This window comes from Agromyces subbeticus DSM 16689 (genome assembly GCF_000421565.1).
GTDB classification, from domain to species: domain Bacteria; phylum Actinomycetota; class Actinomycetes; order Actinomycetales; family Microbacteriaceae; genus Agromyces; species Agromyces subbeticus.
Genome location: NZ_ATXG01000011.1, coordinates 1 through 55999 on the forward strand (window position 1 = coordinate 1; position 55999 = coordinate 55999).

Annotated in this window: 57 protein-coding genes and 3 tRNA genes (1 of these 60 cut by a window edge); 25 read left to right on the plus strand and 35 right to left on the minus strand. The window is 69.7% G+C overall.

The features are described 5' to 3' along the window. The coding region (locus tag H521_RS26255) for a Clp protease N-terminal domain-containing protein (RefSeq protein ID WP_022893687.1) at positions 1-113 on the minus strand (113 nt) is incomplete at its 3' end. A 221-nt stretch (positions 114-334) separates the two neighbouring features. On the opposite strand from H521_RS26255, the gene H521_RS23495 reads away from it, so the two are divergent. Then, positions 335-958: a hypothetical protein gene (locus tag H521_RS23495; RefSeq protein WP_022893688.1), complete on the plus strand. Its 624-nt coding sequence runs from the start codon at positions 335-337 to the stop codon at positions 956-958. After that, on the plus strand, positions 958-1194 hold the full coding sequence (locus H521_RS0114165; RefSeq protein ID WP_022893689.1) for a helix-turn-helix domain-containing protein: 237 nt from the start codon (positions 958-960) through the stop codon (positions 1192-1194). Before H521_RS23495 ends, H521_RS0114165 begins: the two co-directional genes overlap by 1 nt. 3 nt (positions 1195-1197) lie before the next feature. Here H521_RS0114165 and H521_RS0114170 read toward each other — a convergent pair whose 3' ends face one another. Next, positions 1198-1656 (minus strand): hypothetical protein, encoded by a 459-nt coding sequence (locus H521_RS0114170; RefSeq protein ID WP_156891466.1) that lies wholly within the window; start codon positions 1654-1656, stop codon positions 1198-1200. Positions 1657-1791: 135 nt separating this feature from the next. Here H521_RS0114170 and H521_RS0114175 point away from each other — a divergent pair, with 135 nt between their 5' ends. Next, on the plus strand, positions 1792-2820 hold the full coding sequence (locus H521_RS0114175; RefSeq protein WP_022893691.1) for a pirin family protein: 1029 nt from the start codon (positions 1792-1794) through the stop codon (positions 2818-2820). A gap of 21 nt (positions 2821-2841) precedes the next feature. Here H521_RS0114175 and cls read toward each other — a convergent pair whose 3' ends face one another. From cls to tilS, 19 genes are all read right to left on the minus strand, one after another. Further along, entirely contained in the window at positions 2842-4308 is a 1467-nt protein-coding gene (cls, locus tag H521_RS0114180) for a cardiolipin synthase (protein ID WP_022893692.1), read from the minus strand. A 5-nt stretch (positions 4309-4313) separates the two neighbouring features. Then, positions 4314-4490 (minus strand): hypothetical protein, encoded by a 177-nt coding sequence (locus tag H521_RS26090; RefSeq protein ID WP_022893693.1) that lies wholly within the window; start codon positions 4488-4490, stop codon positions 4314-4316. Positions 4491-4619: 129 nt separating this feature from the next. Next, entirely contained in the window at positions 4620-7049 is a 2430-nt protein-coding gene (locus H521_RS0114190; RefSeq protein WP_022893694.1) for a prealbumin-like fold domain-containing protein, read from the minus strand. A gap of 422 nt (positions 7050-7471) precedes the next feature. Then, positions 7472-7630 (minus strand): hypothetical protein, encoded by a 159-nt coding sequence (locus tag H521_RS25890; protein ID WP_022893695.1) that lies wholly within the window; start codon positions 7628-7630, stop codon positions 7472-7474. A 4-nt stretch (positions 7631-7634) separates the two neighbouring features. After that, complete coding sequence (gene lysS / locus H521_RS0114200; RefSeq protein WP_022893696.1) at positions 7635-9167, minus strand: lysine--tRNA ligase; 1533 nt, start codon at positions 9165-9167, stop codon at positions 7635-7637. An 86-nt stretch (positions 9168-9253) separates the two neighbouring features. After that, positions 9254-10120 (minus strand): pantoate--beta-alanine ligase, encoded by an 867-nt coding sequence (gene panC / locus H521_RS0114205; protein ID WP_040424741.1) that lies wholly within the window; start codon positions 10118-10120, stop codon positions 9254-9256. Then, a complete protein-coding gene (locus tag H521_RS0114210; protein ID WP_040424742.1) occupies positions 10117-10875 on the minus strand; it encodes a Rossmann-like and DUF2520 domain-containing protein in 759 nt (252 codons plus the stop codon). The genes panC and H521_RS0114210 overlap by 4 nt, the downstream gene beginning before the upstream one ends. Further along, positions 10865-12700 carry a PH domain-containing protein gene (locus H521_RS23500; RefSeq protein ID WP_084512390.1) on the minus strand — a complete coding sequence of 612 codons (1836 nt, stop codon included), beginning with the start codon at positions 12698-12700 and terminating at the stop codon, positions 10865-10867. Before H521_RS23500 ends, H521_RS0114210 begins: the two co-directional genes overlap by 11 nt. Next, positions 12697-13251, minus strand: coding sequence for a PH domain-containing protein (locus tag H521_RS0114220; protein WP_022893698.1), 555 nt, complete (start codon positions 13249-13251; stop codon positions 12697-12699). The genes H521_RS23500 and H521_RS0114220 overlap by 4 nt, the downstream gene beginning before the upstream one ends. Continuing rightward, positions 13244-13717, minus strand: a complete 474-nt coding sequence (locus H521_RS0114225) for a DUF3180 domain-containing protein (RefSeq protein ID WP_022893699.1) — start codon at positions 13715-13717, stop codon at positions 13244-13246. The genes H521_RS0114220 and H521_RS0114225 overlap by 8 nt, the downstream gene beginning before the upstream one ends. Further along, positions 13714-14199, minus strand: coding sequence for a 2-amino-4-hydroxy-6-hydroxymethyldihydropteridine diphosphokinase (gene folK / locus H521_RS23505; RefSeq protein ID WP_022893700.1), 486 nt, complete (start codon positions 14197-14199; stop codon positions 13714-13716). The genes H521_RS0114225 and folK overlap by 4 nt, the downstream gene beginning before the upstream one ends. Further along, entirely contained in the window at positions 14196-14582 is a 387-nt protein-coding gene (gene folB / locus H521_RS26260) for a dihydroneopterin aldolase (protein WP_026482304.1), read from the minus strand. The genes folK and folB overlap by 4 nt, the downstream gene beginning before the upstream one ends. Beyond that, the gene (folP, locus tag H521_RS26265) at positions 14575-15411 is read right to left on the minus strand and encodes a dihydropteroate synthase (protein WP_022893702.1); all 837 of its coding nucleotides are present in this window, start codon (positions 15409-15411) and stop codon (positions 14575-14577) included. Before folP ends, folB begins: the two co-directional genes overlap by 8 nt. Then, positions 15404-16000: a GTP cyclohydrolase I gene (gene folE / locus H521_RS0114245; protein ID WP_022893703.1), complete on the minus strand. Its 597-nt coding sequence runs from the start codon at positions 15998-16000 to the stop codon at positions 15404-15406. The genes folP and folE overlap by 8 nt, the downstream gene beginning before the upstream one ends. A 42-nt stretch (positions 16001-16042) precedes the next feature. After that, positions 16043-18058 (minus strand): ATP-dependent zinc metalloprotease FtsH, encoded by a 2016-nt coding sequence (gene ftsH, locus H521_RS0114250; RefSeq protein WP_022893704.1) that lies wholly within the window; start codon positions 18056-18058, stop codon positions 16043-16045. 81 nt (positions 18059-18139) lie between these two features. After that, on the minus strand, positions 18140-18856 hold the full coding sequence (locus H521_RS0114255; protein WP_022893705.1) for a DUF2652 domain-containing protein: 717 nt from the start codon (positions 18854-18856) through the stop codon (positions 18140-18142). A 41-nt stretch (positions 18857-18897) separates the two neighbouring features. Continuing rightward, entirely contained in the window at positions 18898-20589 is a 1692-nt protein-coding gene (locus H521_RS0114260; RefSeq protein WP_084512393.1) for an MFS transporter, read from the minus strand. Between the two features lie 72 nt (positions 20590-20661). After that, positions 20662-21213 carry a hypoxanthine phosphoribosyltransferase gene (hpt, locus tag H521_RS0114265; protein WP_022893707.1) on the minus strand — a complete coding sequence of 184 codons (552 nt, stop codon included), beginning with the start codon at positions 21211-21213 and terminating at the stop codon, positions 20662-20664. Positions 21214-21277: 64 nt separating this feature from the next. Next, the gene (tilS, locus tag H521_RS0114270; RefSeq protein ID WP_022893708.1) at positions 21278-22363 is read right to left on the minus strand and encodes a tRNA lysidine(34) synthetase TilS; all 1086 of its coding nucleotides are present in this window, start codon (positions 22361-22363) and stop codon (positions 21278-21280) included. A gap of 79 nt (positions 22364-22442) precedes the next feature. Between tilS and ppa the strand changes: the two genes are divergently transcribed. Then, positions 22443-22928 carry an inorganic diphosphatase gene (ppa, locus tag H521_RS0114275; protein ID WP_022893709.1) on the plus strand — a complete coding sequence of 162 codons (486 nt, stop codon included), beginning with the start codon at positions 22443-22445 and terminating at the stop codon, positions 22926-22928. A 103-nt stretch (positions 22929-23031) separates the two neighbouring features. Here the strand turns inward: ppa and H521_RS0114280 are convergent, their stop codons facing one another. Both H521_RS0114280 and H521_RS23510 read right to left on the minus strand, forming a co-directional pair. Further along, positions 23032-24273 (minus strand): C40 family peptidase, encoded by a 1242-nt coding sequence (locus tag H521_RS0114280; protein ID WP_026482307.1) that lies wholly within the window; start codon positions 24271-24273, stop codon positions 23032-23034. A 25-nt stretch (positions 24274-24298) separates the two neighbouring features. Next, on the minus strand, positions 24299-25654 hold the full coding sequence (locus H521_RS23510; protein ID WP_022893711.1) for a M23 family metallopeptidase: 1356 nt from the start codon (positions 25652-25654) through the stop codon (positions 24299-24301). A gap of 222 nt (positions 25655-25876) precedes the next feature. On the opposite strand from H521_RS23510, the gene H521_RS0114290 reads away from it, so the two are divergent. The 5 genes from H521_RS0114290 to H521_RS0114310 all read left to right on the plus strand — a co-directional run bounded on the left by H521_RS0114290 (position 25877) and on the right by H521_RS0114310 (position 27544). Continuing rightward, a tRNA-Glu gene (locus H521_RS0114290) sits at positions 25877-25949 on the plus strand. 61 nt (positions 25950-26010) lie between these two features. Beyond that, positions 26011-26084: transfer RNA gene (locus tag H521_RS0114295), tRNA-Asp, on the plus strand. A gap of 89 nt (positions 26085-26173) precedes the next feature. Beyond that, a tRNA-Phe gene (locus H521_RS0114300) sits at positions 26174-26249 on the plus strand. Between the two features lie 86 nt (positions 26250-26335). After that, on the plus strand, positions 26336-27226 hold the full coding sequence (locus tag H521_RS0114305; protein ID WP_026482308.1) for an alpha/beta fold hydrolase: 891 nt from the start codon (positions 26336-26338) through the stop codon (positions 27224-27226). A 93-nt stretch (positions 27227-27319) separates the two neighbouring features. Further along, positions 27320-27544, plus strand: coding sequence for a hypothetical protein (locus H521_RS0114310; protein ID WP_022893713.1), 225 nt, complete (start codon positions 27320-27322; stop codon positions 27542-27544). 13 nt (positions 27545-27557) lie between these two features. Here H521_RS0114310 and H521_RS0114315 read toward each other — a convergent pair whose 3' ends face one another. From H521_RS0114315 to H521_RS0114325, 3 genes are all read right to left on the minus strand, one after another. Continuing rightward, positions 27558-28574, minus strand: a complete 1017-nt coding sequence (locus tag H521_RS0114315; protein WP_022893714.1) for a PHP domain-containing protein — start codon at positions 28572-28574, stop codon at positions 27558-27560. Positions 28575-28645: 71 nt separating this feature from the next. Further along, on the minus strand, positions 28646-29425 hold the full coding sequence (locus H521_RS25115) for a DUF2510 domain-containing protein (protein ID WP_022893715.1): 780 nt from the start codon (positions 29423-29425) through the stop codon (positions 28646-28648). Between the two features lie 71 nt (positions 29426-29496). Next, complete coding sequence (locus H521_RS0114325; RefSeq protein WP_022893716.1) at positions 29497-30540, minus strand: zinc-dependent alcohol dehydrogenase family protein; 1044 nt, start codon at positions 30538-30540, stop codon at positions 29497-29499. A 172-nt stretch (positions 30541-30712) separates the two neighbouring features. Between H521_RS0114325 and H521_RS0114330 the strand changes: the two genes are divergently transcribed. Continuing rightward, the gene (locus H521_RS0114330) at positions 30713-31672 is read left to right on the plus strand and encodes an EamA family transporter (protein WP_022893717.1); all 960 of its coding nucleotides are present in this window, start codon (positions 30713-30715) and stop codon (positions 31670-31672) included. A gap of 117 nt (positions 31673-31789) precedes the next feature. On the opposite strand, the gene H521_RS0114335 is transcribed toward H521_RS0114330, so the two are convergent. The 3 genes from H521_RS0114335 to pip all read right to left on the minus strand — a co-directional run bounded on the left by H521_RS0114335 (position 31790) and on the right by pip (position 34181). Beyond that, entirely contained in the window at positions 31790-32062 is a 273-nt protein-coding gene (locus H521_RS0114335; RefSeq protein ID WP_022893718.1) for a hypothetical protein, read from the minus strand. Positions 32063-32207: 145 nt separating this feature from the next. Next, positions 32208-33092, minus strand: a complete 885-nt coding sequence (ypfJ, locus tag H521_RS0114340) for a KPN_02809 family neutral zinc metallopeptidase (protein WP_022893719.1) — start codon at positions 33090-33092, stop codon at positions 32208-32210. A gap of 9 nt (positions 33093-33101) precedes the next feature. Next, a complete protein-coding gene (gene pip / locus H521_RS23520) occupies positions 33102-34181 on the minus strand; it encodes a prolyl aminopeptidase (RefSeq protein WP_022893720.1) in 1080 nt (359 codons plus the stop codon). A gap of 403 nt (positions 34182-34584) precedes the next feature. On the opposite strand from pip, the gene H521_RS0114350 reads away from it, so the two are divergent. From H521_RS0114350 to H521_RS0114390, 9 genes are all read left to right on the plus strand, one after another. Continuing rightward, entirely contained in the window at positions 34585-36102 is a 1518-nt protein-coding gene (locus H521_RS0114350) for a sugar transferase (RefSeq protein ID WP_026482309.1), read from the plus strand. Beyond that, the gene (locus H521_RS23525; RefSeq protein ID WP_022893722.1) at positions 36102-36593 is read left to right on the plus strand and encodes an FAD synthase family protein; all 492 of its coding nucleotides are present in this window, start codon (positions 36102-36104) and stop codon (positions 36591-36593) included. Before H521_RS0114350 ends, H521_RS23525 begins: the two co-directional genes overlap by 1 nt. Next, positions 36590-37711 carry a GDP-mannose 4,6-dehydratase gene (gene gmd, locus H521_RS0114360; RefSeq protein WP_022893723.1) on the plus strand — a complete coding sequence of 374 codons (1122 nt, stop codon included), beginning with the start codon at positions 36590-36592 and terminating at the stop codon, positions 37709-37711. The genes H521_RS23525 and gmd overlap by 4 nt, the downstream gene beginning before the upstream one ends. Positions 37712-37713: 2 nt before the next feature. Then, entirely contained in the window at positions 37714-38709 is a 996-nt protein-coding gene (locus H521_RS23530; RefSeq protein ID WP_022893724.1) for a GDP-L-fucose synthase family protein, read from the plus strand. After that, positions 38706-39395, plus strand: a complete 690-nt coding sequence (locus H521_RS0114370) for a RodZ family helix-turn-helix domain-containing protein (RefSeq protein ID WP_022893725.1) — start codon at positions 38706-38708, stop codon at positions 39393-39395. The genes H521_RS23530 and H521_RS0114370 overlap by 4 nt, the downstream gene beginning before the upstream one ends. Before the next feature lie 68 nt (positions 39396-39463). Next, positions 39464-42493: a fibrinogen-like YCDxxxxGGGW domain-containing protein gene (locus tag H521_RS0114375; RefSeq protein WP_022893726.1), complete on the plus strand. Its 3030-nt coding sequence runs from the start codon at positions 39464-39466 to the stop codon at positions 42491-42493. Further along, positions 42490-43248, plus strand: a complete 759-nt coding sequence (locus H521_RS23535) for a CDP-alcohol phosphatidyltransferase family protein (RefSeq protein ID WP_022893727.1) — start codon at positions 42490-42492, stop codon at positions 43246-43248. The genes H521_RS0114375 and H521_RS23535 overlap by 4 nt, the downstream gene beginning before the upstream one ends. Positions 43249-43251: 3 nt before the next feature. Then, the gene (locus H521_RS23540; RefSeq protein WP_022893728.1) at positions 43252-44580 is read left to right on the plus strand and encodes a ligase; all 1329 of its coding nucleotides are present in this window, start codon (positions 43252-43254) and stop codon (positions 44578-44580) included. A 3-nt stretch (positions 44581-44583) separates the two neighbouring features. After that, entirely contained in the window at positions 44584-46116 is a 1533-nt protein-coding gene (locus H521_RS0114390; RefSeq protein ID WP_022893729.1) for a lipopolysaccharide biosynthesis protein, read from the plus strand. 25 nt (positions 46117-46141) lie between these two features. On the opposite strand, the gene H521_RS25120 is transcribed toward H521_RS0114390, so the two are convergent. The 3 genes from H521_RS25120 to H521_RS0114405 are packed head-to-tail and all read right to left on the minus strand — an operon-like array spanning position 46142 to position 48071. Next, positions 46142-46708, minus strand: coding sequence for a glycosyltransferase (locus H521_RS25120; protein WP_022893730.1), 567 nt, complete (start codon positions 46706-46708; stop codon positions 46142-46144). Beyond that, a complete protein-coding gene (locus H521_RS0114400; RefSeq protein ID WP_022893731.1) occupies positions 46705-47154 on the minus strand; it encodes a glycosyltransferase family protein in 450 nt (149 codons plus the stop codon). Before H521_RS0114400 ends, H521_RS25120 begins: the two co-directional genes overlap by 4 nt. A gap of 2 nt (positions 47155-47156) precedes the next feature. Continuing rightward, entirely contained in the window at positions 47157-48071 is a 915-nt protein-coding gene (locus H521_RS0114405) for a glycosyltransferase family 2 protein (protein ID WP_022893732.1), read from the minus strand. A gap of 85 nt (positions 48072-48156) precedes the next feature. Between H521_RS0114405 and H521_RS0114410 the strand changes: the two genes are divergently transcribed. Together H521_RS0114410 and H521_RS0114415 are read left to right on the plus strand one after the other, a co-directional pair. Beyond that, positions 48157-49299, plus strand: coding sequence for a Gfo/Idh/MocA family protein (locus H521_RS0114410; RefSeq protein ID WP_022893733.1), 1143 nt, complete (start codon positions 48157-48159; stop codon positions 49297-49299). Beyond that, positions 49296-50177, plus strand: a complete 882-nt coding sequence (locus H521_RS0114415; RefSeq protein WP_022893734.1) for a hypothetical protein — start codon at positions 49296-49298, stop codon at positions 50175-50177. The genes H521_RS0114410 and H521_RS0114415 overlap by 4 nt, the downstream gene beginning before the upstream one ends. Here the strand turns inward: H521_RS0114415 and H521_RS0114420 are convergent. Further along, complete coding sequence (locus tag H521_RS0114420; protein WP_022893735.1) at positions 50164-50931, minus strand: Wzz/FepE/Etk N-terminal domain-containing protein; 768 nt, start codon at positions 50929-50931, stop codon at positions 50164-50166. The two genes, H521_RS0114415 and H521_RS0114420, sit on opposite strands and share 14 nt — an antisense overlap. 178 nt (positions 50932-51109) lie before the next feature. Between H521_RS0114420 and H521_RS25895 the strand changes: the two genes are divergently transcribed. Continuing rightward, positions 51110-52747, plus strand: coding sequence for a glycoside hydrolase family 16 protein (locus tag H521_RS25895; protein ID WP_022893736.1), 1638 nt, complete (start codon positions 51110-51112; stop codon positions 52745-52747). On the opposite strand, the gene H521_RS25125 is transcribed toward H521_RS25895, so the two are convergent. Next, positions 52744-53619, minus strand: coding sequence for an alpha-1,2-fucosyltransferase (locus tag H521_RS25125; protein ID WP_169513996.1), 876 nt, complete (start codon positions 53617-53619; stop codon positions 52744-52746). The two genes, H521_RS25895 and H521_RS25125, sit on opposite strands and share 4 nt — an antisense overlap. A 140-nt stretch (positions 53620-53759) precedes the next feature. On the opposite strand from H521_RS25125, the gene H521_RS0114435 reads away from it, so the two are divergent. Both H521_RS0114435 and H521_RS23560 read left to right on the plus strand, forming a co-directional pair. Beyond that, positions 53760-54773, plus strand: a complete 1014-nt coding sequence (locus H521_RS0114435; protein ID WP_022893738.1) for a malate dehydrogenase — start codon at positions 53760-53762, stop codon at positions 54771-54773. Between the two features lie 78 nt (positions 54774-54851). Then, positions 54852-55037: a hypothetical protein gene (locus H521_RS23560; RefSeq protein ID WP_022893739.1), complete on the plus strand. Its 186-nt coding sequence runs from the start codon at positions 54852-54854 to the stop codon at positions 55035-55037. Positions 55038-55061: 24 nt separating this feature from the next. On the opposite strand, the gene H521_RS23565 is transcribed toward H521_RS23560, so the two are convergent. Beyond that, entirely contained in the window at positions 55062-55868 is an 807-nt protein-coding gene (locus H521_RS23565; protein ID WP_022893740.1) for a TetR/AcrR family transcriptional regulator, read from the minus strand. Between the two features lie 84 nt (positions 55869-55952). Between H521_RS23565 and H521_RS23570 the strand changes: the two genes are divergently transcribed. After that, positions 55953-55999: the 5' portion of an ATP-binding cassette domain-containing protein gene (locus tag H521_RS23570; RefSeq protein ID WP_051159324.1), read on the plus strand. Its footprint extends 976 nt past the window's final position; 47 of the gene's 1023 nt are visible here — the first part of the coding sequence; it begins with the start codon at positions 55953-55955; its stop codon lies off the right edge, out of view.

The window sequence follows — 55999 nt, forward strand, 5'->3', positions numbered from 1 at the left end:
ATGAGGCCGAGCAGGATGTGCTCGGTGCCGATGTAGTTGTGGTTCAGCATCTTGGCCTCTTCTTGGGCCAGGACGACGACACGACGGGCTCGGTCGGTGAATCTCTCGAACATTTCTACTCCTCACGACCCCGCTGGGAAGGGGCGCCGATATGAAGAGCGTAACCAGCAGAGGGGGCTGTGAAGTCGTTGTTCGCCCTCGGCGCATCGGCATGACGCAGGGTTGACGAACGACGACGGCGAGGGATGCCACGTGGTGACACCGCCGTTGACAGCACGCCGCGGCATCCGTAACCTATCGTTTATCGTTATTATCGATATTCGTTAGGGAGATAATGAGCATCACACCAACCACCGTCTCCACGGTCAAGCGCAGCGACGCCGTCGCCCTCTGGATCTTCATGATCGCCGGCGTCGGCATCGCGATCTGGGCGGCCTGGTCAGCCGCCGTGCGCATCATCGAAGTGCTGCCGAATCAGGATGTCGCGGTGCTCGCCGAGTTCGCAGGCACGACGGCCGACGCCCCGATCGGCGTCGACGGAGCCCTCGTCGCGATCGAGCTCGACAGCGCCATCATCACCGCACCATCGCTTCCGGCCGCGTCGCTCGCCGCCCTCGTCATGCAGCAGGTCGTCATGGCCGTCGTCGTGGTGGGCGTCGTGGTCTGCCTCGTCTGGCTCGCTCGGAACGTCAGCCGCAGCATCGTGTTCAGCCGCACCAACACGGTGCTCGTCACGACCGCGGGATTCACCGGCATCGCGGGCTGCTTCGCGGTGCCCTTCCTCGGCAACATGGCAGCGAACGGTGCATTCGCCGTGCTCAGCGGCCGCACCTTCGACAACGTGGTGATGTCCGTCGAGCTGTTCCCGCTCATCCTCCTGACGTTCATCGCAGCGACGGCAGCGACCGTCTTCGCGGTCGGCGAGCGCCTGCAGCGCGACACCGACGGTCTCGTCTGATGGCGCCCGCCGAACCCGACGAGGCGACCGATATCCACTGCCGACTCGACGAATTGCTCGAGGCGCGCGGCATGACCCTCACCCGGCTCGCCGAGCTCGTCGGCGTGAGCGTGGTGAACCTCAGCGTGCTGAAGAACGACCGGGCTCGAGCCATCCGTTTCTCGACCCTGCAGGCCGTGTGCGAAGTGCTCGACTGCGAGGTCGGCGAACTGCTCGTGATGCGCCGCGAGCGGTGACCGCTACTTGATCGGAACCTCGACTTCGGCGCCGGCGACCTCGACGATGAGCGGCTCGGTCGTGGTCACCGTCATGGGGGTCCAGAAGACGGTCGTGTGCGGCACGAGGTCCATGGTGCAGACCTGGTCTTCAGGGTGCTCGATGAGGTCGATGGCGACGCGGTTGCCCTCGCCCGCGGCGTCGATGACCCGGATGTTCGTGCCGACCTCGGGGCACGTGGAGCTGCCCGAGACGGTCACCGCGAGTTGACCGCCCTGGCCAAGCCAGACGGCCTGCGGCTCGCCCTCGGCGTGCTCTTCGCCGCCGTGCTCGCCCTCGGCATCGCCGGCGTGGTCGGAGACGGGAGCGCCCGAGTACTCTTCTGCCGGTGTCGTCGGCGGCGCGCACGCCGCGAGCAGGAAGACGGATGCCAGGGCCGCGGTCGCCAGACCGGCACGACGGAAGCGCACAGAGGAAGCCATGCGGCAATGCTATCGGCTCGGCGTGGTTCGGCCCGTTCACTCGAGCGATCGACTGGCGGCCCGCGCCTGCGCCGGCCGCGGGGCACCGGCGCTGGCACCTGCCGCGGCGTCGCCGTGCGCGGGTAGGCTGCCGACATGAGCAACCTGGAACGCGATCCGGTCGAGCTGCTCTGCGCCGCCGACGGGACGGGCGGGCCGGTGGTGCAGGTGCTGGCACCGCGCGAGGTGCCGCTCGGCGGCCCTCGCGCCATGAACGTTCGGCGCACGCTCCCCCAGCGCGGTCGCACCACCATCGGGGCGTGGTGCTTCGCCGACCACTACGGCCCCGACGACGTGCAACTCGGCGTCGGCATGGTGGTGCCGCCGCATCCGCACACCGGCCTGCAGACCGTCAGCTGGCTCTTCGAGGGCGAAATCGAGCACCGCGACTCGGCCGGCAGCCACGCGATGGTGCGGCCGGGCGCCGTCAACCTCATGACGGCAGGCCGCGGCATCTCGCACTCCGAGGCCTCGACACCCGCGACCACGCGCCTGCACGGGGTGCAGCTCTGGGTGGCGCTGCCCGACGCGTCGCGGCACGTCGGGCCCTTCTTCGAGCACGCCGACATCACTCCCGTGCTCGTCGACGACGCCACCGTGCGGGTGTTCGTCGGGTCGCTGGCCGGCAGCGTCGCGCCCGAGTCATCCGTCACCGTCTTCTCGCCGCTCCTGGGCGCGCAGATCGACCTGCCGCCGTTCGGCACCGTCGAGCTCGAGCTCGAGCCCGCCTTCGAGCACGGCGTACTCGTCGACTCCGGGCCGGTCGAGATCAGTGCCACGGATGCCGCTGACGGCGACGCCCTCGGCAACGAGGCGTCGACGACGGCCGCGTGGAGCGAGCTCGCCTTCCTCGAGGCCGGTCGCCGCCGCATCCGCCTCTCCGCCGAGGCGCAACCGGTGCGCGTGATCCTGCTCGGGGGCGTGCCGTTCGGCGAAGAGCTCGTGATGTGGTGGAACTTCATCGGCCGAACGCATGACGAGATCGTCGAGTTCCGTCGTCAGTGGCAGGCCGACGTCATCGCGCGGGACAACCCCGATGGGCGCTTCGGCACGGTCGCGGGCTACGACGGGTCGCCGCTGCCCGCGCCCGAGCTGCCCACCGTGCGGCTGAAGCCGCGCCGCTGATCGCTGGCTGCGAGCGACCCGCTACTGCAGCGCCGAGGTGAGACGGGCGAGGTTGTCGAGCACGGTCGATCGCAGGGGCTGCCGCATCCAGTCGTCGAGGGTCAGCTCGCGACTGTCGCGCCGGTAGCCGTCTTCGACGGCGCGCATCTCTCGCACGAACGACGCCCCGCGCACGAGCAGCGAGACCTCCATGTTGAGCTCGAACGAGCGGATGTCCATGTTGCTCGAGCCGATCACCGCGACGTCGTCGTCGATCGTGAAGTGCTTGGAGTGCAGGATGTACGGCGCCTGGTACATGTAGATCTTCACGCCGCCCCGCAGCAGCGCCTCGTAGTACGAGCGCTGCGCGTGGTACACGAGCGCTTGGTCGCCGATCTCCGAGACGAAGAGCTCGACGTGGATGCCGCGCTGCGTGGCGCCGCTGATCGCGCGGAGCATCGCCTCGTCGGGCACGAAGTACGGGCTCGTGATGATGATGCGCTCTTCGGCGGCGTAGAGCAGCGCGAGGAAGAGCTTCAGGTTGTTCTCGTTCGGGAATCCGGGCCCGCTCGGCACGACCTGGCAATCGAGGTCTTGCGCCTCGCCCGGCCCGTCGAGCAGCACCGCGAGGTCGCGCTCGGGCTCCTCACCGGTCTCGAGGTACCAGTCGGTGGCGAAGATGGCGTCGAGCCCCGCGACGATCGGGCCTTCGACCCGGGTCACGAGTTCCTTCCACTTCAAGCCGCGACGGACGTTGCTGCGCTTGTTGTAGCTGCGATCGATGACGTTCTGCGAACCCATGAAGCCGACCTCGCCATCGACGACGAGGATCTTGCGGTGGTTGCGCAGGTCGGGCCGCTGGTACCGGCCCTTGAGCGGCTGCACGGGGAGCATGAGCTGCCAGCGCACGCCCATCGCGGTCATGCGCTTGAGGGTCTTGCGGTACCCCTTAACCCGGAACGAGGCGACGTGGTCGAGCAGCACGCGCACGTCGATGCCACGGGCGACGGCATCACCGAGTGCGTCGAAGAACGGCGCCGTCGTGGTGTCGTAGGCGAGGATGTAGAACTCAACGTGCACGTAGCGCTTCGCCTGCCGCACCGCCGCGGTCATCGCGTCGAGCGAGCCCTGGTAGTCGCCGATCAGGCTCGCGCTGTTGGACCCGATGAGAGGCATCGAGCCGAGGTTGCGGTTCAGCCGCACCACGCCCTCGAACCAGGCCGGCCACTCGCCCGAATCGCTGACCCGCTCGACGCCGTGCGTCGATTCGCGGATGTAGCGATCGACCTCGGCCTGCTTGCGGCGACGGTGCTTCGGCAGCTTCGGATTGCCGATGAGCAGGAAGAACAGCACCCCGATGTACGGCAGGAAGAAGATCGTGAGGAGCCAGGCCATGCCCGCGGTGGGCCTGCGGTTCCGGGGCACCACGATGACCGCGATGACACGCACGACGAGATCGATGAAGATGAGGATGCCGGCGACGAGGAGCGCCGTCTGCTCAGCATCCATGCCGGTCAGGCTGCCGGTCGGTGCTGGGCGAGCTTCGCCCGCTCCTCTGCCTCGATGCGGGCGTACGCCCGGCGCTCATTGCGGTCGGAGTGGATGATCGCGCGCATCACGAACCAGAAGATGAGCCCGATGAGCACGGTCGGCGCGAGCGACCAGATCGCGTTCGCCCAGAATTCGTCCATAGTCCCCCAAGACTACGTGCAAACGCGGCCGGCTGTCAGTTTCGCGCCGTCGCGACCGCGGCGCCGGTGCAACCGGTCAGCGAACTGCGGGGCCCGGTACCCATTGCCGGGCCCCGCGTCGCGTTCAACTCATTCGCCGCCGAGGCTTCGGCGACGTACGAGGAACACCAGGCCGCCGGTGATGAGGAGGGCCAGTGCCGCCCACATCCCCGTTGCGAGATCGACGCCCGTGACGGGCATCGCCGGCCGCAGCGTGTTCGTGATGGCGCACTCGACCTCGTCGCCGGGGGCGACCTCGAAGTCGGATGCATCGATCGCGACGGGCTCGCCGCCGCCGGCAGGCGTCACCTCGCACGTCATCGGTCCCGCGGACCAGCCTCCCCCGACGGGCGCCTCGACGATCGAGTAGCGCAGCCCGGGGTCGACGAGTTCGAAGACCGCCGTGCCCGTGCCGCTGACCGTGGTGATCTCGCGAGTGCGCGGGTCGTCATCGGAGCCGAGTTGCGTGAGCACGAATCCGAAGGTGCCGTTGCCGCCCACGGTGGACTTCTTCACCGTGACCTCTGCCGGGTTCGCCGAGTTCGTGAAGACGCAGCTCACGACCTCGCCTGCACCGAGCTCGATCGTGGCGCCGTCGCCGTCGACCGTGCCGCACGAGATGTCGTCGAGCGTCCAGCCGGCAGGCAGCAGTTCGGCGACCGTGTAGGTGCCGGGCACGATGAACCCCGAGCTCCAGAAGGCGCCTTCGTCGTCGTTCGCGTCATTCAGCGTGAAGTCGACCGTCGCCTCGCCGTCACCGAAGGCGAAGTCGAAGTCCTGGTCGAACTCGTCGGGCAGGGTCTCCTTGTCGACGAAGATCAGGCCGCGCTGGGTGTTCGTGAACGTGCACTCCACGGTCTCACCGGCATCGAGGTCGATCGCGGCCGAGAAGTCCTCGACGTCGACGAGGGTACCGCTGTCGGGATCGACGCAGACGAGGTTCGTCGTGTCGTAGCCGGTGATCGGGTCTTCGCTCACGTCGTACGATCCGGGAGTCAAGCCACTGAACGTCTCCGTTCCATACCCCTCGAGCGTCTCGATCGAGAAGTCGCCGAGCGTCTCGCTCGAGAACTCGAACTCGGCGTCATCGATGCCCTCGACGAGCTTGTTGATGATGATCGTGCCCTGCTGCTCGTTGGTGAACACGCAACTGACGGTCGCGCCCTCGATCGTCGTGACGGTCGCGCCGTCTTCGATCGAGATCTCTTCGGTGTCGCACGTCACGTCGACGAGGTCCCAGCCGACGGGCACGGACTCGGTGATGTCGACCTCGGTGCCGGGAACGAACTGGAAGGTCTCGGACTCGCCGTCGACGAGCTCGAAGCCGGTGCCGTCGATCGTGAAGTCGAACAGCTGGGCCGAGGCATCCGGCAGGGTCTGCTTCTCGACCGTCACGTACGAGGTCGCGTTCGTGATCACGCAATCGGTGGTCTCGAGGGTCACGACCGGGAAGGTCAGCCCGGTGGCCTGGCCGTTCTCGGAGAGCACGTACTCGGTGCCGTCTTGCGTGCAGACGATCGAGTACAGCGACCACGGAGCGCCATCGGGAATGACCTCGTCGAGCGTGAACTCGTCGCCCGGCTCGACGTCGAAGTACGAGTCGGTCTCATCGATGACCAGGTCGCCCTCGATCGGTGCTTCGCCACCCGACACGGTGTAGTCGAACACGGTGCCGCTGTCGTCGGCCACGTCGTTCAGCGACTCCTTCGTCACGGTGAGATAACCGCACGTCGACGGAGGCGTCACTGTGAGCGGAGCCACGTAGGCCTTGAGGTTGCCCGCAGCGCTGCCGCCGGTGATCGAGCGCATGTACACCGTCGCGGCGTCTTCGGCGGGCGGGCAGCCCGGCTCGATGCCGGTGAGCTCGGTGAGGTCGAAGCCGACCTCGAAGAACGTGCCGCTGTCGCTGATGGCGCTCGCGAAGCCCGAGGTGTCGGTCGTGCACCCCTCGTCCGATTCCACATCGTCGGGATAGCCGGCCTGATCGGCGTACTCGCAGAGCTGTCCGAGCGTCGGCGCGCCACCGCCGGCCATGTTGATGTAGGCCACCACGCCACCCTCATCGTGGAGGGGCTGCGGCGTGCCGTCGGGCGCAACGTTCATGCCGGCGTACGACAGGTCGATCGCGTACTTGCCCGTGCCGCTGTCGCCGGTTCGATCCCAGCCGACGAAGAGGAAGTAGTGTCCGTCGACCACGCGCGCCAAGGTGTAGACCTTCGAGAAGTCGGCCTTGTCGGGCGTGGAACCGGCCGACGTCCACGTCGATGGGTCATCGACGTCCTTCGAGCTGGCACTGTACGTGCCGCCCTGCTCGGTGCTGTTGAAACCGATGCCTGGCGTATCCCAGTCGTCGAATCCGGTTTCGCAGTCCAGCTCCGTCAAATTGCCGTCGATCTCGAAGTCACCGAGATCGCAGAGTGGATCAGCATATGCGGGCGCGGCCAGCGCGACCGGTGCGAACAGGCCGGCGACGAGTGCACCGGCAGCGAGCAGCGCAGTGCGCTGGCGTCGTGAAAACACGTTGAACCCCTTTTATGTGTTCGGATTCGCAGGCACCTCGGGATGGGCCCCTGCGGCCACATAGTCGGGACGCTATCTGAATTGAGGAGTTCTCGGAACGACTGAGAACCGCGCCAGACATGGGTGAGAGCGCTCTCACAACAAGCCGGCTCCGACCCGCTCGCCGAAACGGGGGACACGCGTGAAGCGGCATCCCGAAACCCACGCGAGCGCGGCCGATTTCACGCGTCTCGCTGCCGCACCCTCCCGTTCGGGGGTCGCCGAAGCGGCCGCGATTCGGGGTACACGTCGCCCGTTATCGAATCGTGACGTAACGCGCGCCCCCGAACGAGGGTCACACCCCCGAGACGAGGGTCACAGCGCGAACGAGAGTCACAGCGCGCGAACGAGAGCAGCGCCAGACGCAGCGCTCGACCGCGGCATCAACCGGCGGTGACGATGCCCCAGATGCCCGAGCCGACCAGGTAGAGGCCGATCGCGCCGACGACGATCCAGATGCCGAGGCGCATGTTGGACGGCCGCTTGGGATCGCGGTCGGGTTCGAGTTCGGACTTGGGAAGGTAGTCGTTCACGCGCGGCATCCGCTCATTTGACCAGTGGGAAGAGGATGGTCTCGCGAATACCGAGACCGGTGAGTGCCATCAGGAGGCGGTCGATGCCCATGCCCATGCCGCCCGACGGCGGCATGCCGAACTCGAGTGCCCGCAGGAACTCCTCGTCGAGGCGCATCGCCTCGGGGTCGCCGCCGGCCGCGAGCTTCGCCTGCTCGACGAAGCGCTCGCGCTGCACGACGGGGTCGACGAGCTCGGAGTAGCCGGTGGCGAGCTCGAAGCCGCGGATGTAGAGGTCCCACTTCTCGACGACGCCCGGGATCGACCGGTGCTCGCGCACGAGGGGCGAGGTGTCGAGCGGGAAGTCCATCACGAAGGTCGGGCGCACGAGGCCCGTCTTCACGTGATGCTCCCAGAGCTCTTCGACGTACTTGCCGGGCAGCGGGTGGTCGACCTCGAGGCCGGCGTCGTCGGCGAGCTGCTTCAGTCGCTCGACGGGTGTCGACGAGGTGATCGTCTCGCCGATCGCCTCGGACAGCGAGTCGTACATCGAGATGCGCGCCCACTCGCCGCCGAGGTCGAAGTCGGTGCCATCGGCCCAGGTCACGACGTGCGAGCCCGACGTGGCGAGCGCGGCATCCTGGATCAGCTGCTGCGTGAGGTCGGCGATCGTCGTGTAGTCGCCGTAGGCCTCATAGGCCTCGAGCATCGCGAACTCGGGGCTGTGCGTCGAGTCGGCGCCCTCGTTGCGGAAGTTGCGATTGATCTCGTAGACGCGCTCGATGCCGCCGACGACGGCGCGCTTGAGGTACAGCTCGGGTGCGATGCGCAGGTAGAGATCGGTGTCGAACGCGTTCGAGTTCGTGACGAAGGGGCGAGCGGATGCCCCGCCGTGCATGACCTGCAGCATCGGCGTCTCGACCTCGATGAAGCCGAGGCCGTCGAACGTGCGGCGCAGGCTCGCGTTGACCTTCGCCCGGTCGATCACATTCTTGCGCGCCTGCTCGCGCGAGATCAGGTCGAGGTAGCGGCTGCGCACGCGCATCTCTTCGGAGAGCTCGTTGTGCAGGTTCGGCAGCGGCAGGATCGCCTTCGAGGCGATGCGCCACTCCTTCACCATGATCGAGAGCTCGCCACGACGGCTCGTGATGACCTCGCCCGCGATGAAGACGTGGTCGCCGAGGTCGACGAGGTCCTTCCAGTCGGCGAGCGATTCCTCGCCCACCTCGGCGAGCGAGACCATGGCCTGGATGCGGCTGCCGTCACCCGACTGCAGCGTGGCGAAGCAGAGCTTGCCCGTGTTTCGCGAGTGCACGACGCGGCCGGCGATGCCGACCTGCTCGCCGCTCGCCTCGTCGACGCCGAGCCCGACGAAGCGATCGCGCACCTCGGGGATCGTGGCCGTGATCGGCAGGCGCACGGGGTAGGCACCGAAGGCGGGGTCGTCGGATGCCGCGATCAGCCGTTCGCGCTTGGCGAGACGCACGGCCTTCTGCTCGGAGATCTCAGCGGCGCTGATCTCTTCGGCAGTGGGCTCGGTCGTGGCGCCAGTCTGGTTCTCGGCCATCGTTCTCTCTCGTTGCGCGAACAGGTGCAGTGCTCCAGCCTACTTGGGCGCTCCTGAGCGCCGAACCCGGGCCGGGTCGATCGGCGTCAGCCGAGCGTGATGGTCGCGTTGTCGATGAGCCGAGTGGCGCCGACGCGCGCCGCGACGAGCACCACGGCGTCGCCGCGCGCCTCGTCGGCGACGGGCAGGAACGTCTCGGGGTCGACCACCACGAGGTAGTCGAGCGTGACCTCGTCGTGGTCGCCGAATGCAGCAGCGCCCTCGGCGAGCACCTCGGCGAGACCGTCGGGCGCCGCGGCATCCGCTGCCCGCAACGCTTCGGACAGCGTCAGCGCGGCGTCGCGATGCGCCGGGTCGAGGTAGCGATTGCGGCTCGAGAGCGCAAGCCCGTCGGCCTCGCGCACCGTGGGCACCACCGCGATCGTCGTCGCGACGTCGAGGTCGCGCACCATGCGACGCACGAGGAAGACCTGCTGGGCGTCCTTCTGCCCGAACACCGCGATGTCGGGCCGTGCGACGTTCAGCAGCTTGGCGACGACGGTGAGCATGCCGTCGAAGTGCCCGGGTCGCGAAGCTCCCTCGTAGAGCGAGCCGACCCGCCCGGCGGTGACCTTCGTGCCGACCTCGCCGTGCGGGTACATCTCGGCCGCCGTCGGTGCGAACACAAATTCGACGCCGAGCCCCTCGAGCGCCGCGACATCAGCATCGAGGGTGCGCGGGTAGCGATCGAGGTCTTCGCCCGGGCCGAACTGCAGCGGGTTCACGAAGATCGACACCACGACGACATCGGCCAGATCGCGGGCACGAGCCACGAGCGCGAGGTGGCCGTCGTGCAGGGCGCCCATCGTGGGCACGAGGGCGACGGATGCCCCGGCAGCGCGTCGCTCGTCGAGCAACGCCCGCAGCTCGGCGATGGTCGGCACCACGCGGGTGCCGGCAGCGACCTCGGTCACGCGCCACCCCCCAGCGGCCAATCCGATGCGGCCCCGTCGATCGTACCGGTGCCGTCGGCGTAGGCGCCGCCGTCGTGCCGGGCCAGCGCGTTCTCGACGCTCGAGCGCACGAGCGGTGCGAGAACAGCACCTGGCCTGCCCACCCCGATGCCGTCGAGCAGGCCGCTCGCCTGGTCGACGATCGCACTCGAGAACGAGATCGCAGTGTCGATCGCCTCGCCGTAGGCGGCGCGATCGGTCTCGGCCACGACGAAGGGCTCGCCGCCCATCTCGACGACGAGGGCCTGCCCGATCGGCAGCACTGGCGCCGGTGCGGTGACCGCGAACCAGGTGCCGGGCAGGCGAGCGAGATCGATGCTCGTGCCGGTGAAGCTCATCGCCGGGTGCACGGCGAGCGGGATCGCGCCGGCCAGCCGGGCCGGATCGAGGGCGCCGGCGCCGAGGCGCGCCACGGTGTGCAGCACGAGCTGCCCGGGTTGCCAGACTCCGGCGTCGGCGAGTCCGGCGACGAGCGGGCCGAGCTCGGCTTCTGGCACGGCGAGCAGCACGAGTTCGCTGCGTTCGATGATCTCGGGGATCGCGAGCACCGGCACCGACGGCAGCATCGCGGCTGCACGCTCACGACTGGAGTCGGAGACGGCCGAGATGCCGGTGAGCGCGTGGCCGGCGCCGGCGAGCGCCGAGGCGAGCACGGCCCCGACCCGACCGGCGCCGATGGTGCCGACACCGAGTCGGCCCGGGCGTTCAGCGGGCATGACGGGGCCTCGTCTCATCGGCCGGATCGGCGGGTGCCGGATCGGCGGGCGCCGGATCGGCGGGCGCCGGATCGGCGGGCGCAGCTTCGGCGGGCGGCTGCACGGCGGGCGCCGGCTCGACTGCTGCCGGCACGGGCCACTCGACAGCCGGTACTGCACCCCAGTGGTGCGAGGTGTCGCTCGCTGCGCGCTCGACGGCCTCGTGCGACAGGCTCTCGAAGAGCAGGAGCGCCTCAGAACGATCGACGATCGGCAGCACGGCCGTGACCGGACCGGTCACCGTGTGCAGGCGAAGCGTCGCGAGACGAAGACCACGCTCGATCGGGCCGACCGACACCGCGAGCGACTGCATGCGGGCAAGCGGCACCAGGGTGAGGCCGCGCACGAGCGCCCCGCGCCGGATGACGGTGACGCCGGAGGCGGTCGCCAGGCCGATGCGCCGCCACGAGAACGGGCGCAGCCACGCGGCGCGCTTCGGCGTCGTCGAGAAGCCGCCCGCGGCACCGCGCCCGACGAGCCCGGCATCGACCAGCGGCTCGACGTCGGCCGCGACATCCGGCAGCAGCAGGGCGAGCACCCGGTGCACGTCGGCCGTGGTGCCGACCGGCAGCACGATCGTGCGCTGCGCCGCCTCACCCGAGGCGGAGATCGACTGACCGGCGACGTTGATGCGCACCGACCACCAGCCGAACGGCCGCCAGAACACCCACTGCGTGGCCTCGATCGCGTGGATACGCCCTGGCGGGATGGTCTGGTTGCCGGTCGAGAGCAGACCGTGACCGATGCGCACGCCGTCGGGCGTGCCCGCGATCGAGTATCTCAACGACTTCGTGATGCGCGACCACATGTAGCTCACGAGGCCGATCGCCGCGGGCACGAAGCTGAAGAGCACCCACATCTGACCGGTCGTGACGCCGACGACGATGATCGCGACGATGATGATCGCCCACATGGTCGAACCGCCGAGCAGGGTCGAGCCGATCACCCGGCCGAGTGGCAGGTGCACGATCGACTCGGGCGGCGCGAGCGCCGGGTCGAGCTCGGGCGCGAGGAACTCGTCGACGCGCTGGGTGACGAGCGCTCCGGCGCGTGCCGTCACCGGGGTGCGCTCCCCCGGCGCCATCCTGCCCCCGGCGGCGACGCCGTTCTCAGCCGCGGTCGGGGCAACGGCGTCGGGCGCGGCATCCGCTGCTGACTGCACCGGCGCCCCTGCGCCCTGCTGGCGGTCGGCGCGCGCGCCGGACGCCAGGCGCAGGATGTCGGCCCGGAGGGCGTCGGCGAGCGTCGACCCCAGGTAGGCGAGCTGTACGTTCGCCGACTGGCCGGCCACCGAGACCTCGAGCTTCGCCGTGCCGAAGAGCCGAGCGAAGAGCGGCCGGTTGACGTTGATGCCCTGGATGCGATCGAGTCGCGCGCTTCGGTGCGAGCGGAAGAGGATGCCGCTGCGCACCTCGACCGCCTCGTGCGTCACCCGGAAGGTGTGCATGCGCCACGACAGCCAGAACCCGATGATGACGGCCACGATGATGACCGCGACACCGAGCACGGCCCAGCCGACGAGTCCGTTCGAGACGATGCCGCCGACCGGGTCGTTCGCCCAGTCGTTGCGCCACCCGTTGTAGCGATCGTCGGCCTGGTCGCGCGTGCCGGGCGCGAAGATCGTGAGGAAGATGTCGATCACCCGCTCGCGCAAGTTCGCGATCACGAATCCGAGCACCGCGATGAACACGAGGCCGCCCCGCAGCAGTGGACTCGCTGGGTGGAGGCGGTGCCAGTCGCCGTCGGCGAGGTTCACCACTCCCTGCGGGCGCTCGACTCGGCTCACAGCCCCGCCCGGCGCGACTCGGCGAGGGCGACGAGCTCGTCGCGCAACCGGTCGGCCTCCTCCATCGGCAGGCCGGGCACGGTGACCGCGGTCGCCGCTGCGGCCGTCACGAACTTCAGGTCGGCGAGGCCGAGGGCTCGGGCGACCGGACCGCGCGTGATGTCGACGAGCTGCATGCGCCCGTAGGGCACTGCCACCTGCCGCTGGAACATGATGCCGCGCCGGAACAGGAGGTCGTCGGCGCGCAGGCGGTATTGGATCGAGCGCACCCGACGCGGCTCGAACGCGATGCCGAGCAGCGACAGCACGGCGATGGCGCCTGCGACCCAGAGCGCCCACTCCCACTGCCACAGGAAGTGCGCCACGAGCGCGGCGCCGACGAACACCACCATGCCGATGATCGAGCCGATCACCTCGACGAGCACGTACTTCGGCGACACGCGCTGCCAACCGGTGTCGACGGTGACGGATGCCGCGGCTCGCGCCGACTCGTCGGGCACGCCCTCGCCGGGCGCGGTCTCGTCATGGTGGAGGCCGGGCGACTCAGGCATGCGCGTGCTCTTCCTTCTCGGTCTCGGTATCGTCGGGCGGAAGCGTGCAGAAGAACTCGGCGATGAGCCCGCCGGCCAGCAGCAGCGCCGCGCCGATCGCCGTGCCGAAGGCGAGCCACACGGTGCCGGCGGTCGGCACGACGCTTCGGGTCAGCAGGAAGAGCGCGATGCCGAGCCCGAACCCGAGGATCAGCGATCCGCTCAGACTGCACGCCTTGGCGAGCACCGCGGTGCGCATGGCGCGGAACGGGTCGAGGTGCTTCGTCGCCTTGCCCTTCACGGCGCGGCGCACAGGCCATGCGAAGGCGACCACGAGCACCGCGACGCCCGCGAGGGTGATCGGCAGCGAGATCGGCGGCACGATCGCCTTCGATCCGTTGGAGACGATCGCGAGATCGATCAGGTAGCCGGCGACGAGCCCGGCGAGCACGAAGGCGATGACGATCGAGGCATGCGTGCGCTTCATCGCCGCACCACCTCGTCGGTTGCTGCCGAGCGGAGCACGGCGATCGGGCCGCGACCGGTCAGCGCGGCGTCGGGTTCGATGTCGAGCCACGGCTGCAGCACGAACGCCCGCTGCCACGCGCGCGGGTGCGGCAGCACGAGTCGTTCGTCGGCGAGCTCGACGCCCGCGACATCGATGAGGTCGAGGTCGAGCGTGCGGTCGCCCCAGTGCTCCTCGCGCACCCGACCGTGCTCGAGCTCGATGCGCTGCAGCACGTCGAGCAGCACGTGCGGGTCGAGCTGCGTGTCGACGATCACAACGCCGTTCAGGTAGCCGGGCGCATCACGGTCGACCCCGGCGTCTTTGATGGCGGGCGTCTCGTAGACGGGCGAGACGGCGACCAGCTCGAGCTCGTCGGTTGCGGCGAGCTCGCGCACTGCCCCGGCGATCGTGGCCTCGCGGTCGCCGAGGTTGGCCCCGAAGGCGATGACGGCACGGGTCATGTGCGACTCCGCACGATGGTGACGGCGACGTCGCCGAAGGGAACGCTGATGGGCGCCTGCGGCTTGTGCACCGTGACCTCGACCTGGTCGACGGCCGCGAACCCCAGCGCCACGGCCGCGACGCGCTCGGCGACGGTCTCGATCAGGTCGACCGGGTCACGTTCGACGGCGGCGACGACTGCCTCGGCGAGCTCGCCGTAGTGCACGGTGCGGTCGAGGTCGTCAGAGGATGCCGCGGCGGCCAGGTCGACCGCGACCGACACGTCGATCACGAACTCCTGCCCCTCGACCCGTTCGAACTCGAACACCCCGTGGTGCGCGCGCACGCGCAGCCCCGTGAGGGTGATGCGATCGGCTCGCTCGGGATTGCGCAGTTCAGCCACGTCGTCCACTCTGCCATGCACCGAGCACGTCGAGGGCGCGGCGCGTTGCCTGCACGTCGTGCACTCGCACGCCCCAGGCTCCCGCTTGCGCCGAGAGCACGCTGACGACCGCGGTCGGCAGGTCGCGATCGGCGACGGATGCCTCGGCGGGCAGCATCGCGCCGAGGAAGCGCTTGCGCGAGGCGCCGACGAGCATCGGCAGCCCGAGTTCAGCGAGCACGTCGAGACGGCCGAGCAGCTGCCAGTTCTGCTCACCGCGCTTGGCGAAGCCGAGTCCGGGGTCGAGGATGAGCTTCTCAGGGACGACGCCCGCCGCCACGAGCGCGTCGACGCGCTGGGCGAGTTCGTCGCGCACCTCGGCGGCGACGTCGTGGTACTCGGCGAGCGAGTCCATGCGGTCGGAGTGCCCGCGCCAGTGCATCGCGACGTACTGCGCGCCGGTCTCGGCGGCGATCGAACCCATGGCGGCATCAGCGAGACCCGCGGAGACGTCGTTGATGATCTCGGCGCCCGCCTCGACGGCCGCTTGCGCAGTGGCCGCCCGCATCGTGTCGACGCTCACCCGGATGCCCCGGCCGGCGAGCTCGCGGATGACGGGGACCACTCGCCGAAGCTCTTCGTCGGGCTCGACGCGTGCGGCGCCCGGCCGCGTCGACTCGCCGCCCACGTCGAGGATGTCGGCGCCGTCGGCGACGAGCTCGAGGCCGTGCGCGATCGCCGCCTCGGCGTCGAACCACCGCCCGCCGTCGCTGAACGAGTCGGGCGTGACGTTCACCACACCCATGACCAGCGTGGGGTTCGAAACGACCCCCGGCCGCTCGTCAGGCATGGGCCGATGCTCCGATGAGGGCGATGATCTCGGCGCGCGCGGCGGGCTCCGACAGTGCCCCGCGACTCGCGATCGTGACGGTCGAGCTGCGCTCCTGGCGCGAACCCCTCGTCGTCACGCAGCGGTGCTGGGCGTCGAGCACGACGAGCACGCCCTTCGGGTCGAGACCGGCGACGAGGGTATCGGCGATCTCCTCGGCGAGCCGTTCCTGCAGCTGGGGCCGACGGGCGAGCGTGTCGACGACGGCCGGGATACGGCCGAGACCGACGACCCGGTCGCCGGGCAGGTAGGCCACGTGCGCGGTGCCGACGAACGGCAGCAGGTGATGCTCGCAGACCGAACGGAACGCGAGGTCGCGAAGGATCACCGCGTCGCTCGTGGCGGGCACACCGGCATGCGTCGCGCCGATCGGCACCGTGTCGGCGAGGTGACCGAGCGGATCGACGTCGAGCCCGCCGAAGAAGTCGGCGTAGGCCTCGGCGACGCGCTGCGGCGTGCGCTCGAGCCCCGGCCGGGTCGGGTCTTCACCGATCGCGAGCAGGATCTCGAGCACCGCACGCTGGATGCGCTCGGCGTCAACTCCGGCCATGGCTCCCCCTCTTCGGGTCGACGGGTCTTCGACGACCGGCGGCTAGGCCGTGGCGGGCCGCGGATTCGAACGCGGCGCGCGCGCGACGCTCTCGTCGGCCGGCGGCTGACCGGAGTCGACCCCGCCGTCGACGGCACCCTGATCGATCGGCATCTTGTCGGTCGGGAACGCGATCGGCGGCCGGTCGGAGACCGGGCGCTTCTGGCTCGAGAGCCACTGCGGGCGCTCGGGCAGCTTGCGCACGTTCTTGAAGATCTCGGCGATCTGCGTGTGGTCGAGCGTCTCTTGTTCGAGCAGTTCGGCCGCGAGCGTGTCGAGGATGTCGCGGTTGTCGTTGAGCACCTGCCACGCCTCGTCGTGCGCCTGCTCGATGAGCGAGCGAACCTCGGTGTCGACCTTCAGGGCGACCTCTTCGGAGTAATCGCGCTGATGCCCCATGTCGCGACCGAGGAAGACCTCACCGCCCGACTGGCCGAGCCTGATCGCACCGACGCTCGCGCTCATGCCGAACTCGGTGACCATCTTGCGGGCCGTCGCCGTCGCCTTCTCGATGTCGTTCGACGCGCCGGTCGAGGGGTCGTGGAACACGATCTCTTCGGCGACTCGCCCGCCCATCGCGTAGGTGAGCTGGTCGAGCAGTTCGTTGCGGCTGACCGAGTACCGGTCTTCGAGCGGCATCACCATCGTGTAGCCGAGGGCGCGGCCGCGCGGCAGGATCGTGATCTTCGTCACGGGGTCGGTGTAGTTCATCGCCGCCGCCGCGAGTGCGTGTCCGCCCTCGTGGTAGGCCGTGATGAGCTTCTCCTTGTCTTTCATGACGCGGGAGCGGCGCTGCGGGCCGGCGATGACACGGTCGACGGCTTCGTCGAGGGCGCGGTTGTCGATGAGCTGCGCGTTGGAGCGCGCCGTGAGCAGCGCGGCCTCGTTGAGTACGTTCGCGAGGTCGGCACCCGTGAAGCCCGGGGTCTTGCGCGCGAGCACCTCGAGGTCGACGCCGTTCGCGAGCGGCTTGCCCTTCGAGTGCACCTCGAGGATCTTCTGCCTGCCCTTGTGATCGGGGGCGTCGACGCCGATCTGACGGTCGAAACGGCCGGGGCGCAGCAGTGCGGGGTCGAGGATGTCGGGGCGGTTCGTCGCCGCGATGAGGATGACGTTCGTCTTGGGGTCGAAGCCGTCCATCTCGACGAGCAGCTGGTTGAGGGTCTGCTCGCGCTCGTCGTGTCCGCCGCCGAGGCCGGCACCGCGGTGTCGGCCGACCGCGTCGATCTCGTCGACGAAGATGATGGCGGGCGCGTTCTGCTTCGCCTGTTCGAAGAGGTCGCGCACACGGGATGCGCCGACGCCGACGAACATCTCGACGAAGTCGGATCCCGAGATCGAGTAGAACGGCACGCCGGCCTCACCGGCGACCGCGCGGGCGAGCAGCGTCTTGCCGGTGCCGGGAGGGCCGTAGAGCAGCACGCCCTTGGGGATGCGCGCGCCGACGGCCTGGAACTTCGCCGGCTCCTTCAGGAACTCCTTGATCTCGTGCAGCTCTTCGATGGCCTCGTCGGCACCGGCGACGTCGTCGAAGGTGACCTTGGGGCTCTCCTTCGAGACGAGCTTCGCCTTGGACTTGCCGAACTGCATGACCTTGCTGCCGCCGCCCTGCATGCCCGACAGCATGATCCAGAAGAAGAGGCCGATCAGTACGAGCGGCAGGAGGATGCCGAGCATCGAGAGGAACCAGTTCGGCTGCGGAACCTCATCGTTGAAGCCGTCTTTGGGGTTCGCGTCATCGACGGCGGCGACGACGTCGACGCCGCGTGGGGTGATGTAGTAGAACTGCACCTGCTTGCCGAGCTTGTCGTCTTCTTCGGCGAGCGTCAGGTCGACTCGGTTCTCACCGTCGACGATCTTCACCGAGGCGACCTTGCCGTCTTTCAACAGCTCGAGGCCCTCTTGCGTCGACACCTCCTTGAAACCGGAGGCGGTGATGAGACTCGATCCGATCCACACGGCGACGATCGCGAGCAGAATGTAGATGATCGGCCCGCGCAGGATCTTCTTGATGTTCATGGTGTTGACAGGCTACATCGCAGTCGCCGAACGTCGGCCGAGTGTTCGCTGTGGGCTGTGCCCGCGGTGGCGACCGGTGATTCAGAGCGCGGCTGCAGCGCGGCGGGTACGCCGCAGCCCCACCATGTACGGCAGGCCCGGCCCTACTGCGGCGAACGTCTGCCCGATGCGCTTCGGCCACGAGGGCGCCGGCGGTGTCGCCTGCGAGCCGCCGAGGTCGCCGACGTCGACGAAGTAGGCGCGCACCGTTCCGAACCCCTCGAGTTCGGGCAGGACCTCCTGAACAGGTGCCCGCATGGAAGCCTCGCCGGCTCGGTACAGCTCTTCGGAGAGCAGCACGTACTCGGGGATTCCGACCGGGTTCTTCAGCATGCGGTGCACGAGGATCACGTCGATGCCGACGAGCTTGATGCGGTCGCGGATCGTCTGGGTCGCGACCTCGCCGACGTGCGCCACGAACTTCAGTTTGAGGTCGGCGGCGCCCTTGCATCCCACGCACGGGCAGAGGTTGGCCGTGACGTACCGGCGCTCGAGATGGAAGGCGCGGTGCATGGCGACCGCGGCGTCGAGGATCTCGGTGATCGAGGCATCCGTCGTGCCCTCGTCGACCTGCAGCGAGAAGAAGGCCGCGTCGCCCTCGATCTCGATCAGGTCGAACCCGGGGGCGGCGTCGATCATGCGCTCGAGCATGCGCCCCGTGTTGACCTCGGCGTGCGCGAGGCTCATGCGGTGCGTGCTCATGTAGTCGGTGTAGCCACCGATGTCTGCGATGAGCAGCACGGCGCGGCCGGAGTCCATGCCTCACGATCCCACCGATACGGCGTTCTCGACACCCCCCATCAGGAGGGCGGCGGCGCGTCGTCGAACGGCTCCTTCGGCGAGTAGCGGTCGAGCTGGCCGTCGACGACGACCGCCGCTGCGCTGGTGCTCGCGGTGTAGCCGAGCACCACGGGAAGGAACCGCTCTGAGCCGAGCGCCCGGAGCGCGAGGGCGCTCCTCGCCACCACCGTGGCCGTTCGGCGCGTGCTGCGCAGCAGCGCGATCTCACCGAAGCCCTCACCCGGGCCGAGTGTCGCGACGACGCGACCATCGCCGACCACGTCGGCCTCGCCCATCTCGATGACGTAGAACCGGTCGCCGGGGTCGCCTTGCCTGAACACGGCGGCACCGGCGGCGACCTCGACGGACTCCATGCCGCGGGCGAGCTGCTCGATCGACGGCAGTGGCAGGGCGCGGAACATGCGTACTCGCTGGAGCAGGCCGATCTGCTCGTCGAGCACGTCGACCGAGCTGTCCATGCCGCGCAGCCGCCGCAGCGACAGAAGCGCCAGCACCGGGCACACGAGACCGATCGCGATCAGCGCCGTCTCGACGCCGAACCATTCGACGAGCACCGACGCGACGACGGCGCCGATGCCGATGAACACGGCGACGAGACTCTCGAGCACCCCGAAGACGCGGGCGAGCACCTCGTCGGGCGCCATACGGGCGATGAGGGTGAACCCGGCGACGTCGATGAGGGCGTTGCCGACGCCGACGAACGCGAGCAGCCCGAGCGCCGGGATCTCGGCGGGCGCGAGGCCGATGAGCGTGAACGGCAGGCCCCAGAGCCCGACCCCGACGGCGAACCACACCCCCAGCCGGCCGGTGCCGACGAGCAGCGACGCCGCGAGCGAACCGAGCACGGCCCCCACCCCGACGGCGGTCATCAGTGCGCCGACGCCCGGTTCCCCGGTGCCGAGCAGTTCGATCGCCACCACGACCGAGAGCACGGTGAGCGCGCCCCGCGTGAGTGCCTGCGCCGCCGCGAGCGCGAGGACGAGCGTCAGGTCGTGGTTCTGCACGACGGCCCTGATGCCGTCGGCGGCCTCGCGCGGGAGGTTCGGATGCTTCGGCGCCGATGGTCGCGGCGGTGCGTCGTAGCGCAGCCGCAACAGCAGCGCCGCGGCCCAGAACGACGCCGCCGCGGCCACCGCGAACACGACGTCGACACCGGTGTACTGCAGGAGCACCGCGGCCAGCAGGGGGCCGACGAGGGTCGCCGCGGAGTCGAGGAGGCCGCGCACGACGTTGGCGCTCGCGAGCTCGTGCCCCGTGCGGCAGAGCGACGGAAGCAGCGCGGAGTGCGCCGGACGGTAGAGGGTCGCGGCGATCGTCGAGAGCACGGCGAGGGCGTAGATGACCACGACGGGCCCCGACAACGCCGCGACCAGGGCGGCCGCGGCCGTCGCGAGACCGCGCACCACCGAGACGAGCACGAGCACCCGCTCGCGGCGTCCTCGGTCGGCGATGGGCGATAGCAGTGGAGCGAGGATCGCCGAGGGCAGCATCCGGAGCAGACCGACGAGTCCGAGCGCCACCGCACCGCCGTCGCGATAGGCGACGATGCCGAGCGCCACGGTGAACGCCCACTCGGCCGTCCAGGCGCCGAGGAAGCTGAGCTGGGCGCGGCGCAGGTTGGGATTGCGCCAGTTGCTCGTGAACGCGGCAGCAGCGTCGCGCACCCTGCCGTGGCGCCGAGCTTCGCCCATGCGATGACTCTAGGGCGTGCCGTCGCTCACCGTAGGGGAAAGTTCAGCAGGGAGCAGCGGAGCCCGAGCGGTTCAGGAGTAGACGTGCGGCGCGAGGATCGCGACGTCGCGGAGGTTGCGGTACTGCTCGGCGTAGTCGAGGCCGTAGCCGACGACGAACTGGTTCGGGATGTCGAAGCCGAGGTACTTGACGGTGACGTCGACCTTCGCGGCATCGGGCTTGCGCAGCAGCGCGCAGATCTCGACCGACTCCGCGCCGCGGGACTCGAGGTTGCCGAGCAGCCAACTGAGGGTCAGGCCCGAGTCGATGATGTCTTCGACGATGAGCACGTGCTTGCCGGTGAGGTCGGTGTCGAGGTCTTTCACGATGCGCACAACGCCCGACGACTGCGTGCCGGCGCCGTAGGATGACACGGCCATCCAGTCCATCTTGATATGCCCGGCGAGCTCGCGGGCGAGGTCGGCCATGACCATGACCGCGCCCTTCAGCACGCCGACGAGCAGCACGTCGCGGCCCTCGTAGTCGGCCTCGATGCGCCGGGCGAGCTCGGCCAGCTTCGCGTGGATCTCGGCTTCGGTGACGAGCACCTCGGTGAGGTCGGCCTCGATCTCGCGCGCGTACATACGGCTCCTTCATGTGACATCGATTGGATGCGTCGAGCCTACGCGTTCACTCGCGTCGCGAGGGTCAGTGATCGCGCGGCAGCACCTCGGTCGAGCCGGTCGCGCTCAGCACGACATGGGCGCCCGCGCGCGTCGCCCGCACGCCGTCGGGCAGCTCGATGGGGCCCTGACCGTGCCAGTCGGTGACGAGCCGGGTCACCTCGAGCGTCTGGGTGCGCGAGAGCGAGACGCCGAACTCGCTCTGCACCACGTGGCGCACGATGCGCTGGCGCAGCGCGGCCGGGTTCGCAGCGAGCGCCCCGGCCGAGATCGCGATGCCGGCCTCGGCCGGGTCGCAGATCTCCTCGATGACCTCTTCGATCTGCTCGGCGAAGGCCTCGTCGTCTTCGCGCAGTTGCTCGGCGGTGCGCACGAGGGCCTCGGCGATGCCCGGTCCGAGCTCGGCCTCGAGCACGGGCAGCACTCGCTCGCGCACCCGCACCCGTGCGTAGGCGGCGTCGGCGTTGTGGGGGTCGTCCCAGGCGACGAGGCCGGCATCGAGGCATGCCTGCCTCGTCGTCGCGCGACGGATGCCGAGGAACGGCCGGGCGTAGCGACCGGCACGAGCCGGCATGCCCGAGAGGCTCGTCGCGCCCGAGCCGCGGGCGAGGCCGAGCAGCACCGTCTCGGCCTGGTCGTCGAGGGTGTGGCCGAGCAGCACATGCACGGCACCGGTCTCGACAGCTGCGGCATCGAGCGCCGCATAGCGCGCCGAGCGAGCGGATGCCTCGGGCCCGCCCTCGCCCGTCACCTCGACGCGGCGCACGAGCACGGGGTCGAGCCCGAGGTCGCGCGCCTGCGCAGCGGCGGCCGCCGCGACATCTGCCGAGCCGGCCTGCAGGCCGTGATCGACGACGATCGCACCGGCCCTGAGCCCCGCTCGCGGCGCCTCGAACGCGGTGGCCGCGGCGAGCGCGAGCGAGTCCGCCCCGCCCGAGAGCGCCACGAGCACGAGCGGCCCGCCGCTCCCCCGCTGCGATTCGGGCACGCCCGGGAGCACCCCGCGCACGGCGCGGCGCACATCGGCGATCGGCGGCGTCAGGCGCGGGCGTCGCGGGGCCGCAGCGCCTTCGGGAGGCTCAGGGAACGGCGCCGGCTGGTCGGAAGGCATCAAGGTAACCTTATTCCGCCGATCGTGCCGCGCCCGAGGCGGGCCGCCGGCAGAAGCTTCCAGACAAGGAGAACCCAGCATGGGCGAGTACGCCGCCATCATCGAGATCCCCAAGGGGAGCCGCAACAAGTACGAGGTCGACCACGAGACCGGTCGCGTCTTCCTCGACCGCGTGCTCTACACGACGTTCGTGTACCCGACCGACTACGGCTTCTTCGAGAACACCCTCGGCGACGACGGCGACCCGCTCGACGTGCTCGTGCTGCTCGACTACCCGCTCTTCCCGGGCGTCGGCGTCAAGGTGCGCCCGGTGGGCGTGTTCCACATGACCGACGACGGCGGTGGCGACGCGAAGGTCATCGCGGTGCCCGCGGGCGACCCGCGCTGGAACCACATCCAAGACCTCGGCGACATCCCCGAGTTCACCCGCAAGGAGATCGAGCACTTCTTCGAGCACTACAAGGACCTCGAGCCCGGCAAGTGGGTCAAGACCGAGGGCTGGGCCGACGCAGCAGAGGCCGAGGCGCTCATCGCCAAGGCGATCGAGAAGTTCCCCGGTCACTGACCAGGGCATGAACCGAGCGGATGTCGCGGGCTCGCGACATCCGGAACCTGAGAAGGGGCGGGCCTCACGGCCCGCCCCTTCTCGCGTCTGTCGTCGTCGGCGCTCAGCCCGCGGGGCGCGCCGCGGCCGAGGGGCTGCCCCAGATCGGCCACTCGCGCACTGGCTTGCCGTAGTCGGGAGCCTCGAGGATGCGGCCGCCGCCGAGGTAGATCGCGACGTGATAGTAGCTGCCACCCGAACCCCAGAACAGCAGGTCGCCGCGCTGCACGTTGCCGAGCGAGACCGCCTTGCCGCGGCCCGCGAGCGTGTAGTACTGGTTGGTCGCCGAGTGTGTGCCGATGCCGATGCCCGCTGCGGCGTACGCCGCCCGGGTCAGGCCAGAGCAGTCCCAGACGTCGGGGCCGGCACCGCCGAGGCCGTACCGCTCGCCGAGTTGCTGGCTCGCGAACCAGATGGCGGTCTCGACGGCGCTCGCGTTCGGCGGAGCCGGGTCGGGATTGGGCGCGGGAGCTCCGCCACCGCCGCCTCCACCACCGCCGGGCGCAGGGCCCGGGCCAGGTGCCGGTGACGAGGGACGAGTCGCCTCCTGGAGCGCGGCAGCCGCCGCGGCACGTGCCTGCCCCTCGACGCGCTCGCGTTCGAGCTCGGCCGTCGTGTCCTTCAGCGTCGCGAGTTGCGCGTAGAGCTCGGCCGAACGCTGCTCCTGCACGGCGACGGCCGACATCGCGGCCTCTGCGGCCGCGTTCGCCTCGGTCGCCTTCGCCTCGGCGAGCGCGGCGAGCCGCGTTCGTTCGGCGGCGGCCGTCGCGGCCTGGGCGCGCAGTGCATCGGCGGTGTTCCGATCGGCGATCGCCTGCTCGTACACGGCCTGCGCCTGCTCGCCGAGCTTGGACGCCATGCCGAGCTGCTTCAGCAGCCCGTCGGCGTTCTCGCCCGAGAACACGAGTTCCGAGGTCAGGTCGTTGCCGGCCGTCTTCGCGAGGTGCGCGGCGAGCAGGCCCGCGCGCATCTTCGAGATCTCGGCGACGGCGTCGGCTTCATCGGCCTGCTGCCCGATCGTGCGTTCGCGTTCGGCCGCGCGGTCGCGCTCGTCGACGGCGATGCGGTACGACTCGGCCGCCATCTGCGACGCCTGCACCGCGACATCCGCTGCCTGCTGCAGACCCGCGAGCAGATCGCCCACGCGTGCGATCTCGGCCTGCTTCGTGGCCTCGTTGGTCTTCGCCTGCTCGATCTCGCTCCACGACGGGTAGTCGGGCTCGGCCATCGCCGGCCCGCCCGCTGCCACGACGGATGCGGTGACGGCGCCGACCGCGACCGTCGAGAAGACGGTGGCGGGCTTCACCCGCGACACCGGCCTGGTCCTGTTCTCAGCCAAAGGAGATCCCCCGATCTGCCATGAAGGGTATCGGGTCGATGCGGTTGCCGCCGCTGTAGACCTCGAAGTGCAGGTGGCAGCCGTCGGAGGCACCGGTCGTGCCGCTCGAGGCGATGTTCTGGCCGGCGTCGACCCACGCTCCGACGCCGACGAATCGGCCGTTGTCGCGGATGTGGGCGTAGCCGGTCGAGACACCGCCGCCGTGGTCGATCTTGATGAAGTTGCCGTAGGTGCCCGAGTAGCCCGAGAAGGTCACGACGCCGCTGTTCGCCGCGTAGATCGGCGAGGAGCATCCGGTGCCGAGGTCGACCGCGTAGTGGAAGCTGCCCGAGCAGCCGCCGCCGGAGCAGATCGGGGAACGCGGGCCGAAGTCGCCCGTGATGCGGCCACCGGCGGGCTTCGCCCAGCCCGAGGATGCCACGCCGCCCGGCGAGCCGCTGCGAGCTGCTTCTTCGCGGCGCTTCCGCTCCTCCTCCTGGCGGATGCGCTCACCCTCCTGGTACGCGGCGGTGGTCTTCGCCTCGGCGTCTTTCAGGAAGGCCAGCTGCGCGTCGAGCTCGATCTTCTTCGCCTGCGATTCGGCGAGCGCGGCCTCGGCAGCAGCCTGTGCCTCCTGCGCGGCCACGAGCGCGGCCTCGGCGGCGATGCGCAGCTTCTCGCGCTCGGCCTGCGCGACCTCGGCCTGATCTGCCAGCGCGAGGGCGGTGTTCTTCTTCTCCTGCGCCCGGTCGTAGATGCTCGAGGTGCGCTCGACCATCTTCTCCATGTTGCCGAGCTTGGAGAGCAGCGCGTCGGTCGCCTGCGCGTCACCGGCATCGAGGAAGAGGTTCACGCCGACGTCGTTGCCGCCCGAGCGGTAGAGCTGCGCGGCGACCTGGCCGGCATTGGTCTCGGCGACCTGCGCCTCGGTGGCGGATGCGTCGGCCTGGGCCTGGATCTGATCGGCCCTGATCACCGCCTCGTCGTACTTCTGCTGCGCGACGAAGAGTTCGTCGGTGCGCTTCTCGGCCTCGGCCCGCGTGAAGGCGACATTGTCTTCGAGCTGTGCGATGAGCGCCGTGACCTGCTCGACCGCGGCAGCGCCGGCGGCGGTGTTCGCCTTCGCGGCCTGCAGTTCGTCCCACGTCGGGTAGGTGGCGGCGATCGCCGGCTGCGGAACCGTGACGATCGGCCCGACGAGGGCCGCGGCGATGATGGCGACGACGGCGATGAGTCGGCGGGGCGTCTGCGATCTGCGCGCACTCCGTTCGCGGCGTTCGCGCGGTGCGCGCTGGACGCCTCGCCCGCCCCGCGGAACCGGGCTCGTTCGGGCTCGGGCGGTGGGCGTGCGATCTGTGGTGCGGTACATCTTTCCCCGTCCACGCGGGCTCGGGTCCCCGCGCTCCTCGCTCTCGGTTCGGGCACTGGCAGCCCCCACGATATGCATGGATCCGGCGCTTTCCGGGCATTTGCGGCGCATGTCCGCGGATGCTCCGTGGCGGGCCCCGCGGCATCCGCGGCACTCGTTTTGCCATCTCGCCCGACTGCACGTATGCTTGGCTGTCGGCGGGCGTGCCCAGCACAGCCCTCCGGCCCCATCGTTTAGTGGCCTAGGACACCGCCCTTTCACGGCGGCAGCACGGGTTCGAATCCCGTTGGGGTCACTGCACGACATACAATTGCAAGACATATAACTGAATACCTCGGTGCCGCAAGGTGCCACGAGGCCCTGTAGCGCAGTTGGTTAGCGTGCCGCCCTGTCACGGCGGAGGTCGCGGGTTCAAGTCCCGTCAGGGTCGCTCAGGCGACAAGCCCTTTCCCTTACGAGAGAAGGGGCTTTCTCCTTATTCGAGGCAGCAGTTCGATGCAGATCGAGCGGATGCCCCGAGGCTCTGTAGCTCAGTTGGTAGAGCGCACGACTGAAAATCGTGAGGTCACGGGATCGACGCCCGTCGGAGCCACCACCTGAAAGCCCCCGGTCTCCCCGGGGGCTTTTCTCGTCTGTTCGGCTTCGTTGACGCGTGATCCCGCGGCGAGGATGATCGTCGACATGGCCACGACCGCGGCTCGACGCCGACACCCCAGGCGGGCAGCGTCGCGTCTGGCCGAGCGATGGACGACCGTCGACGGCATCGATGTCTTCTATCGCGAGTCGCCGGCACCGCCGGATGCCCCGGCGATGATGCACCTGCACGGCTTCGGCCTCTCGGGCCGCTACCTCCTGCCGACGGCCGAGCGGTTGATGAACGAGTTCCACACGCTCGTGCCCGACCTGCCGGGGTTCGGACACAGCGGCAAGGCACCCGACGCCCTCGACGTGCCCGGCCTGGCGCGGGCTGCCGTGGGGTTCCTCGACGACCGCGGCATCGAATCGGCCACGCTGGTCGGCAACTCGATGGGGTGCCCGGTGATTCTCGAGTACGCCTTCCGCCACCCCGAACGTCTCGACCGTGCCGTGCTCGTCTCGCCGGCGGGCGGCCTGCACAACCAGCCCCTGCGCCGGGCCGTGGGCCAGCTGACTCGAGACGGCACTCGCGAACCGCCGCGCATGATGCGGGTTGCGACTCCCGACTACCTGCGGTTCGGGGTGCCGAGCACCTTCAAGATGTTCCGCGCCCTCACCCGCTACCCGACGCTCGAGCGGCTGCTCGAACTGCGGATCCCGACGCTCGTGGTCATCGGAGACCGGGATCCACTGATGCCGGGGCCGGCCCGCGTCAAGGAGGTCGCCGGCCGCACCGACAACCACGTGCTGCTCGTCATGATCGAGGGCGCCGCGCACGCCATCAACTTCAGCCACCCGGGTGAACTCGCGCACCTCATCCGCCTGTTCATGGCCGACCAGCCGATCGTCGACGACCCCGATGCACCCGGGCACTCGCGGTCGTTCGAGATCCACCGCGGAGCGCTGCATCCGCCCACGAAGGAACAATCGAACTGACGGCGCGTCCCACCGCGCCCGCGCCCCACGGCACGACCTGGGCCGGCCGTCAAGGGGTTGGCAGATGCCGCCCGCCCTGCGAGCGTCGAGGGCATGGACGTGCAGAACGAACCGATCGAAGACGGCCACGACGACGCGAGCCTGCGGCAGAAGCTCGCGGGCATCGTGGTGCAGATGCGCAGCGACCTCGGAACCGGCGCCGTCGACGACCTGCGCGTGATGGCGCGTCAGCGACTCGAAGACGCCGGGCTCCCGGCATCCGACGACGACATCGACGCCGTCGTCGCGGCAGTGCAGGCGCGCCCCGCGAACGAGTGACGGCCCTCGCGGGTCAGCGGTCGCGAGTCCACTCCAGAAGTCGTTCGACCGGCCAGGTCGTGACGATGCGCTCAGCGGGCACCTCATTGGCCGCGGCGCGGGCGGCACCGAGTTCGAGGAAGGTCAGATGGCCCGGCGCGTGCGCGTCGCTGTCGATCGAGAAGAGGCAACCGGCGTCGAGCGCGAGCCGGATGAGCTCGTCGGGCGGGTCCTGACGCTCGGGCCGTGAGTTGATCTCGACCGCGACGCCGTGTTCGGCGCACGCCTCGAACACGGCCTCCGCATCGAAGGTCGATTGCGGGCGGGTGCCGCGCGAGCCCTCGACGAGACGACCGGTGCAGTGGCCGAGCACGTTCGTGTGCGGTTGGGCGATGGCTCGCAACATCCGCTTCGTCATCTCGGGCGCCTCGGTGCGCAGCTTCGAGTGCACGCTCGCGACGACGACATCGAGACGGTCGAGCAGCTCTGGCGTCTGGTCGAGCGAGCCGTCGAGCAGGATGTCGACCTCGATGCCGTGCAGCAGACGGATGCCGCCGGCCGCCGCCTGCACGTCGTCGATCACCTGCTGCTGGGCGATCAGCCGTTCGGCGCTGAGGCCGTTGGCCACGCGGAGGCTCGGCGAGTGGTCGGTGACGGCGAGGTACTCGAGTCCGAGCGCCGTGGCAGATTGCGCCATCGCCTCGAGGGTCGTGGTGCCGTCGGACCAGTCGGTGTGGCTGTGCAGGTCACCCCGCAATTGCCCGCGCAGGCCGGTCGGCGCGCCCGTCGGCGAGAGCCCGGTGCGCGTGCGCAGCTCGACGAGGTAGTCGGGCACCGCACCATCCGTCGCCTGCGCGATGACCGTGAACGTCGTGTCGCCGATGCCCTTCGTGCGCTGCAGGCGACCGTCGCGCACCCGCGCCGCGACGTCGTCGGCCGCGAGCGGGCGGATGACGTCGGCGGCGCGGCGGAACGCCTTCGACTTGAAGGCAGAGGCCCGATCACGTTCGAGGAGGAACGCGATCTCCTCGAGCGCGGCGACGGGGTCCATTGCCCCATTCTGACGCCTCGAGCGATCGGCGACCACTGTCGCGGGCGCCACGCCGGGTCAGGCTGCGTGGATCAGTAGGAGTACGGGTACGTCCCGATGGCGGTGGAGATGCTGTTCGCGATCGCCACGAACGTCCACACGATCACGGCGATCGTGACGACCACCGTCAGCGCGATCGCCGCCCACATCGGCGCGTAACCCCGGCCCGCCTGCCGGCGCACCACGACGGAGCGGCCGATCACGTAGACGATCGACGAGAGGAACGCCCATGCCCAGTGGAACCGGCGTTCGTAGCCGAGACGCTTGAGCGCTGCGGTGTCGAGGTACGCGATCCAGACCGACACCCCGTAGACGAGCCAGCTGAGCAGCGTCAGTGCGAGGTAGGCGGGATCGGTGTACGGGCCGAGCGCGGACTCGATGGGCGACATGGCACCGGTCATCGACATCGAACGGGCCATGTAGCCCTCGAAGTCCCAGAAGAACAGGGGAAGGGCCGCGAACACGGGCAGGGCGACGAGCAGCCAGATCCACACGGTGTCGACGGGCGTGCCGGCGGGAACCTTCGGGGCGACCTGGCCGCCGTACGGGGCGATCGCGCCGCCGTAGGCCGGGGCGGCGACGTAGGCGGGAGCGGCGGCGTACGCGGGAGCGACTGGCGAGACCGGTGCAACGGCATACGCGGGAGCGATCGGCGCGACGGACTCGACGGGCGCAACGTGGTGCACGGGTGCCACCGGCGCGGCCGGCGCGACGTGCTCGGTCCACCGTCCGCCGTCCCACCAGCGTTGCGCCGCGGCGTCGCCGCTCGGGTCGGGGTACCAGCCGGCGGGTGCAACGCGGCCATCGCTCATCGATTCCTCCTGAGGGTTCACGTCATGCTACGGGCAGCGGATGGCGCGTTGCGAAACCCGAGCGGGTGACGCTACAGCTCGACGACCGTCATGCCCGAGCCGGCGCCACCGGCCGTGCCCATCGCCGCGAGCGCCGCCGGCACCTCGTCGAGCGTGATGCGCCGCCCGACGAGTTCGATCGGCCGGAAGTCGCCCGAGGCGACGGCGCTCAGCATGAACGGGTACTCGTGCGCGGCCATGCCGTGGCTGCCGAGGATCTCGAGCTCGCCGGCGATCACGGCGTCCATGGGCATCGCGGCGAGCGCGGAGTCGCCGACCATGAGACCGATCTGCACGTGGCGGCCGCGCTTCTTCAGGCTGCGGACGGAGGCGAACGACGTCTCGGTCGAGCCGTACGCGTCGACCGAGACGTCGACGCCGCCGCCCGACGCCTCGAGGATGCGATCGGCCGCGCCCTCGCCGCCCTGCACCGGCACCGCACCGAGCCCTTCGGCCGCGGCGAGCGCGGCATCCGAGACGTCGACGCCGTAGACCTTCACGCCCGCCGCCACGGCGATCATGATCGCCGAGAGGCCGACCCCGCCGCATCCGTGCACCGCGATCTGCTCGCCGGGAGCGAGCCGGCTGCGCGAGACGATGGCTCGGTAGGCGGTCGCGAACCGGCAGCCGAGCGAGGCCGCCTCGACGAACCCGAGCGAGTCGGGAAGCCGGATGAGGTTGAGCTCGGCCTCGTCGATCGCGACGTACTCGGCGAAGGAGCCCCAGTGCGTGAAGCCCGGCTGCGACTGGTGGTCGCACACCTGCTCATTGCCCGTGCGGCACTCGTCGCAGCGCCCGCACGCGCAGATGAAGGGCGCGGTGACCCGGTCGCCGACGGCCCAGCCGGAATCGCCAGCGACCTCGGAGCCGAGCGCGGCGATCTCGCCGGCGAACTCGTGCCCCGGCACGTGCGGCAGGGAGACGGTGTCGTCGTGCCCCATCCAGGCGTGCCAGTCGCTGCGGCAGACGCCGGTGGCGCGAACCCGGATGATGGCACCGCGGGGCGGGCACTCGGGTTCGGCCACATCCGTGAGCTCGGGTGCCTCACCGAAGGCGTTGAAGAGCACGGCGCGCACAGGGGTCCTTCCGGTCGGTCACCCTTCGAGGGCAAGCGGATGCCGCGGGGCGGGGCGGCATCGTCGCCGTGCCGGGCGCACGACATCCGCGAGCCTACCGGCCAGCACGGGTCGTTCCGCGCTCGACCGCCGGTGTCTCGAGCGACTCGTCGGGATTGTGTAACAATATGGCATGCGATACGTGACCGCCGTGCTGCTGGCAGCCGTGTGCTTCGGCACCACGGGCACTGCGCAGGCGCTCGGGCCAGACGCGAGCGCCGCGTCGGTGGGCGCTGCTCGCATCCTGATCGGCGGCGGTGCCCTCGGGCTCATCGCGCTGGTCGTGCACGTCGCCGGTCGCGGGCGTGGTGCGGCAGGGACACCCGCCGCGCCGGCGACCGGCGTCGCTTCGCGGCATCCGCTGCCCACGTGGCTGCTCGTCGCCATCGGCGCGGCGGGCGTGCTCGCGTATCAGCCGGCCTTCTTCGCCGGCACGTCGGCGAACGGCGTCGCGGTCGGCACCGTCGTCGCCCTCGGCTCGGCTCCCGTCATCACCGGCGGGCTCGACTGGGTGCTGCGGCGGCGCTACCCCGGTCATCGCTGGGCCCTCGCGACCGCGATCGCGACGGTCGGCGTCGGCATCCTCGCCGCGGCGACGGGCGGGATGAGCGGTGGCGGGAGCGCTGCTGACCCGGTCGGACTCGCCGCATCACTCGCAGCCGGCGCCTCCTACGCCGTCTACACGCTCGCTGCGAAGGCGCTGCTCGACCGCGGGTGGAGCAACGCAGCGGCCATGGGCGGGCTGTTCGGCACGGCAGCGGTCTTCAGCATTCCACTGCTCGCGGCGACGGATGCCTCGTGGCTCACGACCGGCCCCGGCCTCGCGATGGCCGTCTGGCTCGGCCTCGTCACGACGACCGTCGCGTACCTCCTCTTCGGATTCGGACTCGGCGGCCTCGCCCCGGCGACCGTGTCGACGCTCACGCTCGCCGAGCCGCTGACTGCAGGAGTGCTGGGTGTCGCGCTGCTCGGCGAGAGCCTCACGGCGGGCGCGCTGCTCGGGCTGCTCGTGCTCGCCGCTGGAATCGTCGTGCTCGCGACGGCCGGCCGAGGGCGCCGACCTTCCGATTCAACCGTGGGAGGCCTTCAGTGATGAGGACCTCACCGACCTCGACGAGGGGCGGCGCGCCGAGTTCCGGGCGCGGGCGGTTCCCGAGCCCGCGGCCGTGGCCGTGGCGAACGAGCCGATGCGGCTGGGCGACGAGCGGCGCTACGACGTGCCGGTCACGGTCATCGCGTGCGAGTTCCCGAGCCGGCTGCTCGGCGAGTGGATCGAGGCCGGCTCACCGTTCACGCGTGAACTCGCGTCGTCCTGCTGCGCCCGGGCGCCGAGGCGGGTTCCCTCGGTGTGCGGATTGTGCGCGGGTTCGGCGTACCAATGGTCGACGCCCCGGTTGCAGGTGCAGGAGAGCCCCACGGTCTCGTCGATGGTCACCGCGTGGAAGAACTCGCGGTGGGGAATGGGTGTGTCACGTCGTCGCATGCTCGAGCTCCCCGTTCTGCGCACGCCGCGGTGCGCTTCACTTGAGAGACGAGGAATTCACGAGATCATGACGCGGGTCGTGCGAAGAATTCCGTGACGGCTTCGACGAAGCGGCAGCGAGAGCGGGTGGCGAGCCTGCGCCCGTTCACAGGTCGGCGGGAGCCACCGCGAACGTGTCGCAGGCACCGGCGCCCTGCTCGACACCGGTCTTGAACCAGGCCATGCGCTGCTCGCTCGAGCCGTGCGTGAACGAGTGCGGCGTGACCTGCCCCTGGGTGGCCTGCTGGATCCGGTCGTCGCCGACCGCAGAGGCCGCGCTCAGCGCGTCTCGGTACTGCGCCTCGGTGATCGGCTGCAGGAACGGCACGCCGCTGTCGTCGGCCACTTGCGATGCGTTCGCCGCCCAGGCGCCGGCGTAGCAATCGGCCTGCAGCTCGACCCGGACGGCGTTCGACGTCGGCCCGGTCTGCCCGTCTTGCGAGCGCGCGAGCGTGCCGTCGAGGTTCTGCACGTGGTGGCCCCACTCGTGCGCGATGACGTACATCTCGGCGAGCGGCCCGCCGCTCGCGCCGAAGCGGCTGCGCAGTTCGTCGTAGAAGGTCACGTCGATGTAGATCGTCTGATCGGGCGGGCAGTAGAACGGGCCGGTGGCGGCCGATGCACTGCCGCAGCCCGTCGTCGTGGCCTGATCGAAGAGGATGAAGTCCTGCGGCGGGTTGTACGCGATGCCGAGCTCCGGCGCCTCGGTCTCCCAGTAGGCCTCGAGCGAGGCCGAGGCGCCCTTCATGCGGCACTCCACGTTCTCGTTGGCGTCGGCACCGGTGAGGCACTGCTCGAGTGCCGAGTCGCTCGCCGCCGGCTGCCCGCCGCCGCCACCACCGAGCAGCGGCGACAGGTCGACGCCGAGCAGCTGGGAGATCAGGAAGATCGCGATCACGCCCACGCCGCCGCCGGCGACGGCGATGCCGGTGTTGCGCCCGCGTCTGGAGGCCTTGCCACCGCTGATGTCGGCGTCGGGATTGAACGTCATGATCCGAAGCTACTCCGCGTCGTGCGCGCGTGGTTCACCGAGATCGGCGGCAGCGTCGTCATCGAGACCGGCGTCGTCGGCGTCGTCGGCGTCGTCGTCGGCGGCGTCGACCTCGACCTCATCGTCGACGTGTCCGCGGGCGAACCGATCGGTGGCCGTGATCAGCGCGTCGAGGATGCCCGGCTCATCGAAGGCGTGGCCGGCATCGTCGACGATCGTGAGCTCCGCCTCGGGCCACGCCCGATGCAGGTCCCACGCCGTCATCGCAGGCGTGCACATGTCGTACCGCCCCTGCACGATGACGGCGGGGATGTCGCGGAGCCGCGCGGCATCCCGGATCAGCTGCCCCTCCTCCCACCATCCGCCGTGCCGGAAGTAGTGGTTCTCGATACGTGCGAAGGCCGTGGCGTACTCGGGGGCGGTGAAGCGGGCGATCGTGGCCGCTTGCGGCAGCAGCGTGATGGTCGACGACTCCCAGCGCGCCCAGGCGATAGCGGCCGGTTCGTGCACCTCCGGATTCGGATCGGAGAGCAGTCGACCGTATGCCTCGATGAGGTGGGCTCGCTCGTGCACCGGCACGGGGGCGATGAACTCCTCCCACAGGTCGGGGAAGACCGCAGAGGCGCCGCCCTCGTAGAACCAGTCGAGCTCCTGGCGGCGCAGGGTGAAGATGCCGCGCAAGACGAGCTCGGTCACCCGCTCGGGATGCGTCTGCGCGTACGCGAGCGCGAGCGCACTGCCCCAGGAACCGCCGAACACCTGCCAGCGGTCGATGCTGAGGTGCCCGCGCAGTCGCTCCATGTCGGCGACCAGATGCCACGTCGTGTTCGCGGCGAGATTCGCTGCGGGCTCGCTCGCGTGCGGGATCGACAGGCCGCAGCCGCGCTGGTCGAAGAGCACGATGCGGTAGCGCTCGGGATCGAAGAGCCGTCGATGCTCGGGGTTCGTGCCGGCACCCGGTCCACCGTGCAGGAACACGACCGGCTTCCCCTGCCGATTGCCCGACACTTCCCAGTAGATGTGCTGGCCGTCCCCCACGTCGAGCATGCCGGTGTCCAGCGGCTCGATCTCCGGATACTTCTCTCTCATGGCGCCACGGTAACGACGCCCGGACGCCGCGGGGGGAAGCCGCGCGGGTATGTCCGGTCACGATCGATTCGCGCTCTCGCGTCCGCGTCCCCCATTCCGTCAACACCGGTCCCCCTTTTGGGGGACTGGGGCTCGTGACGAATGGCACGTAGCCTCAAGCATGCGAACGTCGAGCATTGCTCAGATGTTCGTCTGACACGGCGGGAGCAGGTGCCCCAACCTGCTCTCACGAAGCGCCCCGGTGCTTTCACACCCGAGCCCGCGTACCCGCGCGGACACCCTGCTGTACACCCGAAACAGGCCGACTCGTGAACCCATCACGTCGGCGAGTACCCCTGTCGCATCTGCGTACCCGCCCCCCAGCGCGCTCCGAACGAAGCGCAAGCACCATTCGGAGCCGACGATGACCTCCGCCCGGATGACTCGGGCCGCGGCGTTCGTCGAGCCGGCAGGGATCGCGAGCGAACAGCTGCTCCGCCGACACGTCGGCGCAGCAGCTGGACGAGCCTCCTCCTGGGTGCGCCAGATGCGCTGGCGCCTGGCCGCGACCGACGCTGCCGTCGTCGTCGCGAGCATCGCGACCGCGACCGCGGTCGGATTCACCATCGAACCCCCGGCGATGGACGCCCCCAAGACCCAGGTCTTCGCCATCGCCGGGCTGACCGTCATCACCTGGCTCGCGTTCATCGCCGCGGCGCACACCCGCGACGACCGCGTGCTCGGCATGGGCCCTCGCGAGTATCGCAGGGTCGCCAATTCCACCGTGCTCTTGTTCGGCATCCTCGCACTGGCCGTGCTGCTCGCGGGAGTACAGGGCGCCCGCACCTTCGTCGTCATCGCCCTCCCCCTCGGATTGGCCGGCCTGCTGCTGGAGCGTTGGCTGTGGCGCAAATGGTTGCTCAAGCAGCGTCGGGTCGGGCGGTACGTCGCCAGCGCGATCGTTGCGGGCGACGCCGCCGATGCGGAGTACGTCGTGCGCCGCATCGCCGAGCAGTGCTGCGTCGGATACCGCGTCATCGGGGTGGCCACCGATTCACCCGAGCACCGGTTCCTCGACGACAGCGGCAACGTCGTGCCCGTCGTCTCGTCGATCTCCGACGTCGCCCGCCAGGCGCGCGAGCTCGGCGCCGAGGCTGTCATCATCGCCGGACGGACCCCCGGCGACGGCGAACTCATTCGCGAGCTGAGCTGGCAACTCGAAGGCAGTGGAGCGGAGCTCGTGCTCTCCAGCCGGCTGACGGATGTCGCGGGCCCCCGAATCCACTTCCGCCCCGTCGAGGGGCTGCCGCTCATCCAGGTCGAGATCCCCCAGTTCGATGGCGGGAAGCACGCCCTCAAGCGAGGTTTCGACGTCGTTGCTGCGAGTTTGGGACTGCTGGTGATCGCGCCGATCCTCATCGCCGCCGCGATCGTCATCAAGCTGAACGGCCCCGGCCCGGTGCTCTACGCACAAGACCGCGTGGGCCGCGACGGACTCACGTTCCGGATGCTGAAGTTCCGGTCGATGGTGCCGGACGCCGACTGCCAGCTTCCGGGGCTGGCAGCCAGCAACGACGGCGCGGGGCTGCTCTTCAAGATGCGAGACGACCCGCGCGTCACGCCCGTCGGTCGATTCCTTCGCAAGCACTCCATCGATGAGCTGCCGCAGCTCTGGAACGTGCTGCGGGGCGACATGAGCATGGTCGGACCCCGCCCCCCGCTGCCCGGCGAAGTCGAGGAGTACGAGGGCCACGTGCATCGCCGCCTGCTGATCAAGCCCGGCCTGACCGGCCTCTGGCAAGTCAGCGGGAGAAGCGACCTCGACTGGGACGAAGGCGTTCGGCTCGACCTGTACTACGTCGAGAACTGGTCGCTGACCGGCGATCTGATGTTGATCTGGCGCACGCTCCGCGTCGTCTTCCATTCCGAGGGAGCTTACTGATGACCCGATACGATGCCGCACCCGACCGACCCGACGGCGGCAGGGTCGGGTATGCCGGAGGTGCCTTCGACCTCTTCCACGTCGGACACCTCAACATCCTGCGGCATGCGAGCAGCGAGTGCGATTACCTGATCGCCGGCGTCGTCTCCGACGAGATGCTGCTCGCCAGCAAGGGGTCCCTCCCCGTGGTGCCGCTCAGCGAGCGGCTCGAGATCGTGCGCAGCGTCAGCTTCGTCGATGAGGCGATCGCCGAGACCGAGCCCGACAAGCTCGACACCTGGCGGAGCACGCCGTTCGACGTGTACTTCAAGGGCGGCGATTGGCAGGGCACCGAACGCGGGCGGCGCCTGGAACGGGAGTTCGCCGCCGTGGGCGTCGAGGTCGTCTACTTCCCGTACACGATGACCACATCGAGCACGATCCTGCGGCGAGCGCTTTCGGCGCTCACCGACGCCGAGACGACGGTTCACGTGGCGGCGCAGCGATCATGACCAAGCGCGCACTCATCACCGGTATCACGGGCCAGGACGGCTCGTACCTTGCCGAGTTCCTGCTCGAGCGAGGATACGAGGTGCACGGCATCAAGCGCCGGGCCTCGCAGTTCAACACCCAGCGCATCGATCACCTCTACGAGGATCCCCATGACGAGGACCGCCGGTTCATCCTCCACCACGGCGAACTCACCGATGCCACCAACCTGACCCGCATCATCCGTGATGTCGAGCCCGATGAGATCTACAACCTCGGTGCGCAATCGCACGTCGCGGTGAGCTTCGAGGAACCCGAGTACACCGCCGACGTGAACGCCCTCGGCACGCTCCGGCTGCTCGAGGCGATCAGGCTCCTGCGGATGACCGACCGCGTGCGCTTCTACCAGGCGTCGACCTCCGAGCTGTTCGGCAAGGTGCAGGAGACGCCGCAGCGCGAGACCACGCCGTTCCATCCCCGCTCGCCCTACGCCGTGTCGAAGCTGTTCGCGTTCTGGATGACCGTGAACTACCGCGAGGCCTACGGCATGTTCGCCTGCAACGGCGTGCTCTTCAATCATGAGTCTCCGCGCCGGGGTGAGACGTTCGTGACCCGCAAGATCACGCGCGGCATCGCGAACTGCGCGCAGGGACTCGAGTCCTGTCTCTACCTCGGCAATCTCGACGCCCGCCGCGACTGGGGGCACGCCAAGGACTACGTGCGACTGCAGTGGATGATGCTGCAGCGCGACACGCCCGAGGACTTCGTCATCGCGAGCGGGGTGCAGCACTCCGTGCGGCAGTTCACCAAGTGGGCTGCTGAGGAGGTCGGCATCACGCTCCGCTTCGAAGGCTCCGGACTCGACGAGGTCGGCGTGGTCGACGAGGTCATCGGGTCGTCGGCACCCGGCGTCAACGCCGGCGACGTCATCGTCAGGGTCGACCCGAGATACTTCCGGCCCGCCGAAGTCGAGACCCTGCTCGGCGACGCGAGCAAGGCGCTCCTCGAACTCGGTTGGTTGCCGCAGATCGGGGCCAGCGAGCTCTGCTCCGAGATGATGGCCGCCGATCTCGCCGCCGCAGAGCAGAAGGCGCTCCTGCGGTCCCTCGGCTATCCGGCTCCGCTGCCGGTGGAGGTCTGACCATGCGCACGCCACGGATCTACGTCGCCGGCCACACCGGAATGGTGGGCTCGGCGATCGTGCGGCGGCTCACCGCGCTCGGCCGCGGCACGATCGTCACGCGTACGCGCGACGAGCTCGACCTGACCGATCAGGCCGCCGTGCGCGCGTTCTTCGCCGCGGAGGTCATCGACGAGGTGTACCTGGCCGCGGCGCGGGTGGGCGGCATCCACGCCAACGCCACGTTCCCGGCCGACTTCGTCTACGACAATCTCATGATCGAGGCCAACGTCATCCGGGCTGCCCACGACTTCGATGTCGAACGGCTGCTCTTCCTCGGCTCGTCGTGCATCTACCCGAAGTTCGCCGCCCAGCCGATCACCGAGGAGACGCTCCTGTCCGGCCCCCTCGAGCCGTCCAATGCGGCGTATGCGATCGCCAAGATCGCGGGCATCTCGCTCTGCGAGAGCCTCCGAACGCAATTCGGTCGCGACTACCGAGCCGTGATGCCGACGAACCTCTACGGCACCGGCGACCGCTACCACCCGATGTACAGCCATGTCGTCCCCGGCCTCATCCGCCGATTCCACGAGGCACGCGAGCGCGGCGACCTCGAGGTCGTCGTGTGGGGCACCGGCGCTCCGCGACGGGAGTTCCTGCACGTCGACGACCTCGCGGCCGCGAGCGTCTTCGTGATGGAGCGCCCGCGCGCAGAGTTCGAGGAGGTCGTCGGCGACCACCTGGTCTACGTCAACGTCGGAAGTGGCACCGACATCCCGATCCGCGAACTCGCCGAGCTCATCGCCAAGGTCGTCGGCTTCCACGGTTTCGTGTCGTTCGATCCGTCGATGCCCGACGGCACGCCGCGCAAGCTCCTCGACATCTCGCGCCTCGCCCGCCTCGGCTGGACACCCACCATCCGACTGGACGAAGGCATCCGGCGCACCTACGCCGAGTACCAGGCCGAACTGGCCCTCACCGGCGCGGCCGCGCCGTCACTCACGGGGGGTGCAGCATGATCCACGCCGACTTCGAACCCGACGAGGGGCGAGCGGATGTCGCATCGCCACCGCCTCGCCGACGGCGCGTGCGCTGGATCCTCGCCGGCGCCGGCGTGCTCGCGCTCGCGCTCATCGCGGTGTCGATCGGTGTCGCCGTCAACACGGTTCCGCCCTCACCTGACGCTGCGCCCGTCGACGCTGCGGAGCAGGCCGAGCAGGAGGAACCGACCCCGCCGCCCGTCGAGGCTCCAATGCCGACTCAGGCGCCACTCGGCGACGAAGCTGTCGCGACCGAGGCGGTCGTCGTCTCCGTGAACGCTCTCGTCGACGCGACCAACGAGGTGCTGCAACGCGCCGACGGCGGCACGGAAGGCATCGAATCCGTGGCGACGGGATTCGTCGAGGGAGAAGTGCAGGCGCTCGCGCTCGAGCGGGAGCAGCTGGGCTACACCCAAGTGGGCGAGGCGACGGTCACGAGCGCGAAGGTGCGATCGCTCGACCTCGCGGCCGACCCGCCGGCCGCGCTGCTCGAGGTCTGCATCGACACGAGCGACCTCGACGTGCTCGATCCCAACGGCGACTCGGTCGCCGACCAGCTCTACCGGCCGGACCATCCGGTCATGCACCTGTACGGAGCCGTCTACACCGACGGACTCTGGCGGGTGTCCACCCATGAGATCCCAGACGGCGCAAGCTGCACCTGAGAGGACCAGGCCACATCATGAACACCTCGACCCGCCGACCGGGACAGATCAGGCGAGCTGCGCTCGCAATGGGCACGACGCTGGTGATGGCGGCATCCGTGCTGATGTTCACCGCCGCGCCGAGCACCGCGGCCGAACCATTGCCCGACGGCAAGACCTCGCTCACCGCAGCGGGTTCCTGCTGGGAGGCGAAGCAGAACTTCCCGGCTTCCGCCGATGGCCTCTACTGGCTGCTGACCCCCGCACTCAAGGCGCCGGCGCAGTTCCACTGCGACATGACGACCGACGGCGGAGGCTGGGTCCTCGTCGGCCGTGGTCGCGAGGGGTGGAAGAACCACTACAACGGGCTCCGCACCCCCGAGATCCTCCGCAACACCGTCACCGGTCAGGGCGCGTTCCTCGTCGCGCAACTGCCGGCGCTGACGGTCGACGCGCTGCTCAACAACGGTGCGGTCAGCGCGCTGACCGAGGGCGTGCGGCTGCGCCGGGCGACGAACACCGCGGGCACGTCGTGGCAGGAAGCACGATTCGCGATGCCCAAGCGGGATCGCTGGGTCTGGACGTTCCGCGGCGAGCACCCCGTCGGCAGCTGGAGCTTCGGCGGCCTCTTCGGGTCGGGGTCGGGCGGCACCACGAACAGCTTCGGCAACGACTCCCAGTTGCGGCGGGTGGACACCAACGTGCGGCAGGCGCAAGGCTGGGTCGGCGGCTTCGCGTTCGGCTCCCAGGTCGCCGGTCAGAACGCGGCCACGTCGTACCTGTACTCCGCGACAGCCGGGGCCGGCAACGCGATGCCCTTCACGCAGGTGTACCTGCGCCCGCGGCTGCGCATCTCGCAGATGACCTTCCCGGCCATTCCCGATGCCGGCGCACCGGCGCAGACGCTGCGCGCCATGCCCGACAGCGACGCCCTCACCACGGTGTGGGGCGTGACCGGGCAGGCCAACGGCATCGACGGTGAGCTCAACACCGAGGTGTCCGCCTTCGCCCAGATCGGCAATCGCGTCTACGTCGGCGGCAATTTCCAGTACGTCCAGCGAACCCTCAACGCGACCGGAACGAACAAGGTCGAGCGGCGGTTCCTCGCGGCATTCGATGTCAATACCGGGCAGTTCATCCCCGGCTTCCAGCCGGTGCTGAACAACCAGGTGAAGGCGCTCGTCGCCCTGCCCGATGGCAGGCTCGCCGTCGGCGGCCAGTTCAGCCAGGCCAACGGCGCGGCCCGCTCGGCATTCGTCATCGTGGATGCCAGCACGGGCCAGACGTCGGGTTGGCAGGTCGATGCCGAGAACCGCACCACGGGTGGCGTCGGGCAGGTTCGCGGGCTCGCCGTCCACGGTCAGAATCTGTACGTCGCCGGGGCGTTCACGCACCTCGTCGGTTCGGGCGGCGTCACATCGAACTCCTGGAACGGTGCCCGCATCAACCTCGCCGCCGGAGCTCCCGACACCAACTGGAACCCCACGCTGAACGGCACGAGCGTCGGCGTGGAGGCGGCGGGCGATGGCACTCGCACCTACCTCACGGGCTACTTCAAGCAGAGCGGATCGACCTCGACACCGAACTCCGCCGCGTTCCAGTCGGCGGCGGGCGCCCCGCTGGTGCAGCCGCTGTGGGTGCCGACGTTCAGCAACCCGGCCCCGACCAGGGGTTGGCAGCTGGGGGTCGCCGAGTCGAGCGGCCGCGTCTACGTCGGTGGCTCAGAGCACAGCCTGTTCGGCTACGACCGCACCACGTTCGAGCTGAAGAGCGGCAGCATCACCAAGAACGGCGGTGACTTCCAGGTGGTCGAAGCCAACAGCGACACCGTCTTCGCCGGTTGCCACTGCGGCGACTTCAGCTATCAGGACGCCTACGCATGGAGCAACATCGGCACGAACTGGACGCAGGGCGACAGCATCAACCTGTTCGGTGCTTGGGATGCCGCGAGCGGCAAGTACATCGCCGAGTTCAACCCGATCACGCAGGCACGTCGAGGATTCGGCCCGTGGGCACTGTTCCAGGATTCCAACGGGACGCTCTGGACCGGCGGCGACTACGCGTATTCGACGCGCGCCGGACAGGTCAACCAGTGGTCGGGCGGCTTCGTCCGCTTCGGCATGCGCGACTCCTCGGCACCCTCGACACCGACCGGCGCGACCTCGACCTCCGTCGACGCGACGACCGCACTGCTTCGCTGGTCGGCCTCGACCGACAACCGGGGAGTCACCGGCTACGAGGTGATCCGCGATAACAAGGTCATCCAGACGACGACTGCGCTCGAGCTGAACGTTCCCGTCGCGGCAACGCCGACGCGGTACTTCGTGCGGGCAGTGGATGCAGCGGGCAACCGCTCGGCCACGACCCCGGTCGTGCTCGTGGCGCCGCCGTCGGCCGACGACCTGACCTTCGTGGTGACGGGTGACTCCTGGCGCTGGCAGTACATGTCGACGGCCTGGCAGGCCGCGTGGAACACCCGCGGGTTCGACGACTCCTCGTGGGCACAGGGTCCGTCGTTCCTCGGCTTCAACTCGTCGCTGATCGCGACCGACGTGTCGGTGGGCGCGCCCTCGCCGAGGCCGCTGAGCGCACAGTTCCGGAGGTCGTTCAGCGTGACCGACCCGGCGACCGTGACGGCAGGCGTCATCTCGGTCGTGGCCGACGACGGCGTGGTGGTCTACGTCAACGGGGTGGAGATCGGGCGGAGCAACCTTCCGGCCGGCACCCTGACGCAGAACAGCTACGCCACGGCCGCACCGCGGACGTCGACGGCATCGGCGAACCGCATCGAGTTCGCGGTTCCCGACGGGCTCCTCGTCGCCGGCACCAACGTCATCGCGGTCTCGACGCATCTCAACTACCGCTCGACGCCCGATATCAGCTTCGACTTGCGTTACACCGCGAAGCGAGGCACCCCGCAGCCGCTGGCCGCGCCGGCACCGCCGGCCGCCCGGATGGCGCCGGTGGACCCGGTCGCTCCGCTTGCGCCGCTCGCGCCGGCAGATCCGGTGGCTCCGGTCGAACCGGTGGCTCCGGTGGCCCCGGTGACCCCCGTCGATCCGGCCGCCCCCGACTCCAAGCCGGCGCCCGTGCCGCCTGAACCCGAGCCGGAACCATGACTGCGATCGGAGAGCACCGGAGCTACCGGGAGGCGGTCGAACGGCTCGCCGCAGCGCAGAAGTCCGGGGCAGGCGTGCCCGCCTACCTGCGCTGGGTGAACCGCGGTCTCGGCCGCCGGGCAGCGGCTCTCGCCTACGTCGCCCGGTCGACTCCGAACCAGGTCACCGCGGCGAGCGCCCTCTTCTCGCTCGCGGGAATGCTCGTGCTGGCGTCGGCCGAGCCGTCCCCAGTCACCGCGGTCGTGGCGACGGTGCTCCTGCTCGCCGGCTATGCGCTCGACTCGGCCGACGGGCAGCTGGCGAGGCTGACGGGCAGCGGGTCAGTCGCGGGCGAGTGGCTCGATCACGTGATCGACGCGGTGCGCCTGCCGCTCTTCCATCTCGCGGTGGCGGTGTACCTGCTTCGTGACAGCGGGTCCCTCGGGCTCGCGAGCATCGGCGTGGCGTTCTCGCTGCTCTCGTCGGCGTGGTTCTTCGCGCAGACCCTGGCCGAGAAGCTCTCACCCGAGACACCCGAGACACCCGAGACGCCCGGTACGACGACGGATGCGCCCGCCTGGGTGTCATTCGCGAAGCTCCCCTACGACGTCGGCGTGCTCTACCTCATCGTGCTGACGAGCGGCTGGCCGACGGTGTTCCTCGGCGCGTACGTGGCCCTGTTCGCGGTCACCGCGTTGGTCGCCGCGCTCTCCATGGCGCGAAAGTACCGGGGGCTCGCGCGCGCCGGTGTCTCCGTCGCGGCCCATCAGGGGTGACCCGTGTCCACCGCCATCCGCGATTCGCTGCCGGCGACATCGGCGCACGTCGCCCCGTCGAGAGAGCTCCCCGCGTGGCCAGTGCTCGTGCTCCTCTGGGGTATGCCCGCGTGGTGGGCGTTCGGCCTGCTGCCGTTCTCGATGCTGATCATGACGGTGCCGATGGTGGCGTATCTCGTGCAGCGCGGCCGCGTTTCGATCGTGCCCGGCACCATGCCGTGGCTCGCCTTCGTCGTGTGGATGGTGCCGTGCGCGCTGATGCTCGATTCGCTCGGCCGGATCATCGGTTTCGGCATGCGGTTCTCGCAGTTCGCGGGAGTGGCCATCGCGCTCGTCTACCTCGTGAACGCGCCTCGATCGCTCACGGTCCGCCGGGTCCTCTCCGGGCTGAGCTTCACGTGGGCGTTCATCATCGTCTGCGGATACCTCGGCATGCTGTGGCCGGACGGCGAACTCACGCTCACCGTCGGGAAGCTGCTCCCCGCATCCGTGCTCGAGAACGAGTACGTGCGCGACCTTGTCTTCCCCGGCTTCTCCGAAGTGCAAGAGCCATGGGGAGCGGAGGAACCGTTCGTGCGTCCGTCGGCGCCGTTCCCGTACGCGAACGGCTGGGGAGCCGCCCTCGTGATCCTGACGCCGGCCGCGATCGCGGCGGCGCTGGAGCGCGGCACGGCCAAGGCCATCTGCTGGCTCATGGTGGGAGCCGCTCTCGCGGTACCCCCGGCTGTCGCATCGAGCAATCGCGGCCTCCTCCTCGGGCTCGTCATCTGCATCGCCTACGTGTCGGTGCGACTCCTGTTGCGCGGCCGCTGGCTCGCGTTCCTCTGGGTCTGCATCCTGAGCTCCGGCATGCTGTTCCTGCTCTCGGCCTCGGGCGCGATCGAGGGCATCGTGGCGCGTCAGGAGGTGGCCGACACGACGACCGGGCGGAGCCTGCTCTACGAGGAAACCTTCGCCCGAACCTTCGAATCGCCGATCCTCGGCTTCGGCTCACCACGGCCCTCGCTCTCGAGCGAGATCACGGTCGGCACCCAGGGCGCGCTCTGGAACACGATGTTCTGCTTCGGGTTCGTCGGGCTCGCGCTCTTCGCCTGGTTCCTCATCGGGGCGGCCATCCGCACCGCGGCCGCACCCAACACGATCACGCTCTGGCTGCACTCCGCGGTCGTGAGCTCCTGCGTCGTCGCCGTCTTCTACGGGCTCGATCGCCACCTCCTCTGGATCTGCCTCATCATCGGGCTCCTCCTCCGCGAGAAGTCCCTCCCCTCGTCGAGGCTCTGGCCGCATGAGCCCCGTGCGCCGCGTGAGCTTCGTGAGTCGCGGGAGGCGTGACGCATGCGAGCCGAACGACTGGCACGGAGCGGGCTGCTCGGGCTGCTCGGCTCGATAATCGCCGCGACGGCCGCGTTCGCGGTCGCCCTCGTCGTCGGCAACGCACTCGGCGCCTCGGGCACCGGTCTCTTCTTCCAAGCAGTCGCCATCTTCACGATCGCGAGTCAGGTGCTGCGGCTCGGCACCGGCAGCGGCATCGTGCGCACGGTGTCGGAACAGCACGCGTTCGGGCGTCACGGCGAAGCATGGCGCACGGTCGTCATCGCGGCCGTGCCGGTCGCCGTGCTCTCGACGCTCGTGGCAGCTGCCATCTGGTGGTCGGCCCCGTGGCTCGCCGAGTGGCTCGTGCCGCCAGGAGGAAGCGAACGGTTCGAGGCCTACCTGACCTTCATGGCGCCCTTCATTCCCATCGGCGCGCTGCTCGCGGTGCTCCAGATGGCATCGCGCATGCTCGACGGCATCGTCACGTACACGGTCGCGCACGCGATCGCGTTTCCGATCACCCGTCTTGCGGCGGTCGTCGGCGCGTTGCTCGTCGTGGGCACGGCCTTCAGCGGCTTCGCCGCCTGGCTGTGGGTGAATCCGCTCTGGCTGCTGATCGCCGCCGCGCTGCTCGCCCGACCGTTCATCCGCGACTGGCGGCGGCGGGCCGAAGCGCTCGAGACGTTGCCGGCGGCGAGCCGCCGATTCTGGGCCTTCAGCGGCGCCCGCGCGGTCGGCGGGTCGCTCGAGATCGTGCTCGAGTGGTCGGATGTGCTGATCGTCGCGGCGCTCACGTCGCCCGCCGAGGCGGGCGTGTACGCGATCGTCACCCGCACGGTGCGCGCCGGCCAGGTGGTCGATCACTCGATGCGGCTCGCCGTGAGCCCGACGCTGTCCCGTCTCCTCGCGCTCGGCGAATCGGCGGCGACCCGCGCGCTGCACACGTCCGTGGCGCGAGCGATGATCATCGTGAGCTGGCCCTTCTACCTCACTCTCGCCATCATGGGTCCGGCGATCCTCGGGCTCTTCGGCCCGGGCTTCGAATCGGGCGCCGTGCCGCTCGTCATCGTCAGCGGTGCCATGATGGTCGCGTCGAGCGCCGGAATGCTGCAGAGCATCATCCTCCAGGGCGGCCACAGCAGCTGGCAGGTGGGGAACAAGTCGGTCGTGCTCGTCACGAGCGTCGCCCTGAACCTGCTGCTCGTGCCGCTGCTCGGCATCGTCGGAGCGGCCGCGACGTGGGCATTCGTCACGCTGCTCGACACGGCGATCGCCGCGTGGCAGGTGCACCGCCGCATGGGCGTCGGTGTGAACCTCCGTAGGCTCATCCCCGCGATGATCGTGCCGGCCATCGTCTTCGGCGCGGGCCTCGGGTTCGTGCGCCTGGTGTTCGGCACGTCGGCGGGCGCGCTCATCGGCGGGGTCCTCGGCGTCGGGCTCGTCTACCTCGCCGTGCTCTGGGTGCTTCGACACCGACTCGGCATCGAATCGCTGTGGCGCGAGGCGCCCGGGATGCGGCGGCTGGTCGAACGGTCATCGCAGGCGGCGTACTGAGCACAAGGGTTCGTGCCGACGTCGGTCAGTGCCGACGTCCGAGGATCATGCGGATCGAATGCGACATCCGCCGCGCCCGCACCCGGCCGCTGATGCGAGCCGGCGGGGCTGCGAGCAGCTCGATCGCAGCGGCGATGCCCGGGGTCGGCGCGGGCGTCGGGGCATGCGACTCGAGCTGCCCGCCGAGCATCCCGTCGAGCGCCGCCCACAATTGCTCTCGCGACGTCGCCCGGTGCACCGCACCGAGTCGCTCGGCCTGATCCGTGAAGATGAGCTGGTGCTCGTCGACGACCTCGTCATGCACGGGCACCCGCGGAACGACGATCGGCAGTCGCCCGATCGCCCGCATGTCCATCACGCCGCCCGCCCCGCCCTGGAGCACCACTGCATCGGCGGTACGGCACAGCTCGAGCAACCCGAGATACGGCAGCACATCGTGGTTCTCCGCTCCGGCGACCGGCCGGCCGGGGCCGTGCTGCATCACGACACGCACCTCGGAATGACGAGTGATCCAGGGCTCCATCCACTCGCCGAGGCGATCGAACGGCAAGTGGTAGCTGCCCACGCTCACCACGACCATGCGCCGGGTCACAGCACGACTCCGATGTCGTCGGCGTCGGGGTAGATCCCCTGAAGCGCCGGCCATTGCACGAGGAACCGGTCGGCGAAGGGGTAGACGAGGCGGCCGCTGAGCGAAGCCGTCGTGATGCGGTCGACGGGCTCGAGGTACACCGTGGTCGCGCCGTATCGGTGCGCCTGCGTGAAGAACGGCAGGGCGATGGCGGCTCCGGTGCTGAACACGACGTCGGGCCGCGTCTCGGCGAGCACCCGCCGCGCGAGCCCGAAGTTCCTGACGAGGTTCGGCAGGTTCCGCACCGTCGGGTAATGGGCCTCGACGACCTGCTCGCCGACGAGGCGCGAGCGGGCGTCTTCAGTGGGGAGCGTGACCCAGGTGCGCTCGTGCGCCGACCACCACTCCTTCAGGGCGAGCGCTTGCGTGAGGTGGCCGCCCGAGGAGCAGACGATGAGCACGCGCACGCTCAGATCCCCTTGCCGAATCGCGCCGCGACTCGTGTGACCTGACGCGTGGTGACGAGTCGCGCCGCGATCAGGAGCGCGAGGTACGACTTCACCTGCGTCGGCGAATGCCGCAGCGACCGCCGGGCCCACCGCGCGCCGTCGCGTCGGCGATCCGCCGACACCCTGGCGAACGCGATCTGCGACTCGATCCTTCCGATCGCCCGGCCGCTCCGCGCGAAGTCGGGATGCTTCGCGAGCAGGTACTCGAGGGCGTCGGCGTAGTCGTTCCAGCGGCCGAAGAAGTAGGACTGTCCCTGCCAGGTCACGCGCACGAATGGACGGTCGACCACGTGGATGTCGCCGACGACGGATGCCCGCAACAGAATGTCGTAGTCCTCGCCGTAGCTCCGGGGCAGCTCCTCATCGATGAGGCCGACGTCGCCGAGCAGCGCCGAGCGGCGGAACAGGAAGCTCGACGAGTGCAGGCCGGCGATGCGGTCGTGCAGGAGCATGTCGTGCGTCACGATGCCCGACCCGACCAGGCGTTCATGTTCGCGAGCACCGTCGTCGACGACCATCGCCGTACCGACGAGGGATGCCGCCGGGTGCGCTTCGATCACATCGACCTGCGACGACAGCTTGCCGGGCAGCCAGGCGTCATCGTCGTCGAGGAAGGCCACGAGCGCATGGCGGGCCGCGAGGATGCCGGTGTTCCGTGCGCCGGCGAGGCCGCGGCTGCGTTCATTGACGACGCCGTGGAGTGTGCGGCCGTCGGCGAGACCGACCGCGGGAAGCACGGGCTCGCACGCGTCGAACACCACGATCACCTCGATGTCGCCGTCGTAGTCCTGATCGAGAATGCTCTGGACTGCACGGCGCATCATCTCGGGTCGGTCGTGCGTCGGCACGACCGCGGTCACAGGAGGCGACGTCATGGTCAGTTCCCCGATCGATGCCGGTGGCGACATCCTACCGTCGCAGCCCGAATTCCGTGGACGGAATCTTGCCCTGATCGGTAGGATGATCTGGCACGTCATCGTCCTGGGGGGTGATCGTCTGATCAGGGTCGGCGTCATCGGTGCAGGAAAGATGGGGCTCTCCCATCTCGCGATCCTCGGTGCCCACCCCGACGTCGAGCTCGTCGGCGTCTGCGATTCCCTCGGGTATCTGCTCGATGTGCTCGAGAAGTACACGGGCGTCCGCAAGTTCAGCGACGCCGCGCACTTGTTCGACGAGCAGCCCGACGCCGTGCTGATCGCGACCCCGTCGGCCTCGCACGTCGCGCTCGTCGGCGAGGCGCTCGCCCGCGGCATCCACGTCTTCTGCGAGAAGCCGCTCACCCTGAGTGCAGCGGAGTCGACGGCGTTGGCGGATGCCGCGGCGAACGCCGGCCTGGTGACCCAGGTCGGCTACCACAACCGATTCGTCGGCACGTTCCGCGAGGTGAAGCGGCTGCTCGACCTGCAGGCCATCGGGCGCGTGACCCACGTGCTCGCCGAGGCCTACGGCCCGGTCGTGCTGCGCCCGAAGGGCGAGACCTGGCGCAGCAAGCGAGTCGCGGGCGGCGGCGCCCTCTACGACTATGCGGCGCATCCCCTCGACCTCTTGTGCTGGTATCTCGGCGAGCCGGAGACGGTGACCGGCGCGGTGCTCGCCCGCGACTTCTCGGCCGAGACCGACGACGAGGTCTACGGCACGCTCAACTACGCCGGCGCCACGAGTGCGCAGCTGTCGGTGAACTGGTCGGATGAGTCGTACCGCAAGATGACGACGAAGATGACGGTCTGGGGTGAACGCGGAAAGATCAACGCCGATCGGCAGGAGCTCGAGGTCTACCTCCGTGACACCGCCGAGGTGCCCGAGGGGTACCGGGTCGGCTGGAACAGCGTCAACACGACGACGCTCACCCCGCCCGTGTGGTTCTATCTCCGAGGCGAGGAGTACAGCGCCCAGATCGACCACTTCGTGCGATCGGTGGCCGCATCCAAGAGCGATTCCAGCGCGGTGGCGCGCGTGAACGACTTCGCGAGCGCCGCGGCCACCGATCGCACGATCGAGCGATTCCTGCGCGAACCGTCGGGCGACGACCACCAGCGGCAGGCCGAGCCCGCGAACCACCATGACCGGCGGTTGTTCGGGCGCGCGCGGAAGGGCCACCGATGACGCTCGATCGGCTCCTGCTCGGTGACAACCAGTTCTTCGGCGTCAACCACATGTCAGAGGAGCGCGCGCACCGCAGCGCGCTGCGCTTCCAAGACACGGCGGCGATCATCGAGGTCATCGACGACGCCGTCGAGGCCGGAGTGCGCTCGTTCATGTGCACGACGCACGAGCGCATCGCCGAAGTCGCCGATCACGTGCGCGCGCATCCCGACGACTACCCCGGATTCGCCTTCCTGCCGTGCCTTCCGTACGCCCACAAGTACGCGAACGCGGTCACCGAGCTCGGCATGATGGGCGCGATGCGGAGCTTCCTCCCCGACGAGGGGTTCGTGAATGCGGCGCTGCGCGGCGGCAAGGCGCTCGCGGGCAAAGACGTCGAGGGGCTCATCACGCTGCTCGTCGATGCCGAGATGAAGATGTTCCACGGACTCTCGACACCCGTCGTGTTCCTGCAGAACGTCGTCGTCGACCTTCTGCTCGGCCTTCGATTCGACGCGGCGTTCTCGATCTTCGCCGAGCACGTGCGTTCGCGGTACGGCGCGGAGCCGGGCTTCATCACGATGAACCTGCCCATGGCCCTCGACGCGCTCGAGCGAGCAGGAGTCGACGACCCCATCGTGTGCTCGAACATGAACAAGCTCGCCTTCCGGGTCTCCGGCGGGGTGCAGGCGTACGACGAGGTACTCGAGACGCGGGTGTTCCGTCCGGTGGCGATGTCGGTGTTCGCGTCGGGTGCGATCCCGCCGCGCGAGGCACTCGAGTGGGTGAGCGAGCGCCCGCAGATCCGCTCCGTGGTGTTCGGTGCCTCGACGCCGCAGCACATTCGCTCGACCGTGCAGATCGTCGAACAGCTGTGGGGCGGTGTCAGCTCTCGCTGACGGGTTCGCCGCCGCCGACGGCCCTCGAGGATCGCGACCTGCGCGTCTCCGCGATGCGATCCACGATGAGCGCGGTGAACGCGCCGACGAAGAGCCCGAGGAAGACGCCGGCACCCACGAACACGTAGAGACTCGGCGTGTTGGTGTCTTGCGGCGGAGCCGCCGGGTCGATGAGTGTTCCGGCGTCGATCGAGGTCGCGATCAGCACCGCCCGCTGGGTGTCGAGGGCGCGAATCTGGCCCTCGAGTGATTCTCGGAGGGGATTGTCAGCCTCGAGGTCGCTGAACTGCGTCCGCAGTTCATCGGCGGTCGAGGCCAGGGTGTCGGATGCCTCTGAGATACGCCGCTCCGCGACGGCGGTGCGCTGCTCGAGGTAGGCGGCCGCGATGGTGTTGGCGATCTCAGCCGATCCCTCGGCACTGCCCGTCGTGACGCGGAACTCCAGCACCTGGGAGCCGCGCGGAATGGTGACTTCGAGCTGGTCGCGAAGGCCCGCGACGGTGGAGTCGGCGAGCTCGTCTGCCGCGAAGGAGAGCACTTCGGTCGACCTCGCGATGAGGCGCTGCGTCTCCATGTTGACACTCGGAGCGGCCTCGCCCGCGGTGGGGATCGCCTCGACCGTGACCGACGCCGTCGCGGTGTACCGGTCGGGCCAGATCATGCCGAGCGCGGTCGCCGCGACCGCGATCGCCACGGCGACGATGACGAGCACCCGCCACTGCCGCGTGACGCTGCGATACACGTCTTCGACCATTGCGGCCCCCTCAGCGCAGTAGCTCGACGGTTCCCCGACGTGTCGGCGAACAGTCGAGTCGTGCTCAGCATATGCCCCGAGCTGGATACGAAGTGGGATTTGTCGGACTCGACACCGTCACGTACAGTGTTGCGCTACTCGTTACCGAATTGAGATAGTTGAGTATTCCTTGCGAAACGTGAAGCACAAGCACGCCTCCCCCAAATCCCCCAGAACCACCCGAACCCGCCTGCTGATCGCCGCCGGACTCGCGTCGGCGCTGACGATCTCGCCGATCGCTGCGAGCGCGATCGCCGCGACGTCCGAGACGTCCGCCGACAAGATCCTCGCCTTCGGCAGCGACGGCTGGTCGTACTACCGCGGCACCACGGCACCGTCGAGCGACTGGCGCGACGGCGACAACGGCTGGCCGACCGGCACCGCGCCGCTCGGATTCGGCATCGGCACCGGTTCACTCGGAACCAAGCTGACGAACGACTTCAGCCCGCGACCACTGGCGACGTACTTCGCACGTTCGTTCACCCTGGCCGAGGTGCCGGCCGGTGGAGTCACCCTCACGACGTGGGCCGATGACGGCGTTGCCGTGTCGGTGAACGGCGACGAGGTGCTGCGCCGCAACCTGCCGTCGGGCGAACTCAAGTTCACCAGCTACGCGACTGCCGCCCCGCAGAGCAGCACGGCGCGAACGACGCCGGTGAAGGTGACCGTGCCCGCCGCACAGCTCCACGTCGGTGAGAACGTCGTGGCCGCTCAGGTGCAGTCGAACTGGCGCACGACCCACAATGTGACGTTCGACGCCCAGCTGACCGCGAACACGGGGTCGGCGCCGGTCCCCACCCCGACCCCGACTCCCACCCCCGCACCGACGCCCACTCCGGCACCGACCCCGGAGCCGACGCCCGCTCCGACCCCGGAGCCGACCCCGACCCCGACGCCCACCCCGACGCCCACTCCCGTGCCGGAGACGGACACCGGCGTCGTCTCGGGCTGGGGCGCGCCGGCCTGGCGCGACGAGTTCGACCACGTGGACGCATCGACGGGAACGCCCGCGATCGATCCCGCGAAGTGGAATGTGCGCGACCGATCCGACCTCGGCCTGCTGCAGGACGCCGCCGTGCCGTCGCGTGACCAGATCTCGGTCGACGACAACGGCATCGCGCACCTCAAGGGCGACTGGCTGGACACGCCGCTCGCCCGCCCGGCCGGTCAGGCCGGCGTACCGACGCTGACGCACAAGACCGGTTACATGGACCAGCGTTCGCTGGGCTCGGGCGACATGTCGCACAGCCAGCAGTACGGACGCTGGGAGGTTCGCGCCAAGACGCCGACCGGCCCGCACACCTACGGTTCGCTCGCGGCCTTCTGGCTGCGCAACAGCCAGTCGGGCGAGATCGACATCATGGAGGCCTGGGGCTACAACGAGCAGGCCGCACCCGGTGGCCAGCGCATCGACACGGCCACCACCACCGTGCACACGCAGACCTCCGGCTCGGGAAACCAGAAGTACTACTGGACGCACACCGATTTCGCGAACGACACTCCCCCGTGGAGCGAGTTCCACACGTACGCGTTCGAGTTCACCCCGACCTATGCGGCCATCATCGTGGACGGCAAGGAGCTGGGCCGTGCGACCCCTGCGACGCACCCGAACCTCTGGAACAAGGACTACTTCGGCAGCCCGCTGCACGTTCGGCTGAACCTGCACATCGGACCCTCGGCCCAGTACTGGGGTCTGCCCGACCCGATGCACAAGGAGTGGACGCAGCCCTTGGACTACCAGGTCGACTACGTGCGGATCTGGAGCTACCAGGGCTAGAGCCGCACCCAGTCTCGGGGCACCAGCTCTGCCGCATCGCTGTGCCCGTCGGCGAACCACGTCGACGGGGCGATCACCGGATGTGCGGGCGAGCTCGGTGCCCCGAGCCATCCGCCCCACCAGCTGAAGCTGCTGTTCGCGATGATGCGCGTCGCGCACGAGGCGATCAGCGCGATCTCGCCGCCGTCGTGCCGCGTGGCGTCGGCGGGGCAGAGCAGGTCGTCGTCTCGCGCGAGGTGCTCTCGCACCCAGTCGAGGTCGTCGCTGAACCAGACTCGACGCACATGACCGAGCGCGGCGGCGTGCTCGAGCGCCTGATCGTAGTATCCGGCGCCGAGCACACCGTGCCGCACGGCGGCGTTCGGATCGCTGACGTAGTCGCCACGGCGCACGTGCACCGCGACGCGATGCGGGTCGGCGCGCAGCTCGTCGGCGAAGCGCCGCCCGCTCGGGGTGAGCATTCCCTCGAGGAGCGCACGCACCGCCGCGCGGACCTCGTGCTCGACACCGTCGAAGTATCGCGCGGACTGGAACGTGCCGAGCAGGTACGACGTGCCGCCGAGTCGCTCGAGTACCGAGGGATCGTATCCCGACCGCCGTTGCCGCACGAGCCGCGGCCAGGAGCGGTCGGAGAGCAGCCCCGCCTTCGTCGCGCCGGCGAGCGCGAGCCCGACGGGCGCGGCCAGCCAATCTGATGCCGGCAGGAGCGGGCCGATCATGAGGGGCCGGTCGCCGCGGCACCGGACGGCGTCGAAGAGCACCCGTCGACCGATGCTGCGGAGCGCCATCGCGAACGCCCATTCGAACAGCTGGTTGCCGATGCCGCCCTGCAGGCCGAGGACGATCTCACCGGTGCGGATACGCCAGGCCACGAGACCCTCCCCGTCTGTGCACGACACGTCGGCCGCTTGCCGCCGCGCGATGCCGACCCGCCCGACCATCCGACCTCCCCGTCGGTGCCCCGAGCCTATCTCCTGCCACCGCACTCAGGAAGCGGCCGTAGGCTCGAGACATGGCTGCCACGAAGCCGATCACCGTCACGCTCACGGGCGCTGGCGGCCAGATCGGGTACGCCCTGTTGTTCCGCATCGCGTCGGGAGCGCTGTTCGGCCCCGAAACGCCCGTGCGCCTGAACCTGCTCGAGATCCCGCAGGGGCTGCGCGCGGCCGAGGGCGCCGCGCTCGAACTGCAGGACTCCGCCTTCCCGTTGCTCGCGCACGTCGAGGTCTCCGACGACGCCCGCGTGGCGTTCTCCGACGCGAACGTCGCGCTGCTCGTGGGCGCGCGCCCCCGCGCGGCCGGCATGGAACGCGGCGACCTCCTCGCGGCCAACGGCGGCATCTTCGGCCCCCAGGGCGAGGCGATCAACGCCGTGGCCGCCGATGACATCCGCGTCGTGGTGGTCGGCAACCCCGCGAACACCAACGCGCTCATCGCTGCGGCGCACGCGCCCGATGTTCCGGCCGACCGTTTCACCGCGCTGACCCGTCTCGACCACAACCGGGCTCTCGGCCAGCTCGCCGCCATGCTCGGCAGCCCGGTCGGCGAGATCCGCGACGTGACGATCTGGGGCAACCACTCGGCGACGCAGTTCCCCGACATCGCACACGCGACCGCGGGCGGCGATCCGGTGCGGGCGTTGCTCGCCGCTCGGCTCGGCGGGCCCGACGCCGTCAGTGAGTGGCTTGCCGACCAGTTCATCCCGCGAGTGGCGAAGCGCGGCGCAGAGATCATCGAGGTGCGCGGCTCGTCGTCGGTGGCATCCGCGGCGAGCGCCACCATCGACCACGTGCGCGACTGGGTCACGGGCACGGCCGACGGCTGGACGAGCGCCGCCGTCGTGTCCGACGGTTCGTACGGCGTGCCAGAGGGTCTCGTCTCCTCGTTCCCGGTGGAGGCGAAGGCCGGCGCGTGGCACATCGTGCAGGGCCTCGAGGTCGACGGGTTCGCGCGGCAGCGCATCGCGGCATCCGTCGCCGAGCTCGAAGAGGAGCGCGAAGCGGTTCGCGCCCTCGGCCTCATCTGACACCCGCCCGCGGCACCACCCGCCGTCGAGCAGGCCGCCGCGGCCTCTCGAGACCACGCACGCCCGTAGGCTTGACGCATGGCCGCATCGATCCCTCCCGCACGACGCACGCAACTCATCGTCGGGCTCGTCGTGGGCGCGATCGTCGGAGTGGGCATCAGCCTCTGGACCGGGTTCTGGCTCTGGCTGGCTGCCGGCATCGTCGTGGGCATCGCCGCGGGCGCGCTCATGAAGCCGCCATCAGACGAGTCGTCGAAGAAGTAGCCGGAACCTCGACGACGCAATCGCTCAGGCGGTTTCGCCGGCGGCGCTCGACGCTTCGCTCGACGCACCGGTCGACGCGACGTACTGCTCGATGCCGTCGATGACGCGCTCGAGGCCGAACGCGAACGCCCCCAGCGGGTCGGCAGGCGCTTCGTACGCCTCGCCGGCCGCCTGGCCGACTCGACCCGAGATCGGATACCGGGTCGGGTCCATGATCTGCTCGAGCAGCGGCGCATTGCGCTCCCACCACTCGATGTCGGATTCGGCGCTCGATCGGCGCAGGCGCTCGGCGTCGAGATACGCCCGTGCCGGCCCGCCGACGAAGCCGAGCAGCAGCGTGATGACCCGGTCCATGTCGAGATCGGCGAGGCCGAGGCCGTCGATCGCGCCGAGACACCACTCCCAGCGGTCGGAGACGTTCGGGCCGAGGGGCGGCCGGCTCGTGTCGATCGCGAGCAGCCACGGATGCCGCAGGTACTCCTCCCACTGCAGCCGCGCGATCGCGGTGAGTCGCTCGCGCAGGCTTCCCTCGAGCGCGGAAAGCGCCACCTCGCCTGCCACGTGGTCGACCATGAGGTCGATGAGCTCGGCCTTGCCGGGCACGTACGTGTAGACCGACATCGGCTTCAGCCCGAGGCGATCGGCGATGCGGCGCATCGAGAGCGCGTCGATGCCCTCTTCGTCGGCGATCTGGATGGCGGTCTCGACGACCTCGTCGACGCTCGAGCGCTGCTTGGGGCCGCGCGAGCCGAGCGGATCGCCGAGCCGCCCGCGCCAGAGGAGGCGGAGCGTGCGGTCGGGTTCGCCTCGCCCCGTGGATTCGGTCGACATGGCGCTAGCCTACATTCTTCGTATGGTGTACGGTTTGCAAGGAATAAATCCGTACAGCGTACGTTGAAGGATGCGATGACACTCATGCCACAGCCAACGACCCCCGATTCCCCGGCCCTTCGAGCACGCGG

Coding starts and splice junctions, on each gene's coding strand:
- H521_RS0114310 (WP_022893713.1), top strand. CDS start 27,320: ATGGACGTGCAGAACGAACCGATCGAAGACGGCCACGACGACGCGAGC.
- H521_RS25115 (WP_022893715.1), bottom strand. CDS start 29,425: ATGAGCGATGGCCGCGTTGCACCCGCCGGCTGGTACCCCGACCCGAGC.
- H521_RS0114305 (WP_026482308.1), top strand. CDS start 26,336: ATGGCCACGACCGCGGCTCGACGCCGACACCCCAGGCGGGCAGCGTCG.
- H521_RS0114165 (WP_022893689.1), top strand. CDS start 958: ATGGCGCCCGCCGAACCCGACGAGGCGACCGATATCCACTGCCGACTC.
- H521_RS23530 (WP_022893724.1), top strand. CDS start 37,714: ATGCGCACGCCACGGATCTACGTCGCCGGCCACACCGGAATGGTGGGC.
- hpt (WP_022893707.1), bottom strand. CDS start 21,213: ATGTACGCGCGCGAGATCGAGGCCGACCTCACCGAGGTGCTCGTCACC.
- H521_RS25890 (WP_022893695.1), bottom strand. CDS start 7,630: ATGCCGCGCGTGAACGACTACCTTCCCAAGTCCGAACTCGAACCCGAC.
- H521_RS0114435 (WP_022893738.1), top strand. CDS start 53,760: ATGGCTGCCACGAAGCCGATCACCGTCACGCTCACGGGCGCTGGCGGC.
- H521_RS0114415 (WP_022893734.1), top strand. CDS start 49,296: ATGACGCTCGATCGGCTCCTGCTCGGTGACAACCAGTTCTTCGGCGTC.
- H521_RS23525 (WP_022893722.1), top strand. CDS start 36,102: ATGACCCGATACGATGCCGCACCCGACCGACCCGACGGCGGCAGGGTC.
- pip (WP_022893720.1), bottom strand. CDS start 34,181: ATGAGAGAGAAGTATCCGGAGATCGAGCCGCTGGACACCGGCATGCTC.
- H521_RS0114255 (WP_022893705.1), bottom strand. CDS start 18,856: ATGGACTCCGGCCGCGCCGTGCTGCTCATCGCAGACATCGGTGGCTAC.
- gmd (WP_022893723.1), top strand. CDS start 36,590: ATGACCAAGCGCGCACTCATCACCGGTATCACGGGCCAGGACGGCTCG.
- folK (WP_022893700.1), bottom strand. CDS start 14,199: ATGACCCGTGCCGTCATCGCCTTCGGGGCCAACCTCGGCGACCGCGAG.
- H521_RS0114350 (WP_026482309.1), top strand. CDS start 34,585: ATGACCTCCGCCCGGATGACTCGGGCCGCGGCGTTCGTCGAGCCGGCA.
- H521_RS0114170 (WP_156891466.1), bottom strand. CDS start 1,656: ATGGCTTCCTCTGTGCGCTTCCGTCGTGCCGGTCTGGCGACCGCGGCC.
- folP (WP_022893702.1), bottom strand. CDS start 15,411: ATGCCTGACGAGCGGCCGGGGGTCGTTTCGAACCCCACGCTGGTCATG.
- ppa (WP_022893709.1), top strand. CDS start 22,443: ATGGGCGAGTACGCCGCCATCATCGAGATCCCCAAGGGGAGCCGCAAC.
- H521_RS0114315 (WP_022893714.1), bottom strand. CDS start 28,574: ATGGACCCCGTCGCCGCGCTCGAGGAGATCGCGTTCCTCCTCGAACGT.
- H521_RS26090 (WP_022893693.1), bottom strand. CDS start 4,490: ATGGACGAATTCTGGGCGAACGCGATCTGGTCGCTCGCGCCGACCGTG.
- H521_RS0114410 (WP_022893733.1), top strand. CDS start 48,157: ATGATCTGGCACGTCATCGTCCTGGGGGGTGATCGTCTGATCAGGGTC.
- H521_RS23535 (WP_022893727.1), top strand. CDS start 42,490: ATGACTGCGATCGGAGAGCACCGGAGCTACCGGGAGGCGGTCGAACGG.
- H521_RS0114175 (WP_022893691.1), top strand. CDS start 1,792: ATGAGCAACCTGGAACGCGATCCGGTCGAGCTGCTCTGCGCCGCCGAC.
- tilS (WP_022893708.1), bottom strand. CDS start 22,363: ATGCCTTCCGACCAGCCGGCGCCGTTCCCTGAGCCTCCCGAAGGCGCT.
- H521_RS0114375 (WP_022893726.1), top strand. CDS start 39,464: ATGGGCACGACGCTGGTGATGGCGGCATCCGTGCTGATGTTCACCGCC.
- H521_RS0114390 (WP_022893729.1), top strand. CDS start 44,584: ATGCGAGCCGAACGACTGGCACGGAGCGGGCTGCTCGGGCTGCTCGGC.
- cls (WP_022893692.1), bottom strand. CDS start 4,308: ATGGATGCTGAGCAGACGGCGCTCCTCGTCGCCGGCATCCTCATCTTC.
- H521_RS0114370 (WP_022893725.1), top strand. CDS start 38,706: ATGATCCACGCCGACTTCGAACCCGACGAGGGGCGAGCGGATGTCGCA.
- H521_RS23495 (WP_022893688.1), top strand. CDS start 335: ATGAGCATCACACCAACCACCGTCTCCACGGTCAAGCGCAGCGACGCC.
- ypfJ (WP_022893719.1), bottom strand. CDS start 33,092: ATGACGTTCAATCCCGACGCCGACATCAGCGGTGGCAAGGCCTCCAGA.
- H521_RS23560 (WP_022893739.1), top strand. CDS start 54,852: ATGGCCGCATCGATCCCTCCCGCACGACGCACGCAACTCATCGTCGGG.
- H521_RS0114210 (WP_040424742.1), bottom strand. CDS start 10,875: ATGCCCGCTGAACGCCCGGGCCGACTCGGTGTCGGCACCATCGGCGCC.
- lysS (WP_022893696.1), bottom strand. CDS start 9,167: ATGGCCGAGAACCAGACTGGCGCCACGACCGAGCCCACTGCCGAAGAG.
- ftsH (WP_022893704.1), bottom strand. CDS start 18,058: ATGAACATCAAGAAGATCCTGCGCGGGCCGATCATCTACATTCTGCTC.
- folE (WP_022893703.1), bottom strand. CDS start 16,000: ATGGCCGGAGTTGACGCCGAGCGCATCCAGCGTGCGGTGCTCGAGATC.
- H521_RS0114260 (WP_084512393.1), bottom strand. CDS start 20,589: ATGGGCGAAGCTCGGCGCCACGGCAGGGTGCGCGACGCTGCTGCCGCG.
- H521_RS23510 (WP_022893711.1), bottom strand. CDS start 25,654: ATGTACCGCACCACAGATCGCACGCCCACCGCCCGAGCCCGAACGAGC.
- H521_RS0114225 (WP_022893699.1), bottom strand. CDS start 13,717: ATGAAGCGCACGCATGCCTCGATCGTCATCGCCTTCGTGCTCGCCGGG.
- H521_RS0114335 (WP_022893718.1), bottom strand. CDS start 32,062: ATGCGACGACGTGACACACCCATTCCCCACCGCGAGTTCTTCCACGCG.
- H521_RS0114405 (WP_022893732.1), bottom strand. CDS start 48,071: ATGACGTCGCCTCCTGTGACCGCGGTCGTGCCGACGCACGACCGACCC.
- H521_RS0114330 (WP_022893717.1), top strand. CDS start 30,713: ATGCGATACGTGACCGCCGTGCTGCTGGCAGCCGTGTGCTTCGGCACC.
- H521_RS0114220 (WP_022893698.1), bottom strand. CDS start 13,251: ATGCCTGAGTCGCCCGGCCTCCACCATGACGAGACCGCGCCCGGCGAG.
- H521_RS23565 (WP_022893740.1), bottom strand. CDS start 55,868: ATGTCGACCGAATCCACGGGGCGAGGCGAACCCGACCGCACGCTCCGC.
- H521_RS0114420 (WP_022893735.1), bottom strand. CDS start 50,931: ATGGTCGAAGACGTGTATCGCAGCGTCACGCGGCAGTGGCGGGTGCTC.